Source organism: Enterobacter sp. EC_50, from assembly GCF_019584525.1.
In the GTDB taxonomy this organism is placed as follows: domain Bacteria; phylum Pseudomonadota; class Gammaproteobacteria; order Enterobacterales; family Enterobacteriaceae; genus Enterobacter; species Enterobacter roggenkampii.
The window spans coordinates 279,858-327,456 of sequence record NZ_VDAF01000002.1; the positions used below are offsets into that span (position 1 = coordinate 279,858).

Here is a 47,599-nt window from a genome sequence, read left to right on the forward strand (position 1 = left end):
GCATTATTGCCGAATCCATCAGCCTGCCTGAAATTCCGGCAGAGGTGCTGGCGCGCTACCCGGGCGTGGTGGAATCCATCGCCAAGCTGGAAGCAGAAGGTTTCCCAATCTTTGCGTATGACGGCTCGCTGGGCGGCAAGTATCCAGTGATCTGCGTCGTGCTGTTTAACCCGACCAACGGCACCTGCTTCGCCTCCTTCGGCGCGCACCCGGACTTCGGCGTGGCGCTGGAGCGTACCGTTACCGAGCTGCTCCAGGGCCGTAGCCTGAAAGATCTCGACGTGTTTACGCCGCCAACGTTTGACGATGAAGAAGTGGCCGAGCATACCAACCTCGAAACCCACTTCATCGATTCCAGCGGCTTAATTTCCTGGGATATGTTCAAGAAGGACGCGGACTATCCGTTCGTGGACTGGAGCTTTGCCGGTACCACGGAAGAAGAGTTCGCGACGCTGATGGCGATCTTTAACGCGGAAGACCAGGAAGTGTACATTGCCGATTACGAGCACCTGGGCGTTTACGCGTGCCGCATCATCGTGCCTGGCATGTCTGATATCTATCCGGCGGAAGATCTGTGGCTGGCGAACAACAGCATGGGCGCGCATCTGCGTGAAACGCTGCTGGCTCTGCCGGGCAGCGAATGGGAGAAAGAAGATTATCTGAACCTGATCGCCCAGCTGGACGAAGAAGGCCACGATGATTTCACCCGCGTACGCGAACTCCTGGGCCTGGCGACCGGTAAAGACAACGGCTGGTACACCCTGCGCATCGGTGAGTTGAAAGCGATGCTGGCCCTGGCGGGCGGCGATCTGGATCAGGCCCTGGCCTGGACCGAGTGGACCATGGAGTTCAACCAGTCGGTCTTCTCTGCCGAGCGCACCAACTATTACCGCTGCCTGCAAACCCTGCTGCTGCTTGCACAGGAAGAGGATCGCGAACCGCTGCAATATCTGAATGCTTTCGTGCGAATGTACGGCGCTGAGGCCGTTGAAGCAGCCAGCGCAGCCCTGAGCGGCGAAGCGCCGTTCTATGGCCTGCAGGCTGTTGATAGCGATCTGAAAGCCTTCCCGGCGCATCAGTCGCTGCTGAAGGCCTACGAAAAGCTGCAGAAAGCAAAAGCCGCTTACTGGTCAAAATAAGCGCACATAACATTACCAGCAGTAGGCGTATTCAATCGTCTGGGCTATATTACGGGGCAATTTCATTGCCCCTTTTTTTATTTCCTTCGGCAATGATTGTTGATTGTAATAATAAAGTTAAACACGGGTAAATATAATAATATTGATCTGGGCTTTACTGTTACTTTTTATGGTTAATACTCCATATTAATTAACTGATAAAGAGGTGGCTGAACGAAAAAATTCAACTCTTTTCATAACTTTTAAAATTTATTTTTATACGGATAATCAAATACTTACTCCGCATTTGCTGTAAATCCATACACATTGCGGGCCTATAAGCCAGGCGAGATATGATCTATATCAATTTCTCTTCTATAATGCTTTGTTAGTATCTCGTCGCCGACTTAATAAAGAGAGAGTTAGTGTGAAAGCTGACAACCCTTTTGATCTTTTACTCCCTGCTGCGATGGCCAAAGTTGCCGAAGAAGCAGGTGTCTATAAAGCAACGAAACACCCGATGAAGACGTTCTATCTGGCGATCACGGCTGGTGTGTTCATCTCTATCGCTTTCGTCTTCTACATCACCGCCACTACCGGTACTGCCGGAATGCCTTTCGGCATGGCCAAACTGATTGGCGGCATTTGTTTCTCACTGGGTCTGATTCTTTGCGTTATTTGCGGCGCCGACCTCTTCACCTCAACGGTGCTGATTGTCGTGGCAAAGGCGAGCGGAAGAATTACCTGGGGTCAGCTGGCACGTAACTGGCTTAATGTTTACGTGGGTAACCTGGTTGGCTGTCTGCTCTTTGTTTTGTTGATGTGGCTTTCTGGCGAGTACATGACCGCCAACGGTGGTTGGGGCCTTAACGTCCTGCAAACTGCCGACCACAAAATGCACCACACATTTATCGAAGCCGTTGCTCTCGGCATCCTCGCGAACCTGATGGTCTGCCTGGCTGTATGGATGAGCTACTCGGGTCGTAGCCTGATGGACAAAGCCTTAATTATGGTTCTGCCGGTTGCGATGTTCGTTGCCAGCGGCTTTGAGCACAGTATCGCGAATATGTTCATGATCCCAATGGGCATTGTTATCCGCGACTTTGCGAGCCCGGAGTTCTGGACCGCAGTTGGTTCATCCCCGGAAAGTTTCTCTCACCTGACTATTATGAATTTCATTACTGATAACCTGATCCCTGTCACTATCGGGAACATTATCGGTGGGGGTCTGTTAGTTGGGTTGACATACTGGGTCATTTACCTGCGTGGCGACGATCATCATTGATGGTTTTCTCAGGCAGTAAATAAAAAATCCACTTAAGAAGGTAGGTGTTACATGTCCGAGCTTAATGAAAAGTTAGCCACAGCCTGGGAAGGTTTTGCGAAAGGTGACTGGCAGAATGAAGTAAACGTACGTGACTTCATTCAGAAAAACTATACCCCGTATGAAGGTGACGAATCCTTCCTGGCTGGCGCAACTGACGCGACCACCAAGCTGTGGGACAGCGTAATGGAAGGCGTTAAACTGGAAAACCGCACTCACGCGCCAGTTGATTTTGACACCTCCGTTGCTTCCACCATCACTTCTCACGATGCTGGCTATATCAACAAAGCCCTTGAGAAAATCGTTGGTCTGCAGACTGAAGCACCACTGAAACGCGCAATCATCCCGTTCGGTGGTATTAAAATGGTTGAAGGTTCCTGCAAAGCGTATAACCGCGAGCTGGACCCAATGCTGAAAAAAATCTTCACCGAATACCGCAAAACCCACAACCAGGGCGTATTCGATGTTTACACCAAAGACATTCTGAACTGCCGTAAATCTGGCGTTCTGACTGGTCTGCCAGATGCATATGGCCGTGGCCGTATCATCGGTGACTACCGTCGCGTTGCGCTGTACGGTATCGACTTCCTGATGAAAGACAAGTACGCGCAGTTTGTTTCCCTGCAGTCCGATCTGGAAAACGGCGTAAACCTGGAAGCGACTATCCGTCTGCGTGAAGAGATCGCTGAACAGCACCGCGCGCTGGGTCAGATCAAAGAGATGGCTGCTAAATACGGCTGCGATATCTCTGGTCCTGCTACCAACGCTCAGGAAGCTATCCAGTGGACCTACTTCGGCTACCTGGCCGCAGTTAAATCTCAGAACGGCGCAGCAATGTCCTTCGGTCGCGTATCCACCTTCCTGGATGCCTATATCGAACGTGACCTGAAAGCAGGCAAAATCACCGAGCAAGACGCTCAGGAAATGATTGACCACCTGGTCATGAAACTGCGTATGGTTCGCTTCCTGCGTACCCCTGAATACGATGAGCTGTTCTCCGGTGACCCAATCTGGGCAACTGAATCTATCGGCGGTATGGGCGTTGACGGCCGTACTCTGGTGACCAAAAACAGCTTCCGCTTCCTGAACACCCTGTACACCATGGGTCCTTCTCCGGAGCCGAACATCACCGTTCTGTGGTCTGAAAAACTGCCTCTGAACTTCAAGAAATTCGCCGCTAAAGTGTCCATCGACACCTCTTCTCTGCAGTACGAGAACGATGACCTGATGCGTCCGGACTTCAACAACGACGATTACGCTATCGCTTGCTGCGTAAGCCCAATGGTTGTTGGTAAGCAAATGCAGTTCTTCGGTGCGCGTGCAAACCTGGCGAAAACCATGCTGTACGCAATCAACGGCGGCGTTGATGAAAAACTGAAAATGCAGGTTGGTCCTAAGTCTGAGCCGATCAAAGGCGATGTGCTGAACTATGACGAAGTCATGGAGCGCATGGACCACTTCATGGACTGGCTGGCGAAACAGTACGTCACTGCGCTGAACGTTATCCACTACATGCACGACAAGTACAGCTACGAAGCCTCTCTGATGGCGCTGCACGACCGTGACGTTATCCGCACCATGGCGTGTGGTATCGCAGGTCTGTCCGTTGCTGCTGACTCCCTGTCTGCAATCAAATATGCGAAAGTTAAACCAATTCGTGACGAAGACGGTCTGGCTATCGACTTCGAAATCGAAGGCGAATATCCGCAGTTTGGTAACAACGATTCTCGCGTTGATGACATGGCGGTTGACCTGGTAGAACGTTTCATGAAGAAAATTCAGAAACTGACTACCTACCGTAACGCTATCCCGACTCAGTCTGTTCTTACCATCACCTCTAACGTTGTGTATGGTAAGAAAACCGGTAACACCCCAGACGGTCGTCGTGCTGGCGCGCCATTCGGCCCAGGTGCAAACCCAATGCACGGTCGTGACCAGAAAGGTGCGGTTGCCTCTCTGACTTCCGTCGCTAAACTGCCGTTTGCTTACGCGAAAGATGGTATCTCTTACACCTTCTCTATCGTGCCAAATGCGCTGGGTAAAGACGACGAAGTGCGTAAAACTAACCTCGCGGGTCTGATGGATGGTTACTTCCACCACGAAGCGTCCATCGAAGGTGGTCAGCACCTGAACGTGAACGTCATGAACCGTGAAATGCTGCTCGACGCGATGGAACATCCTGAGAAATATCCTCAGCTGACCATCCGCGTATCTGGCTACGCAGTACGTTTTAACTCCCTGACGAAAGAACAGCAGCAGGACGTTATCACCCGTACTTTCACTCAGTCCATGTAAGTGGAATTGACTGAAATCACGCGTTAACAAGCGTACAATAAAGGCTCCACGTCAGTGGGGCCTTTTTAGCACCCTCTCCACCTCAGTCTCTTTTGTCCGCTATCTATACTGAATGGATAACAGCCAAAACAGACTTAACACAGCCGGCTTTGAGCTGTGCATACACAGGCCCCGGACGGGCCGATGATGGAGATATCACCGCAATGTCAACTATTGGTCGTATTCACTCCTTTGAATCCTGTGGCACCGTCGATGGCCCGGGTATCCGCTTTATCACCTTTTTCCAGGGCTGCCTGATGCGCTGCCTGTACTGCCATAACCGCGACACCTGGGACACGCACGGCGGTAAAGAAGTCACCGTCGACGATCTGATGAAAGAGGTGGTGACCTATCGCCACTTTATGAACGCCTCCGGCGGCGGTGTGACCGCGTCCGGCGGTGAAGCCATTCTTCAGGCTGAGTTTGTCCGCGACTGGTTCCGCGCCTGCCATAAAGAAGGCATTCATACCTGCCTCGACACCAACGGCTTTGTACGTCGCTACGATCCGGTGATTGATGAACTGCTTGAAGTGACCGATCTGGTGATGCTCGATCTCAAACAGATGAATGATGAGATCCACCAGAATCTGGTGGGCGTCTCCAACCACCGCACGCTGGAGTTTGCCAAATACATTGCCGACAAGGGCATCAAAACCTGGATCCGCTACGTGGTTGTTCCTGGCTGGTCAGATGACGACGACTCCGCGCACCGCCTGGGAGAATTTACCCGCGACATGGGCAACGTCGAGAAAATCGAGCTTCTGCCCTATCACGAGCTGGGTAAACATAAATGGGTGGCCATGGGTGAAGAGTACAAGCTTGATGGCGTGAAGCCGCCGAAAAAAGAGACGATGGAACGCGTCAAAGGTATTCTTGAACAGTACGGTCACAAAGTGATGTATTAAAGAAAAGGCCCGGTGAGAACCGGGCCTTTTTTATTCTATTTAAAGACGCCGTTAATAACGGAAGTCACAATCGCAGTACTCAGCGCAATTAAGACCAGGTCGTCACCCACTACGCGCCATTCGTAGCCGGGATAGGAAGGAAGCTGGTCCAGCATTGAGGCCGGAACGGCCTTCTTCGCAATACCCGGAGGCAGTGGTTTACCGCGCGCCAGGTTTTTTGCGATCCCCGGGGGCAGTGACTTATAGCCCGTTAAGCCGTAATTCACGGCCAGATGACGGACATGATCGAAGCTCACGCGAGCATCAACGTCATTACCGACATCTTTGCTGTTTTTGAAGTTCTTATCCGATTTTCCAGGGTTATCCTGTCCGCTATTTTGCTTATTACCATGGTTACCGGAGTTACCAGAATTCCCGTTACCATGATTGCCGCCATTACCTTGTCCGCCACCGTTTCCGTGACCACCGCCGTTCCCGTTGCCAGGATTAGCCATGACCGGAGCCGTTGCAAACGTTAAAGACAACACTACGGCAAGTGCGGTAGTGGAAAAACGACGTATAGACATGATTGTTGCCTTTTAGTGGTAGAACTCATTTGAATTATCGCCAGGGGGGAAAAACAAACAATACGTAAAAGTCTTATATGTGACAGGGACAAAAAAGCCTGTCGATGACAGGCTTTTATTTAATCAGGCGTGTGCCACAGGCGTTGGATGTTCGCCCGCTTTACGCAGCAGCATTAAGAGATAAATAAACGACACGCTGGCGATCATGATAAACAGTAAATTGTCGGAATAATTTTGCATCAGCATCGCGGTAAACGTCGGCCCTAATAAGCTGCCGATGGTATAGCTCAGTAAAAGCGCCTGGTTCATTGCCACGAGCTGGTGATGCTCAACTTTCTCACAGGCCCACGCCATCGCGACCGGATAAAGCGTGAAACCTGCCGCTCCAAGAATAAACAGCGCGGGTGCCATCGCGGCATTGCTGAGCATGGCGAGGCATCCCATGATCACCACGAAGACCTGAACGCGCAGCACCAGCAAACGGCCAAAGCGATCAGCCAGACGGCCTATTGGCCATTGTCCAACAATACCCGCACTCACCATCACCGCCATCCAGAAGCCAATTCCGGAGTCGCTGACGCCCTGATGGTTCAGATAGAGCGGCATCAGGCCATAGAGCGAGCCCAGTACAATCCCCGAGATAATGCAGCCGTTAACGCCCAGACGCGCCTGACGCAGCCTCAACATGGGCCAGACATGGGTTGCTTCCTGGTGTTCACTGTTCTGGTTCACAATGCGGGTAAAGAGCAGCGGCAGAATTGCGGCCAGGACCATGCCCGTTACCCACGGCAGAACGCTCATCAGGTCGGTTGGCAGCTTGCTCACCATCAGTTGTCCCAGCACGGTGCCGACATAGTAAACCATCATGTAGGCAGCCAGCAGGCGTCCGCGGTTGCGGGAGGTGCCGCTGCACATCAGCGCACTTTCAACGACCACCCAAATCATCGCGCAGCCAACACCGGCGATAAAGCGCCATGCCATCCAGCTCCAGAAGCCGACCATCAGGCCCAGCCCCGCACATCCGGCGGCGAAAATCAGCGAGGCCAGATAATAGCTGCGGTTAAAGCCAAAGCGCTTGATCAGGCTCCCGGTCACCAGCGTACCCAGCAGGTTCCCGGTAAAAAAGGACGAGCTGACCATACCCACCTGCCAGGTCGGTAAGTTTTCATGGGCGAGCCACAGCGGGACGAGCGTATTTAACACTGCGATCGCCAGGGTCAACAAAAGCAGGCCACAGAGCAACAGCAGCACTGGCCGGGTATAGGTGGTCATGGATTAAAAACCGCGAGGAAGTTCAGATTTCGTGCGCATCATGCCACTGGCAAAAACAAAGTCAATCCACTGATTTAGCCGCCTCGCACAATATGTTCCCTGTCGATTTAAAAAACTTATCCTGCTAATGCCACGCCTGCTATAGATATTAATTATGTCTCTGTTTTCATTTATTAATGGGCAAAATTAAAACAAAACGACAGTCGAAAAATTTCATGATCGAAAAAAGAAAAAGCCGGGCACTCTGGCCCGGCTTGATATAACCAAATGCAACGTTAACTGGCGACAGCCATACCAACGGTCATATGCAACCCGTAGAACACGCCGCGACCAATCAGTTCACCCGCCAGTACCAGCACAAAAGCCAGTGATAACAGCGGCAGCGCCGGCTGATAACCTTTGAGCTGAGGGGCAATCCAGAATACCAGCGCGGCGACCAGCAGAACGATACGCCAGGCCATCAGCGCACCGTAGTCCGGCACCAGGGCAGAGGCCTGCTGAATAGAGCTGTGAATGGTTGCCAGTTCAGAGCCCTGAATCAGGGCGACTATCGCACTCACTACCAGCGCCAGCAGCGAAACAGCGGGCAGCAGACGCATTGCCCATCCGTCGACACCCGCCACGCGCAGCAGCAGGTAGCCCAGCAACGGCCCGCCAATAAACATCGTCAGGAAGAAGCTCATTGGCGTCCAGACGCTGTACCAGGTGGGGACGGTATCGATGGTGTTATAGACACGTATCATCATCCACACGAACACCACGCCCAGCACCATGGTCACAATCAGCCACAGGCTGCGCAGACCCGCAGGCAACTTCTTCATAGCGGCCAGCAGCCAGCCCAGCCCACCGACGGCAAAGAAAATTGCGCCACTGGCAATCTCGTTACTGAGGGATGAGGCACCCACGCGGTTCAGGGAGTTAAACGCGCGCATCGGCGAGCCCAGGTGCAGCGTTGAGGCGATAAAGCCGATCCCCATCAGCACCCACAGGCCAAACATACTCAACACCAGGCGCTGCTGCTGTTCAGCATTGAGACGACCTTTCAACAACGCCAGCGCGAGCACAATGAAGCCGCCCGCTACGCACTGACCAAAGACCGTGAAGATCATCAGCGGCCATTCATGCCATCCACTTCCCATCTCACACCTCCTTCGGGTTTGCCAGGTAGCCGGTGGTGTCACCTGTAGGACGGCTGTTGGCGTTAGGTTTAATCACAATACTCGGCTTCGTGAAGTGCGCAGACGGCAGCGGTGCCACGGCGGCGAGCTGACCGTGTTTCTGACGCAGCTCTTCAATCGGGCCGAAGTCCAGCGCGCGCAGCGGACAGGACTCGACGCAAATCGGCTTTTTGCCATCCGCTACGCGGGTGTGGCAGCCGTCGCATTTGGTCATGTGGCCTTTAGCGGCGTTGTACTGCGGCGCGCCGTACGGACAGGCCATATGGCAGTAGCGACAGCCAATGCAGACATCTTCATCCACCACCACAAAACCGTCTTCGCGCTTGTGCATCGCCCCGCTCGGGCAGACTTTTGTACAAGCGGGATCTTCACAGTGGTTACAGGCAATTGACAGGTAATACGCAAAGACGTTCTGATGCCAGACGCCGTTATCTTCCTGCCAGTCGCCCCCGGCGTATTCGTAGATGCGACGGAAGCTCACGTCCGGCGTCAGGTCTTTGTAATCTTTGCAGGCCAGCTCGCAGGTTTTGCACCCGGTACAACGGCTGGAATCAATAAAAAATCCATACTGAGTTGTCATCGGTTACTCCTTAAACCTTTTCAACCTGGACAAGGTTAGTGTGGGATGGGTTACCCTTCGCCAGCGGCGACGGACGCTGTGTGGTCAGTACGTTAATACTGCCTGCCTGGTCGATGCGGTTGGCATCCGGGCTGTACCAGGCCCCTTCCCCTAACGCCACCACGCCGGGCATCATGCGCGGGGTGACTTTGGCTTCAATATGCACCTCGCCGCGACCGTTGAAGATGCGCACGCGATCGCCATTGCTGATGCCGCGCGCTTTCGCGTCCATCGGGTTGATCCACATCTCCTGGCGGCAGGCGGCTTTCAGCACGTCGACGTTACCGTAGGTGGAGTGAACACGCGCTTTGTAGTGGAAACCGGTCAATTGCAGCGGGAATTTCGCCGTCAGCGGATCGTTATAGTTTTCAAAGCCCGGCGTGTAGATCGGCAGCGGATCGATAACATCCCCTTCCGGCAGCTCCCAGGTGGAGGCGATTTTTGCCAGCGCTTCGGAATAGATTTCGATTTTGCCCGACGGCGTGGTCAGCGGGTTTGCCTGCGGATCTTCACGGAACGCTTTGTACGCCACGTGGTGTCCTTCCGGATCGCGCTGTTTGTACATCCCCTGCTTGCGGAAGGTATCAAAGTCAGGGAGGTCAGGAATCGCCTTACGGGAGAGTTCATGCAGATGGCGCATCCACCCTTCCTGAGTACGCCCCTCGGTGAACTGCTGCTCAACGCCTAGACGTTTCGCCAGCTCAGAGGTCATTTCATAAATGGTTTTGCACTCGAAGCGCGGTTTAATCGCCTGGTCGGTAAAGATCACGTAGGACATGTTGCCGCAGGAGGCGTCCAGCGCGAAATCCATCTGCTCAGAGGCGGTGCAGTCCGGCAGCAGGATATCGGCATATTTTGCCGAGGAGGTCATGTGGCAGTCGATCACCACAATCATCTCGCACTTCTTGTCGTCCTGCAGGATTTCATGGGTGCGGTTGATTTCAGAGTGCTGGTTGATGAGACAGTTGCCGGCGTAGTTCCAGATCATCTTGATCGGCACGTCCAGCTTGTCCTTACCGCGCACGCCGTCGCGCAGGGCGGTCATTTCGGGGCCGCGTTCAATCGCATCGGTCCACATAAACATGGAGATGCTGGTCTGAACCGGGTTATCCAGCGTTGGCATACGTTCAAACGGCACTTCATATGAGCCTTCACGCGCGCCGGTATTACCGCCGTGAATGCCGACGTTGCCGGTCAGAATGGAGAGCATGGAAATGGCACGGGTCGCAATTTCACCGTTCGCATGACGCTGCGGACCCCAGCCCTGGCTAATGTAAGCTGGTTTGGCTGAGCCAATCTCACGCGCCAGCTGAACGATACGCTCTGCCGGGATGCCGGTGATGGTGGACGCCCACTCCGGCGTTTTTGCCACGCCATCGCTACCCTGACCGAGAATGTAAGCTTTGTAATGTCCGTTTGCCGGTGCGCTGGCTGGCAGGGTTTTCTCGTCATAGCCGACGCAGTATTTATCCAGGAAAGGCTGATCGACGAGGTTCTCGGTGATCATCACCCACGCCAGCGCTGAGACCAGGGCCGCATCGGTACCCGGACGTATTGGGATCCACTCGTCTTCACGTCCGGCACCGGTGTCGGTATAGCGCGGATCGATGATGATCATGCGGGCATTGGATTTGGCGCGCGCCTGTTCGAGGTAGTAGGTTACCCCGCCACCGCTCATGCGGGTTTCCCCCGGGTTGTTACCAAACAGCACGACCAGCTTGCTGTTTTCGATATCGGACGGACTGTTGCCGTCCGCCCAACCGCCATAGGTGTAGTTCAGGCCCGCCGCGATCTGCGCCGAGGAGTAGTCGCCATAGTGATTGAGATAACCGCCGCAGCAGTTCATCAGGCGCGCCACCAGCGTTTTTCCCGGCGGCCAGGACCGGGTCAGCGTGCCGCCGAGCGTCCCGGTACCGTAGTTCAGGTAGATGGATTCGTTGCCGTACTCTTTAATAAGGCGCTGCATATTGGTGGCGATGATATCGTAGGCTTCATCCCAGCTAATCCGCTCGAACTTCCCTTCCCCACGCTTACCGACACGCTTCATCGGATATTTCAGGCGGTCCGGATTATAGACGCGGCGACGCATGGAGCGACCACGCAAACACGCACGAACCTGATGTAACCCTTCGTAGTTATCGTCCCCGGTATTGTCGGTTTCGACATATTTAATTTCGCCATCCACCACATGCATACGCAGCGGACAACGGCTACCGCAGTTAACGGTACAGGCACTCCACACCACTTTTTCCGGCGAAGTGGCCGGAGACAGAGCATCTGCCGCCGACGCCAGTCGGGTAAAAGGGAGCGTGAAGGCACTACTGGCTACAGCCAGGCCGCCTATTGCCGTGGTTTTCATCAACCCACGGCGAGTGACCTCGGCAGCCATTAATGTTTCAGGCGCGTTGATTTTCATAGAGACTCACTTTGGTTGCTCACAAAGAAAAGAGAGGCGGCGCAAACCGCTATGTAGTTTTATATATAACGAATATTATCGTTATTAGCTTTTTATGCTGGCTTTCATTCGAAGGAGTATTACTACTTTAGAGGGAGAGGTTATTGCGTCGTATCAAACCAAAGGCATAAAAAAAGCGCCCTGAGGCGCTTTTTTGTTTTAAGACAAATTATTAGCCGATGTACTGCTGGCCTTTCATGTATGGACGCAGCACTTCAGGGATCTCGATACGACCGTCTGCCTGCTGGTAGTTTTCCAGCACGGCAACCAGGGTACGGCCCACAGCCAGGCCTGAGCCGTTCAGGGTATGCACCAGACGGGTTTTCTTGTCAGATTTGCTGCGGCAACGTGCCTGCATGCGGCGCGCCTGGAAATCCCAGACGTTAGAGCAGGAGGAGATTTCACGGTAAGTATTCTGCGCAGGTACCCACACTTCCAGATCGAAGGTTTTGCAGGCACCAAAGCCCATATCACCGGTGCACAGCGCCATACGACGGTATGGCAGACCCAGCAGCTCCAGCACTTTTTCAGCGTGGCCGGTCATCTCTTCCAGCGCGTCCATGGATTCTTCAGGACGGACGATCTGCACCATCTCAACTTTGTCGAACTGGTGCATACGGATCAGACCGCGCGTGTCGCGCCCGTAAGAGCCTGCTTCAGAACGGAAGCACGGAGAGTGCGCCGTCAGTTTGATTGGCAGGTCCTCTTCGTCGATGATCTCATCACGCACGAGGTTAGTCAGCGGCACTTCCGCGGTTGGGATCAGCGCGTAGTTGCTGCTGTCTGCTTCCTCGTCCAGCGGACGGGTATGGAACAGGTCGCCGGCAAATTTCGGCAGCTGGCCCGTACCGTACAGCGTATCGTGGTTGACCAGATACGGCACATAGGTTTCGCTGTAGCCATGCTGCTCGGTGTGCAGATCCAGCATGAACTGCGCCAGCGCACGGTGCAGATGGGCAATCTGGCCTTTCATCACCACGAAGCGAGAACCGGTCAGCTTAACCGCTGCCGCAAAATCCAGGCCCGCGTGCATTTCGCCCAGCGTCACGTGGTCGCGCACCTCGAAGTCAAACTCACGAGGCGTACCCCAGCGTTTCACTTCAACGTTGTCGTTTTCATCTTTACCGACAGGCACGCTGTCGTCAGGAATATTCGGGATAGCCAGGGCAATATCACGAATTTCGGCCTGAAGAACATCCAGTTCAGCTTTCGCCTGATCCAGTTCTTCACCCAACTTGTTCACTTCCAGGCGTAATGGCTCAATATCTTCCCCGCGCGCTTTCGCCTGGCCGATGGATTTCGATCGAGAATTACGCTCTGCCTGCAGATTTTCAGTTTGTACCTGCAGTACTTTACGACGCTCTTCAAGAGCGCGCAGCTTATCTACATCCAGCTTAAAGCCCCGGCGTGCCAGTTTTTCAGCGACTGCGTCTGGCTCATTACGCAGCAGATTGGGATCGAGCATGCTTATCCTGTGCTTATCGAATTAAAATAGGAAATGTGACCACAGCCTGCGGTCACAAGGATACAATTGCCAACATTACCGCAACGATTGAACTAACGGTAGCGTTTTATAGGGCTATTTTGATCCTGTCCGGCGAGCCAGGTGAGCTTTTCACCAATCTTGCCTTCAAGACCTCTGTTTGTGGGGTGATAATAGCGCGTTTGTGCCATCTCCTGCGGGAAATATTCCTCCCCGGCAGCGTAGGCATTGGGTTCATCATGAGCGTAGCGGTATTCCTGCCCATACCCCATCTCTTTCATCAGTTTGGTCGGCGCGTTACGCAGGTGAACCGGCACATCGTAGTCCGGACGCTCACGCGCATCAGACATCGCTGCCTTGAAGGCGGTATAAACCGCATTGCTTTTCGGCGCACAGGCCAGATAGACAATCGCCTGCGCAATGGCGCGCTCACCTTCTGCGGGTCCAACCCGGGTGAAACAGTCCCAGGCCGACAGTGCGACCTGCATGGCACGCGGGTCGGCATTGCCGACATCTTCTGACGCAATCGCCAGACAGCGGCGCGCGACGTATAGCGGATCGCCACCCGCAGTAATAATGCGCGCGTACCAGTACAGTGCCGCATCCGGCGCGCTGCCGCGCACGGACTTATGCAGCGCCGAAATCAAATCGTAAAAACGGTCACCTTTATTATCGAAACGCGCGCTGCGTTCCCCGGCAATTTCGGTGAGCAGTTCCGGCTTCAGCACCCGCTTCCCGGCGTCGTCGACCTCGGCCATGTCGGCCATCATCTCCAGCGTGTTCAGCGCCCGACGCGCATCGCCGTTGACCAGCTCGGCAATCGCACGACGCGTCTCGTCAGGCAGAACGATATCCTGTCCGCCGTAGCCGCGCGATTTGTCGTCCATCGCCTGAGTGAGAACCTTTTCGATATCCTCGGTCGTCAGCGATTTGAGCAGATAAACGCGCGCACGGGAAAGCAGCGCCGAGTTCAGCTCAAACGACGGGTTTTCGGTGGTCGCCCCAATGAAGAAGATCGTGCCGTCTTCAATATGCGGCAGGAAGGCATCCTGCTGGCTCTTGTTGAAGCGATGGACTTCGTCGACAAAAAGAATGGTGCGGCGTCCGGCGTTGCGGTTCTGACGCGCACGCTCGATAGCCTCACGGATCTCCTTCACGCCGGACGTCACCGCTGAGATACGCTCAACGTCCGCGTTGGCATAACGGGCAATCACTTCTGCAAGCGTAGTCTTGCCGGTGCCTGGGGGGCCCCAGAGGATCATGGAGTGCAAATGCCCCGCCTCAATGGCGCGCGGCAAGGGCTTACCGGCAGCCAGCAGGTGCTGCTGACCGATGTACTGCGCTAAATTTTCTGGCCGCATACGGGCGGCCAGAGGTTGAAACGCGTTATCTGAAAAATCGAGCGACAGATTGCCCACTCACGCCTCTTATTTATTGCGTTGGTCGTCCACCGTTACGCCCTTCGGCGGGGTAAAGGTGAACTTCGATGCATCAACGGCGCCGTTCTGCTGAGATTTGAGCTGATAGCTGCTACGCTGATCGTCCTGCTCAACCGCGCCGAACTGATTAATGGTACCGTTGGTGCTGACATTGATGGTGAACTGCTTCAGGTTGCCGTTGCTGCCTTTCGGCGTCAGGACAAACTCGTCACCCGTCTGTTTAATATTGTACTGCTGCCAGTCGCTGGCCTGGTTACGGGCAATCAGCATAAATGGCGTATTGCTGGTGGCATCTTTCAGCCAGGTCGCAGTAGCCTGCTCAACGAACGGGTTGTAGAACCATAAGGTTTTACCGTCAGACACCAGGATGCTCTCATCCGGCTGGGTCATGTGCCAGTTAAACAGATTTGGGCGTTTTACCCACAAGTCCCCCTGACCTTCCTGCACCGCGTTGCCGCTGCCGTCCGTCACTTTCTGCGTGAAGCTGGCGTGGAAGCTGCTTACTTTATCCAGTCGGCTTTTAAGGTCGCTGGCTGCATCAGCCCAGACGCTGCTGGCGACAAAACTGGTGAGTAATGCACAGGCAATGGCGATTTTTTTCATTGTTATTCCTTAAAATACGTCTTCCCGAAATGGGGTTTCCGACTTCTATTCTGGACCTGCCCGGAGGCAGGCGACAGAAGAAAATGCTTAATTTTGGCTGATTTACCCTTCTTTGCAATCGCGGAAGGTTAATCAAACGGTGGCGGAGCCAGCACCTCGCGGTTACCGTTATGCCCCTGCTCGCTCACAATGCCCTGCGCTTCCATCTGCTCGATGATGCGCGCAGCGCGGTTATAGCCGATGCGGAACTGACGCTGTACGCCAGAGATAGACGCTTTACGTTTTTCGGTAACGAAATTCACCGCCTGATCGAATAACGGATCCAGCTCTTCACCGCCGTCAAAGCCACCGCCGCCGCCTTCGCTTTCCGTATCGCTGGTGATGCCATCAACGTATTGCGGACGACCGCGCGCTTTCCAGTCCTGCACGACCGCGTGCACTTCCTGGTCGCGCACGAACGCGCCGTGAACACGCACCGGAGAGGTGGAGTTCGGTCCAGAATAGAGCATGTCACCCATTCCCAGCAGCGACTCTGCGCCGCCCTGGTCAAGAATGGTACGGGAGTCAATTTTACTTGATACGGTGAAGGCGATACGCGTCGGAATGTTCGCTTTAATCAGACCGGTGATAACGTCCACGGAAGGACGCTGGGTCGCCAGCACAAGGTGAATACCGGCCGCACGCGCTTTCTGCGCCAGACGGGCAATCAGCTCTTCCACTTTCTTACCGACGGTCATCATCAGGTCAGCGAATTCGTCGACCAGCACCACGATATAAGGCAGTTTTTCCAGCACCGGATGCTGGGCATCCATGCTGTCACCCGGCTTCCAGTACGGATCCGGAATCGGACGGCCCATGCGCGCCGCTTCGGCGATTTTCTCGTTATAGCCGGCCAGGTTACGCACGCCCAGCGCAGACATCAGCTTATAGCGGCGTTCCATCTCATTCACACTCCAGCGCAGAGCGTTGGCGGCGTCCTTCATGTCGGTGACCACTTCAGTCAGCAGATGTGGAATACCTTCATAGACCGACAATTCGAGCATTTTCGGGTCGATCATGATGAAACGCACATCTTCCGGCTGCGCTTTATAGAGCATGCTGAGGATCATGGCGTTCACACCGACGGACTTGCCGGAACCGGTGGTACCCGCGACCAGCAGGTGAGGCATTTTTGCGAGGTCTGCCACCACCGGATCGCCAGCGATATCTTTACCCAGCACCACGGTCAGTGGAGATGGGTTATCACGGAACTTGGTGTTATCCAGCACTTCACGCAGGTAGACGGTCTGACGTTTCTTGTTCGGCAGCTCAAGACCAACGTACGGTTTGCCCGGTATCACTTCCACCACGCGCACCGCCACGGTTGACAGAGAACGCGCCAGGTCGCGGGACAGGTTGGAAATACGCGCGGCTTTTACGCCCGGCGCCAGGTTCAGTTCAAAACGGGTGATCACCGGACCCGGCGAGTAGTTCACGACGTCCGCCTTGATACGGAAGTCAGCCAGACGGGCTTCAACCAGACGGGCCATCTGCTCCAGCGCAAACGTATCAACCGGCTCGACTTCAGCTGGCGGCGGCGTCAGCAGGTCCAGCGACGGCAGCGGCGTGCTTGGACGCTGCAGCGGACGGCTGTCACCGTTACGCATCAGCAGCGGGTGAATCAGGCTCTCCTGCGGCTGTGGCGCAGGCTGCTGGAACTGCTGTTGCTGCGGCTGCTGTGGTTGCACATACGGCTGCTGAACAGGTTGCTGTGCGTAGGTCGATGGTGTCTGCTGGCGCACAGGCTCAGCTTCCGGCATCACGCTCGGGGTAAATAAAGGCTCGCTTGGGCCATCATCCACCAGATCTTTCATCGGCGAGAATTCGAAGTCCGACAGCGAGAACGGATTTGCCCCTGCCGGCTGTTCACCGGAGTAACGCTGCTGCTGCGTTGCCGCAAATTGGCGCGCTAATTCGGCTTCTGCCGCATCATCGTCGTCTTCCAGCGCAGGTTCGTCGTGCTGATAGTCTTGACCGTAGCGCTGATTTTGCTGCGCAGCGAACTGGCGGGCCAGCTCGTCCTGCTGCATTTCATCAGCCTCATCGTCGTACTCAGACTCGCGCGCTTTTTCTTCAGCCATGCGCTGGGAAGGCAGCTTGATGCCATAAGAAGCAAGCTCGCGGCGGGTTGGCACGCGGACGCGGTTAGGACGAGGCAGTTGCGGACCAATCCCCTCTTTCACCTGAGGACGCGGTGCGCCCCCTGTTGCCAGGCTAAAGACCGGTGCCGCCGCTGCTGCGGCCGCAGTAGCCTGCTTAACGCCTTCCGTTACGGGTGCTACAGCAGGCGTCGGGTCGACCGGCGGAACGGAAACAGAAGGCGCCTTCGTAACCGGCTCCTGTACCGGTTCAGGCACAGGCTGATACCAGGCGGCCAGCTGTTCGCGTTCACGCGCACGGCGCTCTTCGACTTCTTCGAAATAGTACAGCGGTGGACGCGCAGGCTTCACCTCTTCCACGATTTCAGGCTCAGGTTCAGGCTGCGGTGCAACGTAAGGCTGCACAGGTTCAACGGGTTCAGGCACGTACTCCTGATAAGGCTGGGACACTGGCTGCTGATATTGCTGCGGTGCATACTCAGGCTGCGGCGGCTGATGATAAGGCTGCTGCCACTGTTCCTGCTGCACGGGGATGTAGCTTTCAGGTTCAGGCGCAATAACGGGCTCCGGCGTGTGAACACCCGGCGCAGTCTGCCAGTCAACCTGAGGTTGCTGAATAACGGATTCCGGCGGCGGGACCGGCGCGGATGGCATCACGGCGTCGACAGGCGCGGCATACGCCTGCGCAGCGGTCGTCGCGGCGGCGGCAGCCGCAACCGGCTCGGTAACCGAGTGGCCGTTCAACAGTGGATCGTATTCGTCGAAGTCACCCGGCGTGGCACGGCTACCGGAAAAAAGCACATCATCAGGATCGACGGCGGTCCCTGCTGCACGATACTCAACCTGCTCGTCTTCATCCATGCGTTTACCGGAGAAGAGCGCCGCATCGGTTTTACGGCCCAGCGGGTTGGCAAATTTCTCAGCAACACGCTGGCGACGCGCCAGCGCACCGCGCAGAATTCGGGCACGACGAGACTCGCGACGCTGCACAGGCGCATCGTCTTCCTCTTCATCTTCGTATTCGTCTTCATCCACCCACGTATCGTCACGACGGGTACGGTTACTGGCGAAGGTCAGAATGGTGAGGATAAAGCTGCCAATTTTCTCGGCAATGCTCACCCAGGACCAGCCGGTAAACAGCGTCAGCCCGGCGGCCCAGATGCACAGCAGCGCCAGCGTGCCGCCGCTGCTGTGCAGCATCGGCTGAAGCGCGGAACTTAATAAGCTGCCGATTACCCCGCCAGAGGCGAAGTACCAGATATCATCCGCATTGATCGCTGCCAGCCCGCAGGAAGTGAGAATCAGCGCCAGCGCGCCAATCAGGCGCAGCGAGACGGCGAAATAGTCGATGTAATCATCGTTCTGACGATGACGCCACGCAAACCAGCATCCGCCAATGATAATGACGGGAAGGGTGTAGGCCATCACACCGAAAATGAAAAACAGCGTGTCCGCAAGCCAGGCACCGGGGACACCGCCTAAATTATGGATAGGCTCATGCCATGCAGTTTGTGACCAGCTGGGATCAGAGGGGTTGAAACTGAGTAAGGCTGCCATCAGCCAGACGGCAAAAAGGGCAATAACAATCAGCAAAGCCTCGAGGAGACGACGTCCGCTGCTTAGCTTTGATAGTGTGACTTCTTTGTCTTCAGTGTATTCCTGGCTCAAGAAAGGCTCTCCAGGTATCAGGCATATCCTGCCTGTTTGCTAAAACGGACAACAGCGCCGGGACTCCCCGGCACTGTTGCTGTATGGATTAACAGGAGTGTAATCAAACTACGCTGATTTTGCACCTGTTCCGTGTTAGCGCGTCTTAATAACCAGACGATTGCTCTGTTTGACCTCTTCCATTACCACATAAGTACGGGTGTCGTTCACGCCCGGCAGACGCAACAGGGTTTCCCCCAGCAGCTTACGGTAGGCGGACATATCAGGCACACGGGTTTTCAACAGGTAGTCGAAATCACCGGACACCAGATGGCACTCTTGAATTTCTTCAAGTTTTTGTACAGCGGCGTTAAATTGCTCAAACACATCCGGCGCACCACGATTCAGAGTAATCTCAACAAATACCAGAAGTGAGGCATCCAGATAATGCGGGTTCAGCAGAGCCGTATAGCCCTGAATAAAACCCTGTCTTTCCAGTCGGCGCACACGCTCAAGGCACGGCGTCGGGGAAAGTCCCACACGTTTTGAAAGCTCGACGTTGGAAATACGCCCATCCTTTTGCAATTCATTCAGAATGTTACGATCGATACGGTCGAGATCTTTGCCAGGGCGCTTCTTGCTATCTACCATTATTATTGTCTCTCTGTATTCCTTCCCTACTCCTGCCTGGACCCTGTGCACATCACTGTTCAGAGCCTGTACCCGTTAGTCATCACATCGCCTGGTTTTGTATTAGACGCGATGCGGATTCGGGTTCTGTTGGTAAGAAGACCGTTGCCCGAAGGCTGTCACCGACATCACGTATGGCGTCTGTCCACGCCATGCGTAGATTTCACTGACCCGGTAAAAATGGCATTTACGTGCATGCCTATGCGGCATACGGTTAACGCGGTTTTTTTTCTTCCTTGAATGTTTTCGCAAAAGCGCAGGGGATTGTCAAAGCAAAACATCGTTTTTTAGTACAACATGCCGGATATTCATTACGACAGGGTATTAATCCTCATTTTATTGCCTTATAAACGACCGGTTTTCTTAAGAAAGCGTGATGTTATCGCGCGCGATTCATCGTCCACGGCTATTACACAGATTGATATCAAAATTGCTGCGCTCTTTTTTTACGGCAACAAATTCCCTACAATCCAGCCAAATGTCTGCCAACAACAATGGGGATCTCATGGGCACGGCCAAACACAGTAAGCTGCTAATCCTTGGTTCTGGACCTGCGGGATATACCGCGGCGGTCTACGCTGCACGCGCTAACCTGCACCCGGTACTCATCACCGGTATGGAAAAAGGCGGTCAGCTGACCACCACTACCGAAGTGGAAAACTGGCCAGGGGACCCGAACGACCTGACCGGGCCGCTGCTGATGGAGCGCATGCACGAGCATGCCGCTAAATTCGAAACCGAAATTCTGTTCGATCACATCAACAAGGTCGACCTGCAGAACCGTCCGTTCCGCCTGACGGGTGACAGCGGCGAATACACCTGTGACGCGCTGATCATCGCTACCGGCGCCTCTGCCCGTTATCTCGGTCTGCCATCCGAAGAAGCGTTTAAAGGCCGCGGGGTTTCTGCCTGCGCCACCTGCGACGGTTTCTTCTATCGCAACCAGAAAGTCGCGGTTATCGGCGGCGGCAACACCGCGGTGGAAGAAGCGCTTTATCTGGCCAACATTGCCTCTGAAGTGCACCTAATCCACCGTCGCGAGACCTTCCGCGCGGAGAAGATCCTGATCAAACGTCTGATGGATAAAGTGGCAAGCGGCAACATCGTGCTGCACACCAACCGCACCCTGGAAGAGGTGACGGGCGACCAGATGGGCGTTGCCGGTCTGCGTATCCGTGATACCCAGAACACCGATAACGTCGAAACGCTCGAAGTGGCGGGTCTGTTCGTGGCTATCGGCCACAGCCCGAACACCGCGATCTTCGAAGGCCAGCTGGAGCTGGAAAACGGCTACATCAAAGTGCAGTCCGGCATTCACGGTAATGCGACTCAAACCAGCATCCCGGGCGTATTCGCGGCCGGTGACGTGATGGACCATATTTACCGTCAGGCGATCACCTCTGCGGGCACCGGCTGTATGGCCGCGCTGGACGCTGAACGCTACCTCGATGGACTGGCTGAACAAGGTAAATAATCTTTACAAGTCAGTAACAAACGTAAATAAAGGCGGCGATAAGTCGCCTTTATTGTCTCCCCGTTGTAACATTGCGCTGCCCAACTTCTAATAACGTCACCTGCAAAGTACGCAATGGAAAAAACCCGTCAACAAGAGTTAACACGCTGGCTGAAACAGCAAAGCGTTCTTTCCCGCCGCTGGCTTACGATTTCCCGTATTTTGGGTTTCATCAGCGGTCTGTTGATTGTTGCCCAGGCATGGCTGCTGGCCCGCATTCTTAATCACATGATCATGGAGAACATTCCCCGCGAAGCGCTCCTGCTGCCCTTTATTGTCCTGATCCTGATTTTTATACTGCGCGCCTGGGTGGTGTGGCTGCGTGAGCGCGTCGGCTTCCACGCGGGGCAGCATATCCGCTATGAGATCCGCCGTCAGGTGCTCGACAGGCTTCAGGAAGCCGGGCCCGCGTGGATCCAGGGTAAACCGGCCGGTAGCTGGGCGACGCTGATCCTTGAGCAGATTGACGATATGCATGACTACTACGCGCGCTATCTGCCGCAGATGGCCCTTGCCGTCTTCGTTCCGCTGCTGATCGTGATCGCCATTTTCCCGGTGAACTGGATGGCAGCGCTGATTCTGCTGGGCACCGCCCCGCTGATCCCGCTTTTTATGGCGCTGGTCGGGATGGGGGCAGCGGATGCCAACCGCCGAAACTTCCTGGCATTGGGTCGCTTGAGCGGTCATTTCCTCGATCGCCTTCGCGGCATGGAGACGTTGCGCATTTTTGGCCGCGGTGAAGCGGAAACCGAAAATATTCGCCTGGCGTCGCAGGACTTCCGTCAGCGCACCATGGAAGTGTTACGCCTCGCCTTCCTGTCCTCCGGCGTGCTGGAATTCTTTACCTCGCTGTCGATTGCCCTCGTGGCGGTCTACTTCGGCTTCTCCTACCTCGGCGCGCTGGATTTCGGCCATTACGGCACGGCGGTGACCCTTTCCGCCGGGTTCCTGGCGCTGATCCTGGCGCCGGAGTTTTTCCAGCCGCTTCGCGATCTGGGGACCTTCTATCACGCCAAAGCCCAGGCGGTTGGTGCCGCCGATAGCCTGAAAACGTTCCTGGAAACGCCGCTGGCCCACCCGGAGCGCGGTGATGTAACGCTGAATGCTAAAGACTCCGTGACCATTGAAGCACAGGACTTTTCCATTCTGTCGCCCGAAGGCAAAGTGCTCGCCGGTCCGCTGAACTTTACCTTACCTGCCGGACAACGCGTGGTGCTTGTCGGCATCAGCGGTTCCGGGAAAAGTTCTCTGCTGAACGCGCTATCCGGTTTTATGGCCTACACGGGTTCACTGCGGATCAACAAAACCGAACTGCGCAACCTCGATCCTGACGCCTGGCGTAAACAGCTCAGCTGGGTAGGCCAAAACCCGCAGCTTCCCGCCGCGACGCTGCGTGAAAACGTGCTTCTGGCGCGCCCGGACGCGCGAGAAGATGAGCTGCAATCGGTTCTCGACCGCGCCTGGGTCAGCGAATTTCTGCCGCTGCTGCCGCAAGGGGTGGATACCGTAGTCGGCGACCAGTCCGCCGGGCTGTCGGTCGGGCAGGCGCAGCGTGTGGCCGTTGCCCGCGCGCTGCTTAACCCATGCCAGCTTATGCTGCTGGACGAGCCCGCAGCCAGCCTTGACGCGCACAGCGAGCAGCGCGTAATGGAAGCGCTTAACGCCGCCTCCCTGCAGCAAACCACCCTGATGGTCACCCACCAGCTGGAAGGGATTGCCGACTGGGACCAGATCTGGGTCATGGAAAACGGCCGTATTGTTGAGCAAGGCGACTACGCCTCTCTCGTTGCCGCCCAGGGGCCATTTGCGACCCTGCTGGCAAACCGTCAGGAGGATATCTGATGCGCGCTCTGCTGCCTTATCTTGCGCTCTATAAACGCCACAAATGGATGCTGACGCTGGGGATTGTGCTGGCGATTGTCACGCTGCTCGCCAGCATCGGCCTGCTCACGCTTTCCGGCTGGTTCCTGTCGGCCTCGGCCGTCGCGGGGTTCGCCGGATTATACAGCTTCAACTATATGCTTCCGGCTGCCGGGGTTCGCGGTACCGCCATCACCCGTACTGCCGGACGCTATTTCGAACGGCTGGTCAGCCACGACGCCACTTTCCGCGTGCTGCAGCACCTGCGTATCTATACCTTCAGCAAACTGCTGCCCCTCTCCCCTGCCGGGCTGGCGCGTTTTCGTCAGGGCGAGTTGCTTAACCGCGTGGTGGCGGACGTTGACACGCTGGATCACCTTTACCTGCGCGTGATTTCCCCTATCGTGGGCGCGTTTGTGGTGATTGTGGTGGTCACGCTGGGGCTGTCTGTTCTGGATGTTCCCGTTGCGCTGACGCTGGGCGGGATCATGCTGCTGACGCTTATCGTTCTGCCGCCGCTGTTTTACCGCGCCGGGAAATCCACCGGGGAAAACCTGACGCGCCTGCGCGGGGACTACCGCCAGCAGCTGACCGCCTGGCTTCAGGGGCAGGCAGAGCTGACCATTTTTGGTGCCAGCAAGCGCTACCGCGCGCGGATGGAAAGTACGGAGCTGAACTGGCATGAGGCCCAGCGCCGTCAGTCGGAGCTGACGGCCTTCTCTCAGGCGCTGATGATGCTGATCGGCGGCGTGGCGGTAATAGCCATGCTGTGGCTGGCTTCCGGCGATATCGGGGGGAACACACAGCCGGGTCCGCTTATTGCCCTTTTCGTCTTCTGTGCGCTGGCCGCGTTTGAAGCGCTGGCTCCGGTGACGGGCGCCTTCCAGCATCTGGGACAGGTCATCGCCTCTGCCCTGCGCATCACCCAGATTGCCGAGCAGGAGCCTGAAGTCACGTTCAGTGCCGGGCAGACCGCTGTCCCTGAGCAGGTTGCGCTGACGCTTGAAGATGTCACCTTCAGCTATGACAAACAGGCGCAGAACGCGCTGGACGGTATCACCCTTTCTGTGAATGCCGGCCAGCGGATTGCGATCCTCGGCCGTACCGGCTGCGGTAAATCGACGCTGCTGCAGCTGTTGACCCGCGCCTGGGACCCGCAGCGCGGTCAGATTCGTTTTAATAATACGTTGCTGACCGATTTCAGCGAGCAGGCCCTGCGCAAAACCGTCAGCGTCGTTCCGCAGCGGGTGCATCTGTTTAGCGCCACCCTGCGCGATAACCTGCTGCTGGCTGCGCCAGAGGCCTCTGATGATGCGCTTCGCGCCGTGCTGGAACAGGTCGGTCTGCATAAGCTGCTTGAGGGCGATGGACTGAACAGCTGGCTCGGTGAAGGCGGTCGTCAGCTTTCCGGCGGAGAGCTGCGCCGTCTGGCGATTGCGCGCGCGCTGCTGCACGATGCGCCGCTGATGCTGCTTGACGAACCTACCGAAGGGCTGGATGCCACGACCGAGAGCCAAATCCTTGATTTGCTGGCCAATGTCATGACCGGTAAAACCGTCCTGATGGTTACGCACCGCCTGCGCGGACTGGCGAGTTTTGATCGGATAATTGTGATGGACAACGGACACATTATTGAGCAAGGTAGTCACGCAGAGCTGTTGGCGAAACAGGGTCGCTACTTCCAGTTTAAACAGCGTCTGTAGACTATATTTGTAGCGTCCTCACTCGCGTACTGGAGTTTTGCTGTCATGCGCCTGGTCCAGCTTTCTCGTCATAACATCGCGTTCCCTTCTCCGGAAGGGGCGCTGCGTGAGCCCAATGGGCTGCTGGCCCTTGGCGGTGACCTCAGCCCTGCGCGGCTGTTGATGGCGTACCAGCGCGGCATCTTCCCCTGGTTTTCTCCCGGCGACCCGATTTTATGGTGGTCTCCCGATCCGCGTGCCGTGCTGTGGCCAGAGCAGTTTCACCTGAGCCGCAGCATGAAGCGTTTCCATGCAAAATCACCGTACCGCGTCACCCTGAACCACGCCTTTGGTCAGGTCATTGAAGGCTGTGCCGAAGACCGGTTTGAGGGAACATGGATAACCCGCGATATCATTACCGCCTACCACCAGCTTCACGAGCTTGGCTACGCGCACTCCATTGAGGTGTGGGACGGCGGAGCACTGGTCGGCGGCATGTATGGCGTGGCGCAGGGGACGCTGTTTTGTGGTGAGTCGATGTTCTCCCGCGCGGTTAACGCCTCGAAAACAGCGCTGCTGGTCTTCTGCCAGGCGTTTACCCAGCGCGGCGGACGCCTGATCGATTGTCAGGTGCTCAATGAGCACACGGCTTCCCTCGGCGCCGTTGAGATACCGCGACGCCAGTACATCGAGCATCTGGATGCCAGCCGTCAGGAAAAGCTCCCGCGCGACTTCTGGATACCGAGAACGCTCTTTATGCCCAATGCCTAAATGTTTTCCGCATATTTTTTGTGAGGGTGTTATAATTACGCCGCAGAGTAGCTTCTGCCTGTTGCCCCGCCGCCGTTTGGGACCTTCGCTTCAGATAACGTCCTGACGTTTATCCTGTTGTATCCCCTTTACGAATGCGCTTTCCGTTCGGTTGTACCGTGACGCTTGGGCAATGCGCCGAAACTGTTTTGCTGCGTTTCAAACGCGCAATTCTTTACTTAATTGATGAATTTCGGCATTATCTTGCCGGTTCAAAACTTGGTAGTGATACCCCAGAGGATTAGATGGCCAAAGAAGACAATATTGAAATGCAGGGTACCGTACTTGATACGTTACCTAATACCATGTTTCGCGTAGAGCTGGAAAACGGTCACGTGGTAACTGCGCACATCTCCGGTAAAATGCGCAAAAACTACATCCGCATTTTGACGGGCGACAAAGTGACTGTTGAACTGACCCCGTACGACCTGAGCAAAGGCCGCATTGTCTTCCGTAGTCGCTAATTGTTTTCGCCTGTAATGGCAGATGAATATTAAATAAGGCCGGGATATTCCCGGCCTTATTTTTTTGTGTAGCAGTCGATTATCTGAACAATTATTTAGCCGTTCGTTCCAGCTTCAGGGCTGTCTGTTCGACAGTGCACGGTGCGACGACTGTTAGGCCTTATTTTCTATTTTGCTGAGCTGCGTGTGCGGCAGTGCATCCTTATACTCACTCCATCACTTTGATTCCAGCTTTCTAAGCTGCCTGTACGGCAGAGCACGCTGGTGCGGGTTGGTTAGGTTCTGCCGGGCTTTTCTAAGCTGCCTGTACGGCAGAGCACGTGCTGACTTCTTCGCCATGTGCCTGGATAGTTTTCTAAGCTGCCTGTACGGCAGAGCACACCGGCAGGCGTACAGAGCCGGAAAGGTAATCTTTCTAAGCTGCCTGTACGGCAGAGCACCACCGACGTCTGGACGTTTACGCCAGTTCCCTTTTCTAAGCTGCCTGTACGGCAGAGCACATCGCATCCATCACCATTGATTCAAACGGCAGCTTTCTAAGCTGCCTGTACGGCAGAGCACGTATAGAATCCATCCAGCCCCATATGGCCAACTTTCTAAGCTGCCTGTACGGCAGAGCACGAAACCGACAGAGTTACCTGCGCTGATTGGCATTTCTAAGCTGCCTGTACGGCAGAGCACACCCTGTGCTTCGTCTAACCACCACTCATTACTTTCTAAGCTGCCTGTACGGCAGAGCACCATCTCCTTACGCTAATTTCTTATACACGCGATTTCTAAGCTGCCTGTACGGCAGAGCACCCTTCTCGACTCCCAAACCTGAATATGCTTCCTTTCTAAGCTGCCTGTACGGCAGAGCACAGCTCATTTGACATGCGTTCTGGGGTCGTATCTTTCTAAGCTGCCTGTACGGCAGAGCACTCTTCCTCACTACAGGTGATTTGGTTCCGTCTTTTCTAAGCTGCCTGTACGGCAGAGCACGGTTCTCTTCAATAAACTCCTTGTTCAAAGTCTTTCTAAGCTGCCTGTACGGCAGAGCACTTTTCCCCTGGATAATCGTCCACGCTTCAGACTTTCTAAGCTGCCTGTACGGCAGAGCACTGAAATAATATCTCCACACCCTTCTGATTTGCATACAAAAAAAGCTAAAAAACCTTCTCTGACCCTCTTTTTACCCACCAAGAATACTCATTTAAAATCAATAAATTACACAAACGCTAAAAATTAGGGTCGAAACACCTTTCTTCGCATCACTCCCCCTCACAAAAACACCCATTCCACCCACCCTGACAAATGGCTATACTTACCCATGACAAATGACATTACTCAGGAGGTGACATGAGAACATGGATCCCCGCACAGAAACCTGCTGATAACGCACTTTGGCGTTACGCCGGTTTACCCGCCAACCGAGGTATGCGGTTGATTGAATTTCTCAATCAGGGATTACCCGTCAGTGTGCTCGACAACATCCACGAGTGGACGTCCATGTCGAAAGCGGACATTTTGCGTGTCACGGGTATCAACGAACGTAACGTGGCCCGCCGCAAAAGCGCGGGCCGGACGTTAACGCCCGACGAGAGCGAACGCGTGGCACGTTTCGTTCGGGTGCTGGACGCTGCCGTTGACTATTTTGGCAGTAAAGAAGAAGCATGGACCTGGCTGCAGGCACCGGTGCGCGGACTGGGGAACGTGGCGCCCGTCGACTTAATAGCGACGGAAACCGGTGCGCTGGAAGTCACCGATTTGATTGGTCGCCTGGAACACGGCGTGTTCGCATGATTTTTTATCGTCTGGTGACAGGACGCTATGCCAGCGAGGCGTGGAGTGGGAGTGGTGCAAACCAGTATGGCGGACGGTGGAATCATAAAGGCCATCCAGCTGTGTATGTCTCCACCTCCATCTCGCTGGCCTCACTGGAGATTTTGGTACATGTCAGAAAAGATACCGTGCTGAATCAGTACCAGCTTTTCAGCATTGATATCCCGGATGACCAGATAGATTACCTGGATAAAGCGTGGCTCCCCGAGGACTGGCAGGAAAATCCGGCGCCGGTATCGACAATGGATCTGGGAACCGGTTGGTTGCAGGCTAACAGTGCCCTCGCGCTTATCTTACCTTCCTGTATCATTCCTTATGAAAACAATGCCATCCTTAACCCCTTACATCCGGCGTTCCACTCGGCGCTCAATTCAGTTCAGCAACTCCCCTTTATTTTTGATACCCGCCTGGCTGAAAAAACCGCACCCTGAACGCGGATGCGGTTATACGTATCAGAACCAGGGAACCGTCGCCGTCGCGCTGAGTCCGTAGGTCGTAAACATCCCGGAGACAGGTGTAGAGAGCAAATCACCATGGCGAATGAAGAGCTTAAAAGACTGGCCGGTAGAGAGACTGCGCAGGTTAAGCCAGGGTAAATCCGTCCTCGCTTCCTGCATCGTCAGAAGACGTTGTTGCGCCTCCTCCTCTGTTAACCATCCTTTTTTCACCGAGCGTCGCATGAGCCTCTGCGCACTGCTTTTCACCTGGACGCGGCTCACGCAGCGCCACTGGTTGACGACAGGCACGGGCTGGATGTCTGAGGACATGCAGTAGTCACTCAACCCTTTCCGCCAGGACAATGCTTCAAGTTCGCTTAGTGCCTGATGATGACCGTGCACGCGTAAGACGGGGCCAGGCTTAAGGCCATATGCCGGGAAGCTGATCCCTATATCCCCCTGCCCTCGTTGTCCCAGCGCGCGGTGCAGCTTGGCCACCAGCGCAGCCATCAGCATCTCCTCGCTGAGCTCCGGATCGGGCAGAACGCGGATCTCAAGATAGTGATCCATAGCCACTCCTTAGTCGCCCTTCTCACCGAAAACGCCACCGCGGATCAGAACAGCCATGACGTAATGCTGCTGCTCAACCTCAGGTTTCAGTCCTTTCGTCACCCAGTTATCCAGTAAGGTATAGAAGTCCATTTTCTCTTTCGGCTGACGACAGGCCACGCCGCGGCTGGTGACTGAGCCGTAGGGCTCGACGGCGATAGCACCCAGCGCATCTACCTGAGGGTGCCAGGTATCGATAGTTCGAATGGCATTCCCGATTTTCTGCGAGTGCATGCCCGCAACGCTGTCTACCTGATACAACAGGCGACTCTTGCTGCTGTTGCTGTCCAGGACCAGCTCCTGCGACGGGAAAATCTCCTGTCCGGCACCGAGGAGCACCTGCGCTTCGACGTTCAGGAGAACAAATCCTCCACCGCTGAGCCCTTTTTCGATTTCCTGCGCCAGTGCGTTTAGGCTCTCGTCGCTGGCTGTAAAATCTCGCAGCGCATAATTGTATGCATCAAACGTCCACGACTTACTGCCCGTCACGTTCACGATGATTTTTTCAGCACCGACGCGGTTGCGCCATAAAAAACGCCCGTTCGCCAGGTTAGTTGCGTAGCGGCGCGCCAGTTCGGCAAAACCGTGTTCAGTGATATAGCCATCGATAACCTGCTGAAGTTCATCCTGATACGCGCGATCGTTACACACGGAAGGCGTCGACAGGTTTCCCAGCACCCGCAGGGTAAATTTCACCTTCAGGGTGTCTGCATCGGCAGGTAGCGACGCCACATCCACACGCTGCAGGTTCGCTTTCTGGATCTCAGCATCCAGTTTAGACGGATCGTTGGTCAGGGCATTTTTCAGGCGGTTAGAGATGGTGCCACGCACCGCTTTTTCCTGGATGCGGATCGGTTGCCACTGATTGCCCTGCCAGCTTCCGGAATACATCACTGCATCCGAGGTTGCCAGCTTACGTTCAAATGCCAGTACAGATGCCGTTTTAACGGCCGTTGGAGCCTTTGCCATAGATAAGTCCTTTTTAATTAATAAGTTCTGATGTCACCGGCGCGCCCGCGCCCTGACAGTAGTAGCCCGTTTCCGTTGTCCGATAACGCCAGAAAATCTCGTCCAGTGACCGAATCCGGTGCAGACCGCACCACTCGCCCACGCCATACACCGCTTCGGTAAACGCAAAGGGCGTTTCTGCATCACGCGCGTTTGCCACGACGCCCGGTGCGTAGAGTTCAGAGATGCGCTGATAACCCGTCATCAACGGCACCAGATAACCGGGGTTGGGTTTAGGAACAACGTGCCAGTTGGCCGGTTCACCTTCTGGATATCGCTATCCTCTGGCGTTTCTGCCTGTATTTTTAGCGCGGCAAAATCCAGCCAGGCGTCGAGAAGCGTTGCATTCGGGTTATGTTCAAGCAGTGTCTTATGATGCTCGCCCAGCCAGCCGCTGCGATCCCGCAAGGCAAAGCCCGGCATCAGTTGCCACTTTAATCGCCCCATCTCCTGAGCGCTGGCAGGCATCGCCATAACCGAAATGTCCTGGATATCGACGATGATTCCCCCCGCAAGTCGGAGCGTCGGACACACCTGCCTGAGATGCTCGGAAAGATCGCGCTGACCGTATTCGCCATTTGGAATTTCCCCGTGACACTCCAGCAGCAGTGAAACCGTCATGTGCATGCGCCCCTCTTCGTTAAAGGAGGCCGTTTTCGCGTCCCGTGTAAGCGGATTGCGGGTCAGGGCAAACTGATAATCGCGGCCAGACGTGTGCGCGTGGATCTGGTGCTCGTGACTGACGACAGCACAGCCATCAATGCGCAGCCCGTGCGTTTCTGTCAACCTGCGCGACAGCGCATGGGAAAATCCCAGGAAATGGGTAATGGCGGGAAAACCGTAAGTCAGGCCAGCAATCGCGTTGGCGTTTTCAACTCTCACACGGCGAAGCAGGATCAGTGAACTCATTTCAGCGCCTCCCGGATAATTTTTTCCATCTCACGCAGGTTGCTGCGTAAACGTTCACGGGTTTGCCATTCACGCTGTTCCACATACCCCACATCCTTTAATGCCTTGCTCAGGCGCGCGTTAAGCCACAGGGCAAAATCTGTTGCGACGCTTACCTGCCAGTCGTCTTTATCCCGCTCGAGACGAAAAGCCTCATCGGTTTTAGTGCGCCAGGGATCGAGCCAGAGTTGTTGATGAGTGACTAATCGTTCGCACGAGAGGGTCCAGTTTTCCCATGTATCACGCTGTAGTTCCGACGCCACCACAAACAGCAGGTCGATAAGCGCATCAATGTATTCATCACGCGCTTCGCGAATACGGACATTGGTGTAATCACCGGTTCTGGCCAATAAAGACACAAGCAGTTGAACAGTGCTGTTTGCACGTCGATCAAACTGACCACCTAAAGTGAAAATAGAACGTAACGTCGTCGGCGGCTTGTCTGCTTTTTTCCACTGCGGCGGCTGACAGGATAGAAGCCAGCTACGCCCGCCGCGGACGCTGTTGAGATAGGAAATGTTTTGCGGTTTGGTGCCACCAAAGTGTATTTCCGCTGAATCCGGGAAAAGCGTCAGCGGAGTGGGATGCCAGGTTTTCTCCCGGCGTGCTTTCCAGATAGCTTTAACATCGTCGCCAAAACGGAAGGCAATCATTTTCTGATGCATGGCGTGAACAAGCGAGGTGGCAAATAACGGGCTCAGCAGATGGTAACTTTCACCTACCGGGAAATAGCCCTGCTTAGCCAATTTGTGCGAAGCGGGTTCTCCGGGCGTTAACGCACAGGAAAATCCCGCAATCCATTCATCCAGTTGGTTTGCGTCATCGGTAAAAGCGGCCAGCGCAGCGCGATCTCCGCGTTTCAGGCTTGCCAGTAGAGAATCACCACCGTCAACCCGTGTTTGCAGCAATTTCGCGACGTCCAGCGCCGCGGCGTTTCCCACGGCATCCGGTTCCAGACCTGACAACGCAGCGGTGCTGAGATACCCTTCCTGCGCCACTGCCTCGCTGTAAATACTGCTACTTTTTGAATCCCCGTGGGTAAATTTCGCCGCATGGGTCACGAGGTTAATTTGTCCGGCTCGCTTCGCGGCATCCGTCAGCCAGGCTTTCGGTTCATAGCGAAGCTCCAGTTCCCGGCGTTCTGCCGCAAGCGTCGCGCTATCTTCAGCGCTGCGTTTTGCGGCCTCTTTATCAAATGCTTCCAGCTTTGTTTGCCGTCGTCCGGCAATGTACTCAGCGATGAAAGCGCTTAGTGCTTCAACTGACATACTCGCTCCTGGCTCCTTATCGATATTCCCTGAACACACCCAACACTGGGTGATACAGCCATTGCTCTGTCTCCTCCTCCCTGCTGATTCTCAATGTGATTTCGCCATACCGTCGCGATACCGCGCCCAGCTCCATCTGCTTAGTCTCGGCCAGCGCCTGTAATACCTCGCCATAATCAATCGCCATCCACGGCTCTACACCCTCGGCCATCGATAAGGACTTCTCGCAAAACCGTCCCGCAGGTTTTAACACCCCGTTCTCCTGCATCAGGCAAAACTCAGGTTCATCGCCTTCCTCTTCCATACTCAAAAAGAAAGTGTCCTGCGGTGAAGCGCGGCGAAACGGCGTTCGCCGCTGCAACTCACCGTTCCACGTCAGCGGCAGTCGCCACCACGACGCGGCTACAGCATCTGATTTATCGCCGCCGTCCAACAGCGCGGCGCGCAAACGGGCATGCTCCAGCGCCGCCAGCGCATTGCCGGGCAGGTTTTCCACGATGCGCGGGATCGCATTCAGCGTGCGATAGCCCTCTTCGCTGAGCAGTTCATGGAGATCGTGGTGAGGCAGCAGATGCTGCTCGGTTTCAAAACCGGGTCGGCAGTAGGCGATCTTTTCTCCGCGAAGCGCACGCACGTTGCGTTCCAGAATCACCAGGTTTTCATTTTCAGGCACGATCTGACGATGGCGCTGAATACGGCCCGCAAACTGAATAAGTGAACGCATCGAGCTCGGCTCGATAATCCCCCAGTCGGCATCAAAATCGCGCCCGACTTCGAGAACGGATGTGCCAAGCACGACAAAGAGATGATGCTGTTCCGGTAACATCAGCGCCTGCTTAACGTCAGGCAACTGCCAGACCCGCTCCGGTTCGTGCCGCGTGAACGCGGCGTCGAGCCGTTTTTCAATCGCCGCACGCACAGCCAGCGGGTGCTGGCTGTGGTACACGCAATAATGAATGCGGTAATTGTCCGGAGAAGGCAATGCCATCAGCGCCTGCGCGACGGCAACCAGCGGGTTGATATTCGCCATCCGCACCAGACCAAACGACACGGTTTTGCCGCTTTTATGGGTGCTACGGTGATGACCGTGCAGTGCGAACATTTGCTGGTGCAGCGTCTGCGCCAGCGCAAAGACAACATCAGCATTACAGGACGAATGCGGCTCCACGGCGGCCAGTTTACCCAGGCGAAGCCGGGGCTGGTCTGGCAGACGTTTAATACGCCGCGTGACAAAATCGCCATGCGCCTGACGAAATTGAGCATCGTCGGCCACATCCTGCGACTGCGCGCCATACTCATCAAACCAGGCGCAGCAGATACTCATCGGTCTGTCCGACTGACCGCACGCGGCCTGCCAGGCTCTGCGCCCTTCCCGATAGGCTTCAAACAGCGCTTCCGTTAACGCGGGGGGGAGCGTTGCAGAGGAAAGTAGCACGCGAGAACCGAGCATTCCCGCCCAGTTCACCAGCCGACACAGGGCGTGCAAATCATCAACGTCAAAATCGTCAGGTTCATCAAGCACCAGATCGCTGGTCATCAGGCGCAGCATGGCGGGGATCTGTCTGCCGCCGCGTACGCCTTCCGTTGCCGGCATCAGGTGAACGATAGTTGTCACCAGCACCGGGGCACTGACCAGGCGATTGAGCGCCGGTTCTTTCGCCAGCCACTGCTGTGCGATGCCGCTACTGGTCGCCCCTTCGTAATGCACGTAATGGTGGCTGGCGAAAAACGTTTCGTCGCTGGCGCTGCTGGTGTCTTCAGCATCGTTGCCCTGATACAGTTCCTTCACTGCCGCAGCACCGGTAACGACGGCCAGCGTGTCGTCATCCAGCCCCAGGCGCGACTGCAGAGCCTGCCCCGTTTGCAGCGTCAGCGTGCGTAACCCCAGCGCCACGCTGAAGCGGCACCCCTCATGCTCATCCGAAAGAGCATACATAATCCGGGCATTAGCAAAGGTTTTCCCGCATCCGGTCGAGGCCATATTGATGCCGAAGAAGCCCTGCCCGGTACTCTTCTCGCGTAGAGAAGACGCTACGTCCCACGCCTTGTTTTGCCAGTGAAAACGCGATTCTTTCGCCCTTTCCCGGAACGTTTTATGCCGGGCGATGGCGGGCAATGAACGACGCAGCGCCGGAAGAGAACGTCCCATCAACAGCGCCTGATGTGCGACACCGACATTGTGCTCATCCAGTTTTTGCTTAAGCTGTCCGGACTGGCGGTCGCTGTTGGCCCAGCACGGGACGGCATCATCCTGCCAGGCTAAATATGCAGGTTGTGAGGAGTAAATGTGATCGGCCAGCATCAGCGACAGGCGGGCGAGATGGAGGGTGAAAAGATTATCCAGCGATCCCGCCTGAAGTAGCGCAGGCAGGTTCCGGATGCGTTTACCAATCTGTCGGGCCTTCTCGCGCCAGGTTTGACTTCTTAGCGGCGTGCCGTGCGGGAATGTCCAGACATTTTTAAAATCACGCGTTTTCCATGGATGTTTATCGGTAGATTTATGGTTGAGCGAGTTCCAGTCTGCATTCAGCTGTTTCTCAATCCAGCCTTCGCTGTACAGTAATGAGGTCTTTGCCGGATGCGGTTGAGGTAAACGGTGGTGCGATAGCATTAGCCACGCCACCACCCTCGCTACCGGGGGCAATTTTTCGAGCGGGCTATTGCTCCACTCTGCCCTGTCCATCTTCAGCGCTTTCAGCATGGCTTTTTCATCAGCGGCCTTAAGCTGCGTTAACGATGCCAGCCACTGTTCATCACTACGCTCTCCTACAAACGCCTCGAACAGACGCACCGAGATCCACTCATGCCGATACGGCTGACAAACGTGCTGATTTTCCCCCTTAAGCGTCTGCTGGAAGCACATCCCCGCTTTGCCAAAATCATGAAACAGCCCGGCGATTGCCGCCAGCAAAGCGATGCTTTCCGCACTTTGCCAGCGGTGTTCACCATCGTTCCGGATAATTTGCAGCGTCGTGCGATTCGTTGGCACGCGCCCTTGCGCGTTAAAGCGACGCAAATTCCCGACTATCCACAACAGCTCGGTTTGACCGTTTTTTTTCAGCCAGTGGCAGGCCACGGCGGTATTACGGCGTGCCGTTTTACGCAGCAGCTTGCGCAGCGCGTTAACGCCTTCCATCGTTATCGTCGTCTGCCACGCGGCATCACCCGTACGTTCAGCAAACTGATCGATAATCTGACAGCTTTGCTCGCGCGCGCGTTTGGTACACCGGGAGATAATCAGTACATTCATTTTGCGACGCCAGCCAGTGATTGCGAGGTGTCCTGCAAGGTGGTGATCATCACATCCAGCGCATCAGACTGTTGAAACGCGTTGATGCAGCGCTGACGAAACTGTTGACTATCCTCACCCTCCATAGCCGCAACAAACGCCTGCGGCATAACGAGGGCGTCTTTGATTAGATCGGCAATATCAAAAACCAGCCCGCCGCGTCGGGTTTTACCGTGCATGACCGCCAGACCGTGAGGAATGCCCGTTACCCAGGCCGCGACAGCCGCCAGCCCGTAGGCCAGATAGTTGCCCTGATCGAGGAAACGGTTCGCCATATCCGCCCCACCACCGCGTTTGGCGCGGGTAAAGCTGCCATAGCCCACCGTTTGACTGGTCAGTTTGTAGAGCGATTTCGTGAGCTGCGCTTCCTGGAGCATCAGCGAGGTGTGGTCCTGTGCGTTTTCCATGCCCGTTCTGGCCCGATCCAGAATAGTCTCCAGCGCGACCTTATCAGGCTGAAAAGGCGTTTCCCGATGCATCCGCAGCCTCTCCCACTGTTTTTCAATTTGCTGTAAACGGACAAGCTGAAAATGCTTTGCCGCCTGCAGACGTTTTTCTTCATCAAACCAGAATGAGACCCAGTTTTGTAAATATACGGTCGGGCGGTATTCGCTTTGCGGGCTGAGCCATGAGACGTCAATATCCACCTCGTTCGCTGAATAAAGCGGCGTACCATCCGTTCCACAGAAACCGACCATCACGCCCGCCCGGGCAAACTCCCGCATTGCCATTTGTGTCACGGATGTTCCCATTCCCAGCATCACTGCCGTGGTATTCGCGATGGGAATATTCCAGTAAAACGACTCCTTGCCTTCCTGGGTGACATATTCAACGCGCCCGCCATTCATCTGGATGCGACATTTTTCCAGGTAATAAATATTGGCGCGCTTTGAATGCAGGATGGTTTTTAAGTCTGTTGGAGTGATGCTGTTTACGGACATAGCAAGGGCTTTTATTTCAAGGTGTTGAATGCGCGGTATGTTATCGAAGATAAGATGAAAACAAATGTGACGGGTATCAAATGAAGAGTAATTACCGCGATAATAAAGTGAAAAATCACTTTTCCATTTAATGCATTATTTTTACGAACAATATATTCATTAGAATATAATTGGTATGTGAATGAATTTTTTATTTATTGCGAAAAATAAAGAATGTGGGTTTGATCGTATTAAGTTTTAAATAGGTAAGCTGAATGTTTTAGAGAGTTGTTTTTAGTTGTGCTGCCTGTACGGCAGTGAACGGGCTGGTTTCGCCTCATGGTACACCGCATAAGTTTCTAAGCTGCCTGTACGGCAGTGAACGGAATAACTTTTTGAGGCGAAAAGCCCAGGTATTTCTAAGCTGCCTGTACGGCAGTGAACTCCTTTCGTCACCAAGCTGGTTTACTCCGACCTTTCTAAGCTGCCTGTACGGCAGTGAACGAGGCAAAAACCGACGGTGGTGCCACGCTTGGCTTTCTAAGCTGCCTGTACGGCAGTGAACATTTCAGCAGCCGTGATAGTAAATGGCGGTAGTTTTCTAAGCTGCCTGTACGGCAGTGAACCCTTTGACGTCAGCCAGTCCAGCGCCTCTTTTTTTCTAAGCTGCCTGTACGGCAGTGAACACCATGGAATCACACAGCCTCACACTCGATGATTTCTAAGCTGCCTGTACGGCAGTGAACCAGCATCATTTTTATGATGCGGTGCGCCCTCATTTTCTAAGCTGCCTGTACGGCAGTGAACTTCAGCGTGCGAAAGAATACGGCGGTGGCTGGTTTTCTAAGCTGCCTGTACGGCAGTGAACGGGCCAGCTCATGGAGTGCAGCCCTTCGCTCTTTTTCTAAGCTGCCTGTACGGCAGTGAACCTGATGGCATACAACCGCGCGCTGAACAGAACTTTCTAAGCTGCCTGTACGGCAGTGAACGTAGATGGTGCCGCTGGTCAGGTTTGTGAACTTTTCTAAGCTGCCTGTACGGCAGTGAACTGAAAGGAAACCACGCCATCTTATTGTTAGAAAAGAAAATAATCAACTTTCCCGCATAAAACCCTTTTTTCTGGAACGTAAATTCGCATTATATAAATCAAAAGGTTACGTAATCATCAAAAAAAGGGTCAAGCCAGTGGCGTCAGTAGTCTTTCCCCGACACTACGAATTACATTCAGGAAATAATGTGAACTATCGTTTCTGCACGTTGAGGCGCAACGACATCCGCGGCCATTGAATGCGTAATGTCATGCAGCAACCCCGTCAGGTGCGGCAGCATATCGCGGTCAAACTGCGACACCATTAGTACATGGTTTAACGCCCGACAGTAGTCACACTTTGTTTTTGTATCTTCCAGCAGCCATTCCTTTTGTTGCGGTGGTTCCGATTCGTCCTCAAATTCCACTATCTGAAAATCACGCATGGATTCTGTGAGGCCGGATTTTACCTCTTCCAGATAAGCCCCGAGGCAACGACATACGGGCTGCGTTTGTGGGAGTGATTTGCAATCCAGCAGGATTTCGGTGAGCAGGTTGCAGCGCTCGGTCAGGGTGGGGAGATCAGGGTTGAGGAAGAGTTCGCTGTAAAGTTGGGCGAAATTATTAATATCAGTCATATGTGTTCCTTTATGCACGTAAGATTGTTTGTGCACACTTTCAGGACGCCAATCCCGGCACCTGATTTTGCAGGTGCGCCGCCATTTTATTACTGTGGATTTATCCAGCAACCAACGTCGTACGAAACTGGAAAGCGCCTCGCAAAATTCCTCTGCGGTCTGTTGCCCTCACCCCAACCCTCTCCCATAGGGAGAGGGAGAAAAGCAGGCATAAAAAAACCGGGCTATTGCCCGGTTTTTAAGACCTAGGTAGGAAATCAGTGAGCCGCTTCCGGCTTGTGCTTCGCTGCACTCTGGAAATCGTACGTCAGTTCGTTCTTCGCCTGATCCAGCGCCACGGTCACCTGGCCGCCGTCCACCAGCGAGCCAAACAGCAGCTCGTTCGCCAGCGGTTTCTTCAGGTTGTCCTGAATCACGCGCGCCATCGGACGGGCCCCCATCGCACGGTCGTAGCCTTTCTCGGCCAGCCAGTTGCGGGCCTCCTGGCTTACTTCCAGCGACACGCCTTTCTGATCCAGCTGAACCTGCAGCTCGACGATGAACTTGTCCACGACCTGATGGATCACCTCGGTAGAAAGGTGATCGAACCAGATAATGTTGTCCAGACGGTTACGGAACTCCGGCGTGAAGATCTTCTTGATCTCCTCCATCGCATCGGTGCTGTTATCCTGGTGGATCAGACCGATGGATTTACGCTCGGTTTCACGCACCCCGGCGTTGGTGGTCATCACCAGCACCACGTTACGGAAGTCCGCTTTGCGCCCGTTGTTGTCGGTCAGCGTCCCGTTGTCCATCACCTGCAGCAGGATGTTGAACACGTCCGGGTGCGCTTTCTCGATTTCATCGAGCAGCAGTACCGCGTGCGGATGCTTGATCACCGCGTCGGTGAGCAGGCCGCCCTGGTCAAAGCCCACGTAGCCCGGAGGCGCACCAATCAAACGGCTGACGGTGTGACGCTCCATATACTCGGACATATCAAAGCGCAGCAGCTCAATGCCCAGTGCTTTAGAGAGCTGAACCGTCACCTCGGTTTTCCCCACGCCGGTCGGGCCAGCGAACAGGAAGGAACCGACAGGCTTGTGGTCATGCCCCAGTCCGGCACGGGCCATCTTGATCGCTTCGGTTAAGGCCTCAATGGCTTTATCCTGACCAAAGACCAGCATTTTCAGGCGGTTGCCGAGGGTGCGCAGCGTGTCGCGGTCGCTCTGAGAAACGCTCTTCTCAGGGATACGCGCGATGCGGGCCACCACGGACTCAATATCCGCCACGTTAACGGTTTTCTTACGCTTGCTGGCCGGCATCAGGCGCGCACGCGCCCCTGCCTCATCAATCACGTCAATCGCCTTATCCGGCAGATGACGATCGTTGATGTATTTCACCGCCAGCTCCACCGCCGCACGCACCGCTTTCGCGGTGTAACGCACGTCGTGGTGCGCTTCGTACTTCGGCTTCAGGCCGTTGATGATCTGCACCGTTTCCTCGACGGACGGTTCGGTCACGTCGATTTTCTGGAAGCGGCGCGCCAGCGCACGGTCTTTCTCAAAGATGTTGCTGAACTCCTGGTAGGTGGTGGAGCCAATCACGCGGATCTTGCCGCTGGAGAGCAGCGGTTTGATCAGGTTAGCCGCATCCACCTGGCCACCGGAGGCCGCCCCTGCGCCGATGATGGTGTGGATTTCATCGATAAACAGGATGCTGTTGGTGTCCTGCTCCAGCTGTTTTAACAGCGCCTTGAAGCGTTTTTCAAAATCACCGCGGTATTTGGTGCCCGCCAGCAGCGAGCCGATGTCCAGCGAGTAGATGGTGCAGTCGGCAATCACTTCCGGTACGTCGCCCTGCACAATGCGCCAGGCAAGGCCTTCGGCAATCGCGGTTTTACCCACGCCAGATTCCCCCACCAGCAGCGGGTTGTTCTTGCGGCGACGGCACAGCACCTGGATCGCGCGCTCCAGCTCTTTATCGCGACCAATCAGCGGGTCGATACCGCCAACGCGAGCAAGCTGATTAAGGTTGGTGGTGAAGTTTTCCATACGATCCTCCCCGCCTGCTTGCTCTTCATTGTTATTGACCTGATTGCTGGAATCCGAGGCCTGGTTAGGCTCGTCTTTGCGCGTTCCGTGAGAGATAAAGTTAACCACATCGAGGCGGCTGACTTCGTGTTTGCGCAGCAGATAGGCAGCCTGTGACTCCTGCTCGCTGAAGATGGCGACTAAGACGTTTGCGCCAGTCACTTCACTACGTCCGGAAGACTGGACGTGGAATACCGCGCGCTGCAGCACGCGCTGGAAGCTGAGCGTCGGCTGCGTGTCGCGCTCTTCTTCACTGGCAGGCAGCACCGGTGTGGTTTGTTCGATGAAGGCTTCGAGTTCCTGACGTAGCGCCACCAGATCCACGGAGCAGGCTTCCAGCGCTTCGCGGGCAGATGGGTTGCTAAGCAGTGCGAGCAGTAAATGCTCGACGGTCATAAACTCATGTCGGTGCTCACGCGCTCTGGCGAAAGCCATGTTTAAACTGAGTTCCAGTTCTTGATTGAGCATAGGCACCTCCCCCAATTTTATGCCTTATCAGGCCTTTTCCAGCGTACACAGCAACGGATGCTCGTTCTCCCTCGCATAGTCGTTCACCATCGCCACTTTGGTTTCCGCCACTTCGGCTGTGAAGATGCCGCAGATAGCTTTGCCACGATAATGAACGGTAAGCATCAGTTGCGTTGCACGTTCTACATCATAAGAAAAGAACTTTTGTAGCACGTCAATAACAAATTCCATCGGCGTGTAATCATCGTTCATTAACATCACTTTATACATAGATGGCGGTTTTAGCGCGTCACGCACTTTGTCTTCCGCCAGCTGGTCAAAATCCAGCCAGTCGTTGGTCTTACCCATTTTGCATAACCACTTTGAATCTACCTCAGATGTTAGATAACAATCATCTATTACTGTCATCCGCGATGTCTGTCACAAACTGTTGCAATAGCGTTAACTGCTTCAAACTTTGGTTGATTATTGTCCCATCTCCAGCGCCAAACGCTTGACGACGTCTTTCGTTTCTCTAAATTGTACAAGCGTGAGATGGCGAGGTTTTGAACAGCCCCCACTCCACCACCGGTTCATTCCATCTTAACTTATAAGATTTACGAAGGATGTCGAAGCATGGAAATGGGTACTGTTAAGTGGTTCAACAACGCCAAAGGGTTTGGCTTCATCTGCCCCGAAGGCGGCGGCGAGGATATCTTCGCTCACTATTCCACCATTCAGATGGATGGTTACAGAACGCTCAAAGCCGGGCAGTCCGTCCGGTTCGATGTCCACCAGGGACCAAAAGGCAATCATGCAAGCCTTATCGTCCCCATTGAAGCAGAGACGGTTGCATAGCTCTCTGTTTTATTGTGTACATCCCGCAGTCAAAATGCCAGCCCGATCGGCTGGCATTTTTATTTTCGGGTTATTCCCGAGCCAGCGCATCCACCGGATCCAGCCGCGCCGCGTTGCGGGCGGGCAACCAGCCAAACAAAATGCCGGTAAAGGTTGAACACAAGAATGCGGTAATAATGGCCACCGGCGAGAAGCCAATCTCCCAGCCGGGTAAAAAGAGCTGGAGCGCAAAGGCGATCATCATCGAGAGCGCAATCCCCATCGCACCGCCGACCAGACACACCAGCACGGCTTCAATCAAAAACTGCTGCAGCACGTCGCTGGCTCTGGCCCCGACCGCCATGCGGATGCCAATCTCCCGGGTACGCTCGGTTACCGACACCAGCATGATGTTCATCACCCCGATACCGCCGACGACCAGCGAAATCACCGCCACCAGCGTGAGGAACAGCTGAAGAGTACGTGTGGTCTTTTCTGCCGTTTTCAAGAGGCCGTCCATATTCCACGTGAAGAAATCTTTCTTCCCGTGGCGCAGGGTGAGCAGCCGCTCAAGCTGCTGTTCGGCCATGGCGCTGTCGTAGCCCTCCTTCACGCGCACGGTGATGGAGTTGAGCCAGGACTGCCCCATAATCCGCCCGGAGATGGTGGTGTACGGCAGCCAGACGCGCAGGATCTTGCTGCTGCCAAACATCGACTGCTTCTCTTCCGCCACGCCGATGACCGTGGCAGGCATGTTGCCGACCAGGATCACTTCGCCCACCACGTTGGCTTTATTGGGGAAGAGCTGCCTGCGCGAGTTCGCGTCCAGCACCACCACCTGCGCCCTGCCCGCCAGCTGTTCGGCGTTAAAGGTGGCGCCTTCGCTGAAGGTCATACCGTAGACGTTGAAATAATCCCCGCTGACGCCGTTCGCGCTGGCCGCCACGTCAACATTGCCCACGCGCAGGCGCAGGTTTTGCGACACCGCAGGCGTGGCGGAGTTGACCCACGGCTGCTTCTGAATGGCCGCCAGATCGTCGTATTTCAGCGCCTGCTGATACTGCGGCTCGTCGTCCCCGAAGTCTTTGCCGGGATAGACGTCAATGGTGTTGGTCCCGATTGCGCGGATATCGGCCAGCACCAGCTGCTTGGCCGCATCGCCCACCACCACAATCGACACCACCGAGGCGATACCGATGATAATGCCGAGCATGGTCAGCATGGGTACGCATTTTATTGGCCGCCATCGCCAGCCAGGCCATGGTCAATGCTTCGCGAAAGCCGCTGGAAAATTGCCCCCATCCGGTTGATGCCGGAAGCACTTCTTTCGGCGCCGCAGCCCTGGACTCACGCGGCGGCGGGTTGCTGACCAGCTCGCCGTCGTGGATCTCAATGATTCGCTCCGCCTGCGCCGCCACCTGCGGATCGTGGGTTACGATAATGACCGTATGCCCCTGATCGCGAAGCTGGTGCAGGATCGCCATCACCTCTTCGCCGGAATGGCTGTCGAGCGCGCCGGTTGGCTCATCCGCGAGGATCACCTGCCCACCGTTCATCAGGGCACGGGCAATACTCACGCGCTGCTGCTGGCCGCCGGACAGCTGCGAGGGCTGATACTCCACCCGCTCCGCCAGCCCCAGGCGCGTCAGCAGCATCTGCGCGCGCTCGAGGCGTTTTTTCCGATCGACGCCCGCATAGACCGCCGGAACTTCCACGTTCTGCGCGGCATTGAGGTGAGAAAGCAGATGGTAACGCTGGAAGATAAAGCCGAAGTGCTCCCGACGCAGCTTCGCCAGCGCGTCGCCGTCCAGCGTTGAGACGTCCGTCCCGGCCACGCGGTACGTGCCGCTGGTCGGTTTATCCAGGCAGCCGAGAATGTTCATCAGCGTCGATTTACCGGAGCCAGATGCCCCGACAATCGCCACCATCTCGCCCGCCTCCACGCGCAGGGAGATGCCTTTTAGCACCTCCACCGGGCCATCGCCCGACGGATAGCTGCGGCGAATGTCTTTCAGCTCAAGCAATGCCGTCATTTCGCGGCTCCGGGCAGGCTTTCGCTGATGACAACCTCCTCACCCTCTTCCAGCCCTTTCACCACCACCACGTCGGTGTCGTTGCGCGCGCCAATCACCACTTCGCGCTCGCGCGTTTCGCCGTTGCGCAGCACTTTCACTTTATAGCGGCTATCACCGGCGGACTCACCCAGCGCGGAGAGGGGAATGGTCAGCACGTTCTTCACGCCGGTCAGCTGGATATGCACCTGCGCGGTCATGTCGAGACACAGCACGCCCTGCGGGTTCGGCACTTCAAAACGGGCATAGTAGAAGATGGCGTCGTTAACCTTTTCCGGCGTCGGGAGAATGTCTTTCAGCACGCCTTCGTAGCGCGTCTGCGGATCGCCCAGCACCGTAAACCAGGCATTCTGCCCCGGTCTGAGATGGATAACGTCCGCCTCCGAGACCTGAGCTTTGACCAGCATGGTGCTCATGTCCGCCAGCGTCAGAATGTTGGGCGCCTGCTGCGCGGCAATCACCGTCTGCCCCTGCAGCGTGGTAATTTGCGTCACTTCCCCGGCCATCGGCGCAACGATTTTGGTGTAGTCGAGGTTGGTTTTCGCCGTATCCAGCGAGGCCTGGTTGCGTTTGATTTGCGCGTCAATCGTGCCAATCTGCGCCTGCTTCACCGCCAGTTCCGTGGTGGCCGTATCTAAATCCTGCTTCGAGATCGCCTGGGTTTTGGCCAGCGCCTGCTGACGGGTCAGCGTCACCTGGGCCAGGTTACGCTCTGCCTGCGCCTGCGCACGCTGCGCGCGCAGCTCCATCAGCGTGGCTTCCACCTCGCGGATCTGGTTCTCGGCCTGTTCAGGATCGATCACGCCGAGCAGCTGGCCTTTTTTTACCTTATCGCCAATCTCAACCGACAGCGTTTTCAGCTGACCGCTGACCTGCGCGCCGACGTCAACCTTGCGCAGGGCATCAAGCTTGCCCGTCGCGAGGACGTTTTGTTGCAGTTCGCCCGGACGAACAATCAGCGTCTGATACTGCGGCACCGGCGCGTTCAGCACCTGCCATAGCCAGTACCCACCGGCTAACACCACGACCGCCAGCAGCAGAAACAGCGTTCTGCGTTTTCCCTTGAGGTTCATAAATATTCCAAATAAATGTTCTGGCAATGATAAATGCTGATTCTATCTAAACGACTCCTCAACGAAACCCCTGTTCTCCGAAATCGTCACAATTTGTTTACGAGACGTTGAACGTTCGCCTGCTGAAATGGAGATCTTCATCAAGAAGCAGGATCTAACATGTCTTCCATCGTCGATACACCTTTTTCAAACCTGCCACAGCCTGCATCGGGTTGGCAGCTCTTCAGTCATCTGGCTTCCGGTAAGCTCACGCCAGGGCTGGCGTGGCAAAACCCCGCCTATCGACGTAAATTCATGCTACGTTCGCTGGCGACGCCTGTAAGTACCGCTCGCCTGTTGACGAGCCTTGCAAAACAGCCGAGCCTGATGCAAATGCTGCAGGTGCAGCCAGGACTGCCGTGCCGTCTGCATCGCCCCTGGCTGACGGTGAATATGGATCGCCAGCAGGCCCTTGAGTCCCTTAACTGGCACTATCAAACGATGAGCCGCCATATGCCGGCATCGCTGCTCTCGGGCTATCTGTCGAAAAAGGGCTTCACGCTGCTCACCTTAACCGGTAAAGATGAAGAGCAATTTACCGTCCGCCTGTGCGCCGATGCGTTTCTGGATAAAGAAGGGGAAGCCACCCTCGCCTTCTGCGACCATCAGAATACGGTGCTGGCCGAGATGACCTTCACCCTGTGCCAGCTTGAGGGAAAATCGACGCTGTTTATCGGCGGCCTGCAGGGCGCAAAAGCCCACGTTCCCCATGAGCTGATCCAGGGCGCGACGAAGGCCTGCCATGGTCTGTTCCCAAAACGTCTGCTGGTCGAAGCCGCCATGACCCTCGGCACCGCCTTCCCGGTAGAACAGATTGTCGCCGTCAGTAACGACACCCATATTTATCGCAGCTGGCGCTACCGCAAGAAAAAAGAGGGGAAACTGTTGGCCGATTACGACAGTTTCTGGATCTCCATCGGCGGTGAAAAGCAGGATAGCGGCAACTTTATGCTGCCCCTCGTCATGCCGCGCAAACCGATGGAAGAGATCGCGAGTAAAAAGCGTTCCGAATATCGCCGCCGCTACGCGCTGCTGGATAGCCTGATTCAGCAGGTGAACCAGGCGACTCAACGTTAATCCGCTCTCCCGCGTGCCAGCCACAGCACGCGGGAAAACATCTTCCGCAGCAGGGTCGGCACCGCCTCCACGCCCCGTCTCCCCGCTTCCGTCGCCACTTCAATGGCTAAATCCGGTTTTGAAGAACGATGAATAGCTTTGGCGATCACGCGCCGCATGTTCATCGGGACATCGACCGGCACCATGGCAATTCGGTGGAATACGTCGTCGAACCCCTGACGATACATAAAGTGTTCCATGTCCATCGCGGGCAGCATGGTTAAATGGTCGCGCTCTTCCTCGCGCTCGTTATTCAGCAGGCTACGCACGGTCGAGGCATATTTTTTGCCCGCCTCATCACCGTCGACCAGAACGTGCCACTCGATCCCCATCCGGCGGGCAAATTTTATCAGCGGCTTGAGTCCCGACTGGGCAAATTCAATCACCTTGATGCCTTCCGCATCAAAATGGTGGCCGCACTGGCGCGCCAGTTCGTTGATGACCCAGGTTTCCGTCTCTCCTTCCACCAGCAGCCAGCAGCGGGCAAAGAGCGACGACGCGCGGTTAAAGCGAATATGAAACGCGATGCGCCGCCCGTCTTCCGCGTTCAATCCACCCGGACCTAACCGGTAGGCGGAGACGCGGGAAGATTCACGCACCAGACGACAGACGTGCTCGACCGGCGTCAGCGATAATAATTCGCCGGAATTGGTGGTCGTAACGCGCTGGAGCGGCAGCAGATTCAGCAGATGCCATGCCACGGAGAGCATGATGGGATGCAGGCGCGTTTCCGGGTCTTCCACCAGCAGCAGCGGCCGGGCGTCCCGGTCAAGACGCACGGTGCCTTTGGCCTGCAGAAGCGTTGAAAACAGCCCCAGCAAAATCACCCGATGGGTACGACCGCCGGGCCGGTCGATCATCCGGTTAATGATATCGAGGTAGCGCCAGCTGCGCTGTTCGTCATGAGAGCGGCGGCGCATCAGGCGATGGCGCGACTCCGACGTTCCCTGCTCGGAAAAATAGTGCTCCAGCAGCTGTACCATTGCGGACAACCCCTGACGAATTTGACCGTCGGTCAGATTCTGCGGACGCGACACCAGCTCTCTCGCCAAAAAATCCAGCTCGCGGGCGGTGACTTCCACTTCCGGCATATTCGGTACGGTACCGTTACGGATGCGCCGCATAAAACGCGCGTCGCGCAGGCGCAGCACCGGCGTCAGGCGGATCAGGTGGCGGGCCAGATCGTCGATATTGTCCAGCGGGATCGGGCTGGCCTTCTCATCAAGAAAATCACGCAGGGTCAACACGCCCTCGTTTTCCGCCATCTCCCCTTCCAGCCGGTAGAATATGCGGTGGAAACCGTCATCGCACGGTACCCAGCAGGGTGACAGCGGGCGGAAGCGACGCACGCGATGACGTCCGGGCTCGGACTCGCGGAACGTCAGGATAATATGCAGGTGCTTCTCGCGCCCCGTCACGTCGCCGGGGGGGAACCAGAAATCGTCGCGAACGAAGTGATACAGATCGTCTTCGGGCGAAAGCAGTAACGTCAGCGCATCCAGCAGGCTGGACTTACCCCAGGCGTTCTCGCCGATCAGGACGTTGTTCTGTTCCAGCTGCAGCGACAGGCGGTTAATACCGCGAAACCCGACAATTTCCACACGTTCGAGAAGCATAAATCCCCCGCGCAATGTTCACTTTTTCCTTTAAGTTATCAGCAGTATAGCGGGAGGCGCCCTGTCACGACAGCACAACATTCACCCTGACAAGAATTGGTCTATGCTCTATTTACCGCTGATTTGAACAAGGATTGACATCACATTGCCGGTAATGACTCCAACTTATTGATAGTGTTTTATGTTCAGATAATGCCCGATGACTTTGTCATGCAACTCCACCGATTTTGAGAACGACAGCGACTTCCGTCCCAGCCGTGCCAGG

At 55.5% G+C, this 47,599-nt stretch carries 34 protein-coding genes, 3 pseudogenes and 2 CRISPR repeat arrays (1 of these 39 running past the window's edge); of the genes and pseudogenes, 14 read left to right on the forward strand and 23 right to left on the reverse strand.

The window, feature by feature from the left end:
* The 4 genes from ycaO to pflA form a co-directional block, all read left to right on the forward strand.
* A protein-coding gene (gene ycaO, locus FHC48_RS03095) for a 30S ribosomal protein S12 methylthiotransferase accessory factor YcaO (protein WP_008499973.1) crosses the window boundary here: on the forward strand, nt 1-1,139 show its 3' portion. 622 nt of this gene lie to the left of the window's left edge; the window shows 1,139 of its 1,761 coding nt (coding positions 623-1,761); the start codon falls outside the window, past its left edge; it ends in the stop codon at nt 1,137-1,139.
* A gap of 406 nt (nt 1,140-1,545) precedes the next feature.
* On the forward strand, nt 1,546-2,403 hold the full coding sequence (focA, locus tag FHC48_RS03100) for a formate transporter FocA (RefSeq protein WP_008499974.1): 858 nt from the start codon (nt 1,546-1,548) through the stop codon (nt 2,401-2,403).
* A 51-nt stretch (nt 2,404-2,454) separates the two neighbouring features.
* A complete protein-coding gene (gene pflB, locus FHC48_RS03105; RefSeq protein WP_008499975.1) occupies nt 2,455-4,737 on the forward strand; it encodes a formate C-acetyltransferase in 2,283 nt (760 codons plus the stop codon).
* A gap of 203 nt (nt 4,738-4,940) precedes the next feature.
* Nucleotides 4,941-5,681, forward strand: a complete 741-nt coding sequence (gene pflA / locus FHC48_RS03110; protein WP_008499976.1) for a pyruvate formate lyase 1-activating protein — start codon at nt 4,941-4,943, stop codon at nt 5,679-5,681.
* Nucleotides 5,682-5,716: 35 nt separating this feature from the next.
* On the opposite strand, the gene FHC48_RS03115 is transcribed toward pflA, so the two are convergent.
* The 10 genes from FHC48_RS03115 to lrp form a co-directional block, all read right to left on the reverse strand.
* On the reverse strand, nt 5,717-6,247 hold the full coding sequence (locus FHC48_RS03115) for an anti-virulence regulator CigR family protein (RefSeq protein WP_023292887.1): 531 nt from the start codon (nt 6,245-6,247) through the stop codon (nt 5,717-5,719).
* 123 nt (nt 6,248-6,370) lie between these two features.
* Nucleotides 6,371-7,519: an MFS transporter gene (locus FHC48_RS03120; RefSeq protein ID WP_008499979.1), complete on the reverse strand. Its 1,149-nt coding sequence runs from the start codon at nt 7,517-7,519 to the stop codon at nt 6,371-6,373.
* A gap of 275 nt (nt 7,520-7,794) precedes the next feature.
* Nucleotides 7,795-8,658 (reverse strand): dimethyl sulfoxide reductase anchor subunit family protein, encoded by an 864-nt coding sequence (locus tag FHC48_RS03125; RefSeq protein ID WP_059362027.1) that lies wholly within the window; start codon nt 8,656-8,658, stop codon nt 7,795-7,797.
* Nucleotide 8,659: 1 nt separating this feature from the next.
* On the reverse strand, nt 8,660-9,277 hold the full coding sequence (locus tag FHC48_RS03130) for a DMSO/selenate family reductase complex B subunit (protein ID WP_021240882.1): 618 nt from the start codon (nt 9,275-9,277) through the stop codon (nt 8,660-8,662).
* 10 nt (nt 9,278-9,287) lie between these two features.
* Entirely contained in the window at nt 9,288-11,732 is a 2,445-nt protein-coding gene (gene dmsA / locus FHC48_RS03135; RefSeq protein WP_059362025.1) for a dimethylsulfoxide reductase subunit A, read from the reverse strand.
* A gap of 211 nt (nt 11,733-11,943) precedes the next feature.
* Nucleotides 11,944-13,236 carry a serine--tRNA ligase gene (gene serS / locus FHC48_RS03140; RefSeq protein WP_059362023.1) on the reverse strand — a complete coding sequence of 431 codons (1,293 nt, stop codon included), beginning with the start codon at nt 13,234-13,236 and terminating at the stop codon, nt 11,944-11,946.
* Nucleotides 13,237-13,328: 92 nt separating this feature from the next.
* Nucleotides 13,329-14,672 (reverse strand): replication-associated recombination protein RarA, encoded by a 1,344-nt coding sequence (gene rarA / locus FHC48_RS03145; RefSeq protein ID WP_008499984.1) that lies wholly within the window; start codon nt 14,670-14,672, stop codon nt 13,329-13,331.
* A gap of 9 nt (nt 14,673-14,681) precedes the next feature.
* Nucleotides 14,682-15,296, reverse strand: coding sequence for an outer membrane lipoprotein chaperone LolA (lolA, locus tag FHC48_RS03150; protein ID WP_021240884.1), 615 nt, complete (start codon nt 15,294-15,296; stop codon nt 14,682-14,684).
* Between the two features lie 128 nt (nt 15,297-15,424).
* Nucleotides 15,425-19,102, reverse strand: coding sequence for a DNA translocase FtsK 4TM domain-containing protein (locus tag FHC48_RS03155; protein WP_059362021.1), 3,678 nt, complete (start codon nt 19,100-19,102; stop codon nt 15,425-15,427).
* 135 nt (nt 19,103-19,237) lie between these two features.
* Entirely contained in the window at nt 19,238-19,732 is a 495-nt protein-coding gene (gene lrp, locus FHC48_RS03160; RefSeq protein WP_000228469.1) for a leucine-responsive transcriptional regulator Lrp, read from the reverse strand.
* 544 nt (nt 19,733-20,276) lie between these two features.
* On the opposite strand from lrp, the gene trxB reads away from it, so the two are divergent.
* From trxB to FHC48_RS03195, 8 genes and pseudogenes are all read left to right on the forward strand, one after another.
* On the forward strand, nt 20,277-21,245 hold the full coding sequence (trxB, locus tag FHC48_RS03165; protein ID WP_021240886.1) for a thioredoxin-disulfide reductase: 969 nt from the start codon (nt 20,277-20,279) through the stop codon (nt 21,243-21,245).
* 114 nt (nt 21,246-21,359) lie between these two features.
* On the forward strand, nt 21,360-23,126 hold the full coding sequence (locus FHC48_RS03170; RefSeq protein WP_039266070.1) for a heme ABC transporter permease/ATP-binding protein CydD: 1,767 nt from the start codon (nt 21,360-21,362) through the stop codon (nt 23,124-23,126).
* Nucleotides 23,126-24,847 carry a heme ABC transporter ATP-binding protein/permease CydC gene (locus tag FHC48_RS03175; RefSeq protein WP_021240888.1) on the forward strand — a complete coding sequence of 574 codons (1,722 nt, stop codon included), beginning with the start codon at nt 23,126-23,128 and terminating at the stop codon, nt 24,845-24,847. Before FHC48_RS03170 ends, FHC48_RS03175 begins: the two co-directional genes overlap by 1 nt.
* Before the next feature lie 45 nt (nt 24,848-24,892).
* Nucleotides 24,893-25,597, forward strand: coding sequence for a leucyl/phenylalanyl-tRNA--protein transferase (gene aat, locus FHC48_RS03180; RefSeq protein ID WP_021240889.1), 705 nt, complete (start codon nt 24,893-24,895; stop codon nt 25,595-25,597).
* A gap of 183 nt (nt 25,598-25,780) precedes the next feature.
* A pseudogene (locus tag FHC48_RS23775) lies at nt 25,781-25,954 on the forward strand (hypothetical protein); the annotation flags it as partial.
* Complete coding sequence (gene infA, locus FHC48_RS03185; protein WP_002211347.1) at nt 25,882-26,100, forward strand: translation initiation factor IF-1; 219 nt, start codon at nt 25,882-25,884, stop codon at nt 26,098-26,100. The pseudogene FHC48_RS23775 and the gene infA, both read left to right, overlap by 73 nt.
* Before the next feature lie 232 nt (nt 26,101-26,332).
* Nucleotides 26,333-27,201: direct repeats of the CRISPR family, unit length 28 nt; unit sequence TTTCTAAGCTGCCTGTACGGCAGAGCAC.
* A gap of 237 nt (nt 27,202-27,438) precedes the next feature.
* Nucleotides 27,439-27,882, forward strand: coding sequence for an antitoxin Xre/MbcA/ParS toxin-binding domain-containing protein (locus tag FHC48_RS03190; RefSeq protein WP_023327017.1), 444 nt, complete (start codon nt 27,439-27,441; stop codon nt 27,880-27,882).
* Nucleotides 27,879-28,352: an RES family NAD+ phosphorylase gene (locus tag FHC48_RS03195; protein WP_045334129.1), complete on the forward strand. Its 474-nt coding sequence runs from the start codon at nt 27,879-27,881 to the stop codon at nt 28,350-28,352. Before FHC48_RS03190 ends, FHC48_RS03195 begins: the two co-directional genes overlap by 4 nt.
* Before the next feature lie 21 nt (nt 28,353-28,373).
* Here FHC48_RS03195 and cas6f read toward each other — a convergent pair whose 3' ends face one another.
* The 9 genes and pseudogenes from cas6f to clpS form a co-directional block, all read right to left on the reverse strand.
* Nucleotides 28,374-28,928, reverse strand: coding sequence for a type I-F CRISPR-associated endoribonuclease Cas6/Csy4 (cas6f, locus tag FHC48_RS03200; protein WP_059362019.1), 555 nt, complete (start codon nt 28,926-28,928; stop codon nt 28,374-28,376).
* A 9-nt stretch (nt 28,929-28,937) separates the two neighbouring features.
* Nucleotides 28,938-29,936, reverse strand: coding sequence for a type I-F CRISPR-associated protein Csy3 (gene csy3, locus FHC48_RS03205; protein ID WP_059362017.1), 999 nt, complete (start codon nt 29,934-29,936; stop codon nt 28,938-28,940).
* A gap of 13 nt (nt 29,937-29,949) precedes the next feature.
* Nucleotides 29,950-30,884 (reverse strand): annotated as a pseudogene (gene csy2 / locus FHC48_RS03210) (type I-F CRISPR-associated protein Csy2).
* Nucleotides 30,881-32,191, reverse strand: a complete 1,311-nt coding sequence (gene csy1 / locus FHC48_RS03215; protein ID WP_059362015.1) for a type I-F CRISPR-associated protein Csy1 — start codon at nt 32,189-32,191, stop codon at nt 30,881-30,883. The pseudogene csy2 and the gene csy1 overlap by 4 nt, the downstream one beginning before the upstream one ends.
* Nucleotides 32,192-32,207: 16 nt before the next feature.
* Nucleotides 32,208-35,441, reverse strand: a complete 3,234-nt coding sequence (gene cas3f / locus FHC48_RS03220; RefSeq protein ID WP_059362013.1) for a type I-F CRISPR-associated helicase Cas3f — start codon at nt 35,439-35,441, stop codon at nt 32,208-32,210.
* Nucleotides 35,438-36,421 (reverse strand): type I-F CRISPR-associated endonuclease Cas1f, encoded by a 984-nt coding sequence (gene cas1f / locus FHC48_RS03225; protein WP_059362011.1) that lies wholly within the window; start codon nt 36,419-36,421, stop codon nt 35,438-35,440. The genes cas3f and cas1f overlap by 4 nt, the downstream gene beginning before the upstream one ends.
* Before the next feature lie 274 nt (nt 36,422-36,695).
* Nucleotides 36,696-37,449: direct repeats of the CRISPR family, unit length 28 nt; unit sequence TTTCTAAGCTGCCTGTACGGCAGTGAAC.
* Between the two features lie 175 nt (nt 37,450-37,624).
* Nucleotides 37,625-38,065, reverse strand: coding sequence for a hypothetical protein (locus FHC48_RS03230; protein WP_059362008.1), 441 nt, complete (start codon nt 38,063-38,065; stop codon nt 37,625-37,627).
* A 257-nt stretch (nt 38,066-38,322) separates the two neighbouring features.
* A complete protein-coding gene (gene clpA, locus FHC48_RS03235) occupies nt 38,323-40,602 on the reverse strand; it encodes an ATP-dependent Clp protease ATP-binding subunit ClpA (RefSeq protein WP_008499992.1) in 2,280 nt (759 codons plus the stop codon).
* Between the two features lie 27 nt (nt 40,603-40,629).
* Nucleotides 40,630-40,950 (reverse strand): ATP-dependent Clp protease adapter ClpS, encoded by a 321-nt coding sequence (clpS, locus tag FHC48_RS03240; RefSeq protein WP_006174393.1) that lies wholly within the window; start codon nt 40,948-40,950, stop codon nt 40,630-40,632.
* 267 nt (nt 40,951-41,217) lie between these two features.
* On the opposite strand from clpS, the gene cspD reads away from it, so the two are divergent.
* On the forward strand, nt 41,218-41,439 hold the full coding sequence (cspD, locus tag FHC48_RS03245) for a cold shock-like protein CspD (protein WP_008499993.1): 222 nt from the start codon (nt 41,218-41,220) through the stop codon (nt 41,437-41,439).
* Nucleotides 41,440-41,509: 70 nt separating this feature from the next.
* Here cspD and macB read toward each other — a convergent pair.
* Nucleotides 41,510-43,451: pseudogene (macB, locus tag FHC48_RS03250) on the reverse strand (macrolide ABC transporter ATP-binding protein/permease MacB).
* Nucleotides 43,448-44,563: a macrolide transporter subunit MacA gene (gene macA, locus FHC48_RS03255; RefSeq protein ID WP_059362006.1), complete on the reverse strand. Its 1,116-nt coding sequence runs from the start codon at nt 44,561-44,563 to the stop codon at nt 43,448-43,450. The pseudogene macB and the gene macA overlap by 4 nt, the downstream one beginning before the upstream one ends.
* A 159-nt stretch (nt 44,564-44,722) precedes the next feature.
* Here macA and FHC48_RS03260 point away from each other — a divergent pair, with 159 nt between their 5' ends.
* Nucleotides 44,723-45,679 carry a VirK/YbjX family protein gene (locus tag FHC48_RS03260; RefSeq protein ID WP_023292896.1) on the forward strand — a complete coding sequence of 319 codons (957 nt, stop codon included), beginning with the start codon at nt 44,723-44,725 and terminating at the stop codon, nt 45,677-45,679.
* On the opposite strand, the gene FHC48_RS03265 is transcribed toward FHC48_RS03260, so the two are convergent.
* Together FHC48_RS03265 and FHC48_RS03270 are read right to left on the reverse strand one after the other, a co-directional pair.
* Complete coding sequence (locus tag FHC48_RS03265; protein WP_008499997.1) at nt 45,676-47,334, reverse strand: ATP-dependent endonuclease; 1,659 nt, start codon at nt 47,332-47,334, stop codon at nt 45,676-45,678. The two genes, FHC48_RS03260 and FHC48_RS03265, sit on opposite strands and share 4 nt — an antisense overlap.
* Before the next feature lie 165 nt (nt 47,335-47,499).
* A partial coding sequence (locus FHC48_RS03270) for an IS1 family transposase (RefSeq protein ID WP_000641146.1) occupies nt 47,500-47,599 on the reverse strand: 100 nt, incomplete at its 5' end.

Bases quoted from the DNA above. Each gene is read 5' to 3' on its own strand.
- pflB (WP_008499975.1), top strand. From the start codon at position 2,455: ATGTCCGAGCTTAATGAAAAGTTAGCCACAGCCTGGGAAGGTTTTGCG.
- pflA (WP_008499976.1), top strand. From the start codon at position 4,941: ATGTCAACTATTGGTCGTATTCACTCCTTTGAATCCTGTGGCACCGTC.
- FHC48_RS03115 (WP_023292887.1), bottom strand. From the start codon at position 6,247: ATGTCTATACGTCGTTTTTCCACTACCGCACTTGCCGTAGTGTTGTCT.
- FHC48_RS03120 (WP_008499979.1), bottom strand. From the start codon at position 7,519: ATGACCACCTATACCCGGCCAGTGCTGCTGTTGCTCTGTGGCCTGCTT.
- FHC48_RS03125 (WP_059362027.1), bottom strand. From the start codon at position 8,658: ATGGGAAGTGGATGGCATGAATGGCCGCTGATGATCTTCACGGTCTTT.
- FHC48_RS03130 (WP_021240882.1), bottom strand. From the start codon at position 9,277: ATGACAACTCAGTATGGATTTTTTATTGATTCCAGCCGTTGTACCGGG.
- dmsA (WP_059362025.1), bottom strand. From the start codon at position 11,732: ATGAAAATCAACGCGCCTGAAACATTAATGGCTGCCGAGGTCACTCGC.
- serS (WP_059362023.1), bottom strand. From the start codon at position 13,236: ATGCTCGATCCCAATCTGCTGCGTAATGAGCCAGACGCAGTCGCTGAA.
- lolA (WP_021240884.1), bottom strand. From the start codon at position 15,296: ATGAAAAAAATCGCCATTGCCTGTGCATTACTCACCAGTTTTGTCGCC.
- lrp (WP_000228469.1), bottom strand. From the start codon at position 19,732: ATGGTAGATAGCAAGAAGCGCCCTGGCAAAGATCTCGACCGTATCGAT.
- trxB (WP_021240886.1), top strand. From the start codon at position 20,277: ATGGGCACGGCCAAACACAGTAAGCTGCTAATCCTTGGTTCTGGACCT.
- FHC48_RS03170 (WP_039266070.1), top strand. From the start codon at position 21,360: ATGGAAAAAACCCGTCAACAAGAGTTAACACGCTGGCTGAAACAGCAA.
- FHC48_RS03175 (WP_021240888.1), top strand. From the start codon at position 23,126: ATGCGCGCTCTGCTGCCTTATCTTGCGCTCTATAAACGCCACAAATGG.
- aat (WP_021240889.1), top strand. From the start codon at position 24,893: ATGCGCCTGGTCCAGCTTTCTCGTCATAACATCGCGTTCCCTTCTCCG.
- infA (WP_002211347.1), top strand. From the start codon at position 25,882: ATGGCCAAAGAAGACAATATTGAAATGCAGGGTACCGTACTTGATACG.
- FHC48_RS03190 (WP_023327017.1), top strand. From the start codon at position 27,439: ATGAGAACATGGATCCCCGCACAGAAACCTGCTGATAACGCACTTTGG.
- FHC48_RS03195 (WP_045334129.1), top strand. From the start codon at position 27,879: ATGATTTTTTATCGTCTGGTGACAGGACGCTATGCCAGCGAGGCGTGG.
- cas6f (WP_059362019.1), bottom strand. From the start codon at position 28,928: ATGGATCACTATCTTGAGATCCGCGTTCTGCCCGATCCGGAGCTCAGC.
- csy3 (WP_059362017.1), bottom strand. From the start codon at position 29,936: ATGGCAAAGGCTCCAACGGCCGTTAAAACGGCATCTGTACTGGCATTT.
- csy1 (WP_059362015.1), bottom strand. From the start codon at position 32,191: ATGTCAGTTGAAGCACTAAGCGCTTTCATCGCTGAGTACATTGCCGGA.
- cas3f (WP_059362013.1), bottom strand. From the start codon at position 35,441: ATGAATGTACTGATTATCTCCCGGTGTACCAAACGCGCGCGCGAGCAA.
- cas1f (WP_059362011.1), bottom strand. From the start codon at position 36,421: ATGTCCGTAAACAGCATCACTCCAACAGACTTAAAAACCATCCTGCAT.
- FHC48_RS03230 (WP_059362008.1), bottom strand. From the start codon at position 38,065: ATGACTGATATTAATAATTTCGCCCAACTTTACAGCGAACTCTTCCTC.
- clpA (WP_008499992.1), bottom strand. From the start codon at position 40,602: ATGCTCAATCAAGAACTGGAACTCAGTTTAAACATGGCTTTCGCCAGA.
- clpS (WP_006174393.1), bottom strand. From the start codon at position 40,950: ATGGGTAAGACCAACGACTGGCTGGATTTTGACCAGCTGGCGGAAGAC.
- cspD (WP_008499993.1), top strand. From the start codon at position 41,218: ATGGAAATGGGTACTGTTAAGTGGTTCAACAACGCCAAAGGGTTTGGC.
- macA (WP_059362006.1), bottom strand. From the start codon at position 44,563: ATGAACCTCAAGGGAAAACGCAGAACGCTGTTTCTGCTGCTGGCGGTC.
- FHC48_RS03260 (WP_023292896.1), top strand. From the start codon at position 44,723: ATGTCTTCCATCGTCGATACACCTTTTTCAAACCTGCCACAGCCTGCA.
- FHC48_RS03265 (WP_008499997.1), bottom strand. From the start codon at position 47,334: ATGCTTCTCGAACGTGTGGAAATTGTCGGGTTTCGCGGTATTAACCGC.